Annotated in this window: 47 protein-coding genes, 2 tRNA genes and 1 pseudogene; 28 read left to right on the top strand and 22 right to left on the bottom strand. The window is 61.2% G+C overall.

The annotated features are described in order from the left end of the window. Positions 1-279: 279 nt before the first annotated feature. The 10 genes from PGB28_RS20450 to PGB28_RS20405 all read right to left on the bottom strand — a co-directional run bounded on the left by PGB28_RS20450 (position 280) and on the right by PGB28_RS20405 (position 13,090). Positions 280-354: transfer RNA gene (locus PGB28_RS20450), tRNA-Phe, on the bottom strand. A gap of 128 nt (positions 355-482) precedes the next feature. Continuing rightward, the gene (locus PGB28_RS20445; RefSeq protein WP_271423378.1) at positions 483-1,502 is read right to left on the bottom strand and encodes an alginate lyase family protein; all 1,020 of its coding nucleotides are present in this window, start codon (positions 1,500-1,502) and stop codon (positions 483-485) included. Then, positions 1,499-4,210 (bottom strand): SEL1-like repeat protein, encoded by a 2,712-nt coding sequence (locus tag PGB28_RS20440; protein ID WP_271423377.1) that lies wholly within the window; start codon positions 4,208-4,210, stop codon positions 1,499-1,501. The genes PGB28_RS20445 and PGB28_RS20440 overlap by 4 nt, the downstream gene beginning before the upstream one ends. Further along, positions 4,210-5,511 carry an alginate O-acetyltransferase AlgX-related protein gene (locus PGB28_RS20435; protein WP_271423376.1) on the bottom strand — a complete coding sequence of 434 codons (1,302 nt, stop codon included), beginning with the start codon at positions 5,509-5,511 and terminating at the stop codon, positions 4,210-4,212. Before PGB28_RS20435 ends, PGB28_RS20440 begins: the two co-directional genes overlap by 1 nt. 7 nt (positions 5,512-5,518) lie before the next feature. Beyond that, positions 5,519-6,256: a hypothetical protein gene (locus tag PGB28_RS20430; protein ID WP_271423375.1), complete on the bottom strand. Its 738-nt coding sequence runs from the start codon at positions 6,254-6,256 to the stop codon at positions 5,519-5,521. Positions 6,257-6,283: 27 nt separating this feature from the next. Further along, positions 6,284-7,777, bottom strand: coding sequence for a right-handed parallel beta-helix repeat-containing protein (locus tag PGB28_RS20425; protein ID WP_271423374.1), 1,494 nt, complete (start codon positions 7,775-7,777; stop codon positions 6,284-6,286). Next, positions 7,767-9,170 (bottom strand): mannose-1-phosphate guanylyltransferase, encoded by a 1,404-nt coding sequence (locus PGB28_RS20420; RefSeq protein WP_271423373.1) that lies wholly within the window; start codon positions 9,168-9,170, stop codon positions 7,767-7,769. The genes PGB28_RS20425 and PGB28_RS20420 overlap by 11 nt, the downstream gene beginning before the upstream one ends. Next, the gene (locus PGB28_RS20415) at positions 9,170-10,264 is read right to left on the bottom strand and encodes a hypothetical protein (protein ID WP_271423372.1); all 1,095 of its coding nucleotides are present in this window, start codon (positions 10,262-10,264) and stop codon (positions 9,170-9,172) included. Before PGB28_RS20415 ends, PGB28_RS20420 begins: the two co-directional genes overlap by 1 nt. Before the next feature lie 13 nt (positions 10,265-10,277). Next, complete coding sequence (locus PGB28_RS20410) at positions 10,278-11,756, bottom strand: glycosyltransferase (protein WP_271423371.1); 1,479 nt, start codon at positions 11,754-11,756, stop codon at positions 10,278-10,280. A gap of 14 nt (positions 11,757-11,770) precedes the next feature. Beyond that, positions 11,771-13,090, bottom strand: a complete 1,320-nt coding sequence (locus PGB28_RS20405) for a nucleotide sugar dehydrogenase (RefSeq protein ID WP_271423370.1) — start codon at positions 13,088-13,090, stop codon at positions 11,771-11,773. Between the two features lie 313 nt (positions 13,091-13,403). On the opposite strand from PGB28_RS20405, the gene PGB28_RS20400 reads away from it, so the two are divergent. Then, positions 13,404-14,303, top strand: a complete 900-nt coding sequence (locus PGB28_RS20400) for a heparin lyase I family protein (RefSeq protein WP_271423369.1) — start codon at positions 13,404-13,406, stop codon at positions 14,301-14,303. A gap of 24 nt (positions 14,304-14,327) precedes the next feature. Here the strand turns inward: PGB28_RS20400 and PGB28_RS20395 are convergent, their stop codons facing one another. Continuing rightward, positions 14,328-15,266, bottom strand: coding sequence for a GlxA family transcriptional regulator (locus PGB28_RS20395; RefSeq protein WP_271423368.1), 939 nt, complete (start codon positions 15,264-15,266; stop codon positions 14,328-14,330). Between the two features lie 70 nt (positions 15,267-15,336). Here PGB28_RS20395 and PGB28_RS20390 point away from each other — a divergent pair, with 70 nt between their 5' ends. The 6 genes from PGB28_RS20390 (at position 15,337) to PGB28_RS20365 (ending at position 24,003) form a co-directional block, all read left to right on the top strand. Next, positions 15,337-16,497, top strand: a complete 1,161-nt coding sequence (locus tag PGB28_RS20390) for an acyl-CoA dehydrogenase family protein (protein WP_271423367.1) — start codon at positions 15,337-15,339, stop codon at positions 16,495-16,497. A gap of 4 nt (positions 16,498-16,501) precedes the next feature. After that, positions 16,502-18,550 (top strand): acetate--CoA ligase family protein, encoded by a 2,049-nt coding sequence (locus PGB28_RS20385; protein WP_271423366.1) that lies wholly within the window; start codon positions 16,502-16,504, stop codon positions 18,548-18,550. Then, a complete protein-coding gene (locus PGB28_RS20380) occupies positions 18,543-19,328 on the top strand; it encodes a carnitinyl-CoA dehydratase (RefSeq protein ID WP_271423365.1) in 786 nt (261 codons plus the stop codon). Before PGB28_RS20385 ends, PGB28_RS20380 begins: the two co-directional genes overlap by 8 nt. Positions 19,329-19,536: 208 nt before the next feature. Beyond that, the gene (locus tag PGB28_RS20375; protein WP_271423364.1) at positions 19,537-20,421 is read left to right on the top strand and encodes an MBL fold metallo-hydrolase; all 885 of its coding nucleotides are present in this window, start codon (positions 19,537-19,539) and stop codon (positions 20,419-20,421) included. A gap of 88 nt (positions 20,422-20,509) precedes the next feature. Next, on the top strand, positions 20,510-22,186 hold the full coding sequence (locus tag PGB28_RS20370; protein ID WP_271423363.1) for a bifunctional protein tyrosine phosphatase family protein/NAD(P)/FAD-dependent oxidoreductase: 1,677 nt from the start codon (positions 20,510-20,512) through the stop codon (positions 22,184-22,186). Between the two features lie 80 nt (positions 22,187-22,266). After that, on the top strand, positions 22,267-24,003 hold the full coding sequence (locus PGB28_RS20365) for a SulP family inorganic anion transporter (RefSeq protein WP_271423362.1): 1,737 nt from the start codon (positions 22,267-22,269) through the stop codon (positions 24,001-24,003). Positions 24,004-24,007: 4 nt separating this feature from the next. On the opposite strand, the gene modC is transcribed toward PGB28_RS20365, so the two are convergent. Genes modC through modA form a run of 3 tightly spaced genes read right to left on the bottom strand, consistent with a single transcriptional unit; the run spans position 24,008 to position 26,609 of the window. Next, positions 24,008-25,081: a molybdenum ABC transporter ATP-binding protein gene (gene modC / locus PGB28_RS20360; protein ID WP_271423361.1), complete on the bottom strand. Its 1,074-nt coding sequence runs from the start codon at positions 25,079-25,081 to the stop codon at positions 24,008-24,010. After that, positions 25,078-25,746, bottom strand: coding sequence for a molybdate ABC transporter permease subunit (gene modB, locus PGB28_RS20355; RefSeq protein ID WP_271423360.1), 669 nt, complete (start codon positions 25,744-25,746; stop codon positions 25,078-25,080). The genes modC and modB overlap by 4 nt, the downstream gene beginning before the upstream one ends. Then, positions 25,746-26,609, bottom strand: a complete 864-nt coding sequence (gene modA / locus PGB28_RS20350; protein WP_271423359.1) for a molybdate ABC transporter substrate-binding protein — start codon at positions 26,607-26,609, stop codon at positions 25,746-25,748. Before modA ends, modB begins: the two co-directional genes overlap by 1 nt. A 69-nt stretch (positions 26,610-26,678) precedes the next feature. Between modA and PGB28_RS20345 the strand changes: the two genes are divergently transcribed. The 4 genes from PGB28_RS20345 to PGB28_RS20330 all read left to right on the top strand — a co-directional run bounded on the left by PGB28_RS20345 (position 26,679) and on the right by PGB28_RS20330 (position 30,099). Beyond that, positions 26,679-27,506 (top strand): arsenate reductase/protein-tyrosine-phosphatase family protein, encoded by an 828-nt coding sequence (locus PGB28_RS20345; protein ID WP_271423358.1) that lies wholly within the window; start codon positions 26,679-26,681, stop codon positions 27,504-27,506. Then, positions 27,503-28,501, top strand: a complete 999-nt coding sequence (locus PGB28_RS20340) for an ArsJ-associated glyceraldehyde-3-phosphate dehydrogenase (RefSeq protein WP_271423357.1) — start codon at positions 27,503-27,505, stop codon at positions 28,499-28,501. Before PGB28_RS20345 ends, PGB28_RS20340 begins: the two co-directional genes overlap by 4 nt. Beyond that, on the top strand, positions 28,498-29,769 hold the full coding sequence (gene arsJ / locus PGB28_RS20335; protein ID WP_271423356.1) for an organoarsenical effux MFS transporter ArsJ: 1,272 nt from the start codon (positions 28,498-28,500) through the stop codon (positions 29,767-29,769). The genes PGB28_RS20340 and arsJ overlap by 4 nt, the downstream gene beginning before the upstream one ends. Before the next feature lie 150 nt (positions 29,770-29,919). Next, positions 29,920-30,099, top strand: a complete 180-nt coding sequence (locus PGB28_RS20330) for a hypothetical protein (RefSeq protein WP_271423355.1) — start codon at positions 29,920-29,922, stop codon at positions 30,097-30,099. A gap of 50 nt (positions 30,100-30,149) precedes the next feature. On the opposite strand, the gene PGB28_RS20325 is transcribed toward PGB28_RS20330, so the two are convergent. From PGB28_RS20325 to PGB28_RS20315, 3 genes are all read right to left on the bottom strand, one after another. Beyond that, positions 30,150-30,671 carry a CBS domain-containing protein gene (locus PGB28_RS20325; protein WP_271423354.1) on the bottom strand — a complete coding sequence of 174 codons (522 nt, stop codon included), beginning with the start codon at positions 30,669-30,671 and terminating at the stop codon, positions 30,150-30,152. Between the two features lie 70 nt (positions 30,672-30,741). Beyond that, entirely contained in the window at positions 30,742-30,987 is a 246-nt protein-coding gene (gene nqrM, locus PGB28_RS20320) for a (Na+)-NQR maturation NqrM (protein ID WP_271423353.1), read from the bottom strand. Between the two features lie 22 nt (positions 30,988-31,009). Next, positions 31,010-32,050, bottom strand: a complete 1,041-nt coding sequence (locus PGB28_RS20315; protein ID WP_271423352.1) for an FAD:protein FMN transferase — start codon at positions 32,048-32,050, stop codon at positions 31,010-31,012. 200 nt (positions 32,051-32,250) lie between these two features. Between PGB28_RS20315 and PGB28_RS20310 the strand changes: the two genes are divergently transcribed. From PGB28_RS20310 to PGB28_RS20275, 8 genes are all read left to right on the top strand, one after another. Then, entirely contained in the window at positions 32,251-33,594 is a 1,344-nt protein-coding gene (locus PGB28_RS20310) for a Na(+)-translocating NADH-quinone reductase subunit A (protein ID WP_271423351.1), read from the top strand. 1 nt (position 33,595) lies between these two features. Beyond that, positions 33,596-34,795: an NADH:ubiquinone reductase (Na(+)-transporting) subunit B gene (locus tag PGB28_RS20305; protein ID WP_271423350.1), complete on the top strand. Its 1,200-nt coding sequence runs from the start codon at positions 33,596-33,598 to the stop codon at positions 34,793-34,795. Then, complete coding sequence (locus tag PGB28_RS20300; protein WP_271423349.1) at positions 34,788-35,597, top strand: Na(+)-translocating NADH-quinone reductase subunit C; 810 nt, start codon at positions 34,788-34,790, stop codon at positions 35,595-35,597. Before PGB28_RS20305 ends, PGB28_RS20300 begins: the two co-directional genes overlap by 8 nt. Next, complete coding sequence (locus PGB28_RS20295; RefSeq protein WP_271423348.1) at positions 35,597-36,250, top strand: NADH:ubiquinone reductase (Na(+)-transporting) subunit D; 654 nt, start codon at positions 35,597-35,599, stop codon at positions 36,248-36,250. Before PGB28_RS20300 ends, PGB28_RS20295 begins: the two co-directional genes overlap by 1 nt. Beyond that, positions 36,250-36,858: an NADH:ubiquinone reductase (Na(+)-transporting) subunit E gene (gene nqrE, locus PGB28_RS20290; RefSeq protein WP_271423347.1), complete on the top strand. Its 609-nt coding sequence runs from the start codon at positions 36,250-36,252 to the stop codon at positions 36,856-36,858. Before PGB28_RS20295 ends, nqrE begins: the two co-directional genes overlap by 1 nt. A gap of 12 nt (positions 36,859-36,870) precedes the next feature. Then, positions 36,871-38,094, top strand: a complete 1,224-nt coding sequence (nqrF, locus tag PGB28_RS20285) for an NADH:ubiquinone reductase (Na(+)-transporting) subunit F (RefSeq protein WP_271423346.1) — start codon at positions 36,871-36,873, stop codon at positions 38,092-38,094. Positions 38,095-38,288: 194 nt separating this feature from the next. Next, positions 38,289-39,620 carry a UDP-glucose dehydrogenase family protein gene (locus PGB28_RS20280; protein ID WP_271423345.1) on the top strand — a complete coding sequence of 444 codons (1,332 nt, stop codon included), beginning with the start codon at positions 38,289-38,291 and terminating at the stop codon, positions 39,618-39,620. Positions 39,621-39,647: 27 nt separating this feature from the next. Further along, on the top strand, positions 39,648-40,661 hold the full coding sequence (locus PGB28_RS20275) for an NAD-dependent epimerase/dehydratase family protein (protein ID WP_271423344.1): 1,014 nt from the start codon (positions 39,648-39,650) through the stop codon (positions 40,659-40,661). 12 nt (positions 40,662-40,673) lie between these two features. On the opposite strand, the gene PGB28_RS20270 is transcribed toward PGB28_RS20275, so the two are convergent. Next, positions 40,674-41,615 carry a LysR family transcriptional regulator gene (locus PGB28_RS20270; protein ID WP_271423343.1) on the bottom strand — a complete coding sequence of 314 codons (942 nt, stop codon included), beginning with the start codon at positions 41,613-41,615 and terminating at the stop codon, positions 40,674-40,676. Positions 41,616-41,726: 111 nt separating this feature from the next. Between PGB28_RS20270 and PGB28_RS20265 the strand changes: the two genes are divergently transcribed. From PGB28_RS20265 to PGB28_RS20235, 7 genes are all read left to right on the top strand, one after another. Next, on the top strand, positions 41,727-42,197 hold the full coding sequence (locus PGB28_RS20265; RefSeq protein ID WP_271423342.1) for a TRAP transporter small permease: 471 nt from the start codon (positions 41,727-41,729) through the stop codon (positions 42,195-42,197). Continuing rightward, positions 42,194-43,492, top strand: a complete 1,299-nt coding sequence (locus PGB28_RS20260; RefSeq protein WP_271423341.1) for a TRAP transporter large permease — start codon at positions 42,194-42,196, stop codon at positions 43,490-43,492. The genes PGB28_RS20265 and PGB28_RS20260 overlap by 4 nt, the downstream gene beginning before the upstream one ends. 34 nt (positions 43,493-43,526) lie before the next feature. Continuing rightward, positions 43,527-44,519, top strand: coding sequence for a TRAP transporter substrate-binding protein DctP (dctP, locus tag PGB28_RS20255; RefSeq protein WP_271423340.1), 993 nt, complete (start codon positions 43,527-43,529; stop codon positions 44,517-44,519). Between the two features lie 65 nt (positions 44,520-44,584). Next, a complete protein-coding gene (locus tag PGB28_RS20250) occupies positions 44,585-45,685 on the top strand; it encodes an NAD(P)/FAD-dependent oxidoreductase (protein WP_271423339.1) in 1,101 nt (366 codons plus the stop codon). Beyond that, a complete protein-coding gene (locus PGB28_RS20245; protein ID WP_271423338.1) occupies positions 45,660-45,968 on the top strand; it encodes a 2Fe-2S iron-sulfur cluster-binding protein in 309 nt (102 codons plus the stop codon). The genes PGB28_RS20250 and PGB28_RS20245 overlap by 26 nt, the downstream gene beginning before the upstream one ends. Then, positions 45,955-47,349 (top strand): NAD(P)/FAD-dependent oxidoreductase, encoded by a 1,395-nt coding sequence (locus PGB28_RS20240; RefSeq protein WP_271423337.1) that lies wholly within the window; start codon positions 45,955-45,957, stop codon positions 47,347-47,349. Before PGB28_RS20245 ends, PGB28_RS20240 begins: the two co-directional genes overlap by 14 nt. Positions 47,350-47,357: 8 nt before the next feature. Beyond that, a complete protein-coding gene (locus PGB28_RS20235) occupies positions 47,358-47,696 on the top strand; it encodes a RidA family protein (protein ID WP_271423336.1) in 339 nt (112 codons plus the stop codon). A gap of 73 nt (positions 47,697-47,769) precedes the next feature. Here the strand turns inward: PGB28_RS20235 and PGB28_RS20230 are convergent. From PGB28_RS20230 to PGB28_RS20220, 3 genes are all read right to left on the bottom strand, one after another. Further along, positions 47,770-47,846: transfer RNA gene (locus PGB28_RS20230), tRNA-Arg, on the bottom strand. Between the two features lie 54 nt (positions 47,847-47,900). After that, complete coding sequence (locus PGB28_RS20225; RefSeq protein ID WP_271423335.1) at positions 47,901-48,197, bottom strand: hypothetical protein; 297 nt, start codon at positions 48,195-48,197, stop codon at positions 47,901-47,903. A gap of 73 nt (positions 48,198-48,270) precedes the next feature. Further along, positions 48,271-48,663, bottom strand: a complete 393-nt coding sequence (locus PGB28_RS20220) for a tryptophan 7-halogenase (RefSeq protein ID WP_271423334.1) — start codon at positions 48,661-48,663, stop codon at positions 48,271-48,273. A gap of 171 nt (positions 48,664-48,834) precedes the next feature. Here PGB28_RS20220 and PGB28_RS20215 point away from each other — a divergent pair, with 171 nt between their 5' ends. Together PGB28_RS20215 and PGB28_RS20210 are read left to right on the top strand one after the other, a co-directional pair. Further along, on the top strand, positions 48,835-49,863 hold the full coding sequence (locus PGB28_RS20215) for a LacI family DNA-binding transcriptional regulator (protein ID WP_271423333.1): 1,029 nt from the start codon (positions 48,835-48,837) through the stop codon (positions 49,861-49,863). Between the two features lie 16 nt (positions 49,864-49,879). After that, a complete protein-coding gene (locus PGB28_RS20210; RefSeq protein WP_271423332.1) occupies positions 49,880-51,085 on the top strand; it encodes a winged helix-turn-helix domain-containing protein in 1,206 nt (401 codons plus the stop codon). 40 nt (positions 51,086-51,125) lie between these two features. Here the strand turns inward: PGB28_RS20210 and PGB28_RS20205 are convergent. Further along, positions 51,126-51,249 (bottom strand): annotated as a pseudogene (locus tag PGB28_RS20205) (IS481 family transposase); the annotation flags it as partial.

Raw genomic sequence — 51,249 nt, 5'->3', positions numbered from 1 at the left:
GCAAACCCCCAGCCGTGGTCTACTGGCTAAGAAAAGACGAAACCCAATCAGGTCAGCAGGAGCAAAGAGTAGCTTAATTTACGCTGAACACTGTCCAAACACTGGGGAGTAGCTCAGTTCCACTTGCTGTGGCCAACACATTGATTCCAAACACTGTGTTCAACACAGCTTTTCAGTCCGCCCAGCGCCCATCAACGCACCACAAAACTGTGCGATGAGTGTGTAACGCACGAAGTAAAAACTGTGCGATGGCTAGTGTTTTGATTTTACTTTGAAAAGTGGTGCCCGGGGGCGGAATCGAACCACCGACACGAGGATTTTCAATCCACTGCTCTACCCCTGAGCTACCCGGGCACGGGTGAACGTAGTACGTTCGGGTGCGCGCGTTCTATGTGAGGGGGCGGGCGGTGTCCAGTGGGTTTTTGCAGTTTTTTACCAACCCCATCCGTGACCTGCCGGATGGCGGCTGTGGGCGTTGTCCGTCACCAAAGGTGGGTTTGCTCTCCGCCGAGTTTCGAGCTTGAAAGAGGGCGGTACTGCGCCGCTTTTTCCTGCGCTTCGGGCGCTGCCGGGACAAGGGAAATAAAGGCCTCCAGCCAGGCCAGGTGATAGGCGGAAATCTCTGCCGAACCGTCGAAAAAAGTTTGCGTTTCGCCGGTGATGTCCTGTGTCCGCTCACCTGTCTCCACGTCCGCTAACGTGAACGTCACGACCCGCATCAGGGCCGCTTCACAGTCATCTTGCAAGCTGTAGCCACGATCTGCCAGAAGCCGTGTTGTCACCACAAGCGGGGCCACCGCGTGCAACTGATAGTGCAGCGCGAGACGGCCGCGGCGCATTTCCTGAGGTAGGCTGCCATCGGGGTTGGCCGAGCACAAGACATAGCGCGTGGACCAGGCAGACCACCCGTGCAACACCGGGTCGTCCAGAAGGTCAGCGGCGGCCGCGATGCCAAGTGCGGCCCAGGCGCGCAGATTGCCTCTCTTGGCGCCCGATGTGGCCTCCTGCTCCCAGAACTCCAGCTGTGCGGTGCTCAAGGTCCTGAGCCAGCTGCGGATCGCCTGCCAATCGTCGGATGTGCCGCCATGGCCGACCACCTGCCGCAATGCCAGCGATATCCCAGCCAACCGAGAACCGAATGTCAGGCGGACGGTGTCGGTGCGCAGGTCGAGCAGGGCATCGCGCCGAGCCCATTCCGCAACTTGCGCGACCACGCAATCTGCGATGGCACCTTGATCTGCGCCTTCGTCAAAGATACGGTTTGCGCTGTCGGCCAGCAAACGGATGAAGTCATCCACCGGTTTCTGAGAGGCATTGACCGCGTCATTGGCGTCCTCGTCGATCTCGGACCGGGTGTCGTCATCTTCCTCGTACCGGCTGTCATATTCCATCGTCAGGACCGGTTCAGGGGTGGCGGGACATTCGAACGCGACGGCGCGTTCTGCCGTCAGGCCAAGGACAAAAACGGTCAGGCAGGTCATGGCGACACTGCGTTTCATCATTCCTCCAGATCAAGCAATTTCAACAGATGTGCGGCACGGCCATGCCCGCCGCGTGCAGCCTTGTCGAGCCAGGTGGCGGCAGAATTCAGGTCCCTGTCGGTCCCCTTGGCCATGGCCAGCGCAAGCCCAAGATCGGCCATTGCCGATACGCGCCCGGCCTCTGCAGCCCTGCGCAGCCACTCAAGCGATGATCGCAGATCATTGCGCTGCATCAAGATCCCCGCATAGAGTTCCATACCCGCCGGAATGCCCGCTTCGGCGCTGCGTTGGGCAAGCGCTACAAGGTCAAGATGGGTCTGCAATGCTTCGCGAAACTGCGGATCTGCGGTGGTCAGGTGATCCAGCGCCCAGTTTAGCGTCTTCACATCGGCAATGGCGACAATCTCCGCGAAATGCCTGGCGGCGGCATCGGGGTCATAGCTTGCGAGTTCGGGATTGGCTGTCAGCCGAAACAGCTGGATCTGTTCTGCCGCGCCACCCGCTTCGCGTGCGCGTTTCACCAGAACCTCTGTCGCGGGAGGCTCGGGCGCACGATAATCCGCCATCTGGCGGTCCGACAGGCGCAGCTTGGCCAGCACATGACCGCCTTCGAGGCTCAAGCCGACCTTGCGCCAGTGAAAGGCCTTGTCCCGCTGGTCCAGAATGGCGCGGGCTTCGCCCAGTTCGGCCACGTCCTTAGTGGTGCAGGCCATCAGGGCAACGGCCCGATCAAAATAGCTGTCCTGCTTTTCCGGGGGCACATGGGGCAGGGCGAACATCTTGGCCAGGAAATCTCCGCGCGCCTCGATAATATCGGCAAAGCTGCGATAAGTCTCAGCTTCCGAACCTGTCAGCCGTGCCAAAAGCCTGATCGCAGCGCCTTCGCCCCGATTGCCGGCCTGCTGCAAAAGACGCAGGATTTCATCCGCGACGTCCGGGTTGCGCCCCGCATCCTCGACCAGCGCGATGGCCAGATCGAGCGCGGTGGTTACGCCATTGTTCACATAGACACGACGAAAGAATTCGACAGCGGCGCGGCGTTCGGCGGGGGACCGGTTCGTCTCGAAAACCAGCTTGGCAAACTCTTCCATCGTCTTGTCGGAATTGTCTGCCCGATCGGCCCAGGCCCGTTTGGCGCGCAACGTGGCTATCGGATCGTCCTGCACACGCAGCAAGAAGGCCGAAAGGGCACCCGGGCGGCGTTGCAAGGCCTGTGTCTGAAGTTCGGCCAGCGTCCAGGGATCGCGCGTGCGGTCCAGCGCGACCAGATCGCTTGCGCCGATTTGGACAGACTGATGGCCCGATGCCTTGTAAGCACGCGCCCAGTGATCGGCCTCTTGCAGGCGCGGGGCATCCGGGGCCTGACAGCGGAACAGCTTGTCCAGATCGGCCAGCGCCTGAGCATCGCCCAGACGGGTGCCCGCATCCATCAGGAGATCGGCTGCGCGGTTCAGCATGACCGGGTCACGGCGCTGCCGGATGAGCCGCTCGGCCAGAATGCGCATGCCTTCCGGATCGTCGCGCCGTGCGGCCTCAACGAGAAACGGCATCGCTTCGGCCTCACCGGCCCAGCGACCGCGCCGGACGAAAATCTCCTTGGCCAGATCGGTGAAGACCGCACCGGGGGCACCGTCAAGCTGGCTGATTTCACGGAGATAGCTCAGGTACGGGCCGCCTTCGCTTGCCTCGAGACTGTCGATATTCACCGAAAGCTGGACAAGCCGCGACATGGGCGGATGTGTCCCCAATGGCCGGTCCGGCACGTTGGGACCCAACAGCGCGCGAAGCTCATTGGCATTCATCACAGTGCCGGGCTTCAGCTGTGCCAATGCGGCGTCGGTGAGCGTGATCCCGCGATCCACGGCCCATTCCAGATAGCGCTGCAATTCATGTGGGTCACGATCCTGCGGCGCGGCGGTCAGGTAATGTTCGACCACCCGCCACGCGGCCTCTGGATGTCCCAGATCAGCGGCAAAGCGGAACCACGCCAGCGCAATATCCTCGTTCCGGCTGACCAATCCGCCAGACAGGTATTCCTCGGCGATGCGCATGGCGCGGCGGCAAACCGCGCCATCCATTTGACCAAGCAGCCCGCCAAACGCCATTGTCACGGTCAGATCGACAGGGGCATCCCAGCCTTCTACGGGTGTCTGATCCAGGCTTTTGCGCGCCAGAAAAAGCAGCGCGTCCGCGTTGCCCGCAAACCCTGCTTCGCGGATGATCTCATGCGCCAGGTCGATGTTCTGCGCCGTGCCGATCCCGCTGAGCAGAAACTGCGCGACACGCATTTGTTGGGCGTAGTTCAGGTCGTCGCGCTGTGCCACCAGTTGATCGACCAGCCCGGCCTCTTGCAAGGCCGCAAACCGCCCGGCATCGAGGTAAAGACCAATCTTGGCAAGGCGCGCGTCATTGCTGTCGAAGTTTTCATCCAGCGATGACAAACGGTCGATCAGGGCTGTGACAAATCTGAAATGGCGTGACGGGTTCTCGGTCTGATAGCGGCGGATGTCGTTGTTGAGGAACCGGATGCGTTCCTTGTCGGTCAGCCGGTCCTGGCGTTGCCCGGTGCTCAGGTCGTCGGGTTTTGCGTTGCGCGGGCCGCCGCACAAGTCCTGCTGTTCGACCGCAGGCGGCAAAAAGGCATAGTCCAGCGTGGTCGCCCCGGCGATCTGGCCCAGGCCCAGAGCCACTGGCAGGGTGGCGGCGAGGCGGAGCAAAAGACTGCGCATCAGTTGTCTCCCATGCTGCAAACCGAAAGGCTGGGCGCATCGCCAAATGCCACGTCCAGCGTGATGTCCACCTTGTCAGCGCCGTCTGGCCAGAGCCCGGACAACGGCACAAAGAAGCGGCCCGTGGGCAATTGTTCCGGGTGCCGCGCGATGATCTTTGTACGAATGATGCCATCGCCCTTGTCAAATGCGAAACGTGCGGTCCGTGCCGGTGCACCACCGGTCTCCAACAGCAGGCTGTGCCCCATGGGCGTGGCAAGCGCGCTCAGATCGGCAGTGGCAACCCCGGGCTGCGTTTCCGGGTCGGCAAGCTCCAACGGGCGCGCGTCCCGGCAGGAATTGAACGCCGCGGCAATCAACTCTTCCAGCGGCTGCAGGCCGTTGCCGCCCGGATTGTCATAAATCGGGAATTCCCAGACCAGAAAATCCGGACGCCCCGTCGCGAATTCCTCTGACGTCAGGTACGTAGAGATCGCGCCGAAGGCCCCGCCGCCGGGCAGCGAATACTGGATCACGTCAAATCCAGTTTCCTGGGCCAGGAACCCCGCGAAATTTGCCTCCGGGAGGTCGGAAAACTCGGTTCCGACGAGTGCGATCACACCGCTTTGCCCTTGCGCGGCGCGCGTCTCGATACGGGTTTCGAAAATCTCCGTTGTTGCTTTGGGAAGCGTGGCTTCGCAATGCTGCTGCAAGGCAATACGCATCGCGGAGGGGATGTCGGCCTGACCGGTGCGGATGGTGGTAAAGCTGTGGCGGGCCTGTTGCGCATAGCCTGCGCCGCTGCGGATTTCCTGCCCGATGGTCGCGGCCGTGATTGCGGCCCCCCGGGCATTCATCCGGTAGTCGGTCTTGAAATAGGGGGGCTGCTCCGACCGGATCAGGGGACGCAGCGCATCCGCCGTCGTAATCCCGGCCCCGCGCAATCGCCCAATCGCATCAAGATAGACCGTCGTGGCAATCTCTGTGTCGTAGCCGAACAGTTCGGTGTCCAGGTCAAGCGATCGCGGCATGGCCAGCGCCTTGGTCGGCAGAGGCGCGAGGACCAGAGTCGTGCCGGCCGCTTTCAGGGCCCGCGACAGCCGTGCCAGTTCGGCAATCGTGGCATCGGTCATCGGGTGGATGGCGTGTAGCCCGGGGTCCACCCGGAAAAACACGCCGTCGCGCCCCTCGATGCTGGACCAGAAATGGCCGTCTTCAATCCCCCGGCACCCATGCACCGATGCCATGGCCGCCCCGGCGGTCAAAGAGATGCCTGCCGCAAGCAGCGCGTTCGAGACCGTTTTCCAAATCGCCCGCATCATCCGGCTCTCAATATTGTGCATTGGGCACATCGCCCAAAGTACGGCGGAGGTTTTGGGCGATTGCCTGCACGGCGAGATCGCCCATGCGCTCCGCCCGGATCAGATAGCCGATGACACGCTCGCGCGTCGCCGCATCCCCGGAGTTCTCGGCCAATTCCTTCATGGCAAGCCGCAGTTCGATTTGCCCGGTGCCCAGCTTGCGTCCCATATCCAGCAGCCGGTTCCGGGTTTTCTCGGACATTTCGCCGAAAAGCTGGTCGCGCCCGTTGAGGTCGATGACCGCGCCGAGTGCGCGCGTATTGCCGGCCCAGGCATGGGCATAGAGGACGCCAATAACGGGGCGCAGCCTTTCTCGCGGCATTTGCTCCGGGGCCAGAAGATAAAGCGCTTCGATCATTTCATCCAGCGTCGACACGCGCCCGGCACCGGCGGCGATACTGGCATAAAAGGCGATGTCCACTGCGTTCTCGGCCAACCCATCCGACTTCAGCCGCTTGGTCAGCCGCAGCGCGGCCAGACCGTCACCACGCTCCGCCAGTGTGCGCAAATCCGCGTCGGACATGGCCGCACCGCCCACCATGGCTTTGCGCAGCGGTCGCAGTGAGGTCGGGAGTTGATTGGTATGGGTGATGCCCCGATCCACCACGACCGAGATTTTGCGCGACTCCGCGCTGCCGGGCAGGGGGCCGCGCGCCTGTGCATGCGCCGCACTGACCAGAATCAGAACGGCGGCGATGATACTCAAACTGTTTTGCCAGCCCCCGATCATGCGCTATCCCCCGCCGCCGCAATCAAAGGGCAGGCCCGAGACCGACACCGGCCCGGAGGCGCTGAGCGCGATGGGCGTCTCGCCTGTCATATCCGCGGCAACGTAGCGTGCCTGAGCCACCAGATCACCGGCAAGGAATTGCGGGAACTGGTGCGAAAAGTCGTTGCCCTCGAACACAATCGCCTCGGCGGTGGCGGTCGCCACGCCAGAGCCGTTCGCATCAAGGATATTGTCTTCGACCCGCGTGATGGCTTCGGCGGGCTGGCCCGAGATCCAGATGCCCGCGCTCTTGTTTGATGCCAGAAGATTGCCGGACAGGATCGCCGCGCGCGAGCGGCGGATCTCGATCCCTTTCTGGCGGTTGTCGATGACGATGTTGCCAGTCACACGCCCGCAGCGGATGGAATCCAGCTTGATACCGCCCCCATCTCGGGCCCAGACGATGTTGTTGCGCACGATGGCGTTGTTGCTTGCGCCCTTGATCAGGATGCCGGCCCGATCGCCGCCAAGAATAGCATTGCCCTCGACCCGTGTTCCGACCGACCCATCAACCACGCGGATGGCATTGGTGTTCATTTCGCCCGAGATCACATTGTCCAGGATCTCGGCAGCCCGGCTGCGCAGTACCAGAAGCGCGGCCTTGCCCGGCGTGTCGATGCGGTTGCCTGCAATGACGGTGCCATCCGCGGCATGCAGTATAAGCGATTCCAGCCCGTCCAGATGGCTATCGATGATGTAAGAGCGATCCTTGGGCCGCTCCAGCGCGTTGCGCGCGATGGAGAGCCCGGAAAACTTGATGGTGCCGCCGAATCCCAGATCGCTGAACCGGGAATTGGCGGCGCGGATCACACCAGCGCCGGTCGTCGTGATGAACGGGTTGAAATCCGCGTTGCCCGGATTGGGCAGGCGATTGGAGGCGATATGCGCCCCGTCGACCGAAAGCCGTCCGAGGTTAAGGATAAAGGCACCGCCCTCGCCATCCAGTACCAGCGTTTCGCCCGGTCCGATATACAGTTCCGCCTTATTCCATAGCACAAGCGGCGCGTGCAGGGTGGTGGTCGCGCCGTTGCGGGTGACGTGGCTGTCGGGCAGGTCGGACAGGCGCGCGGCCCCGTCCCGGATCAGCAGCGCGCGCTTGGTGTCGCCGCGCTGGGCGTCAATGACATTGGTGTTGTCCTTGTAGCCAAAGGCCTGCGCCAGCATGCCCAGCACCAACCGCATGTCGAAGCGTTCGAATTGCGGCGTTTGCGCGCCCTGCGGCGCGGCAATCGGGGGCAGGGCGGGGCGCTGTGCGGTTCCGCCAAGATCAAAGGCGCGCAGCAGGGCGCTGGCGGACAAGCTGTCGTTTTCCGCGACCGAGGCGGCAAATGCCTTGACCACCGCGCGCTTGATCTGACCGGGGCTGTCGGGCGCGGCGTGCGCCACGGTCACGCAGACCAGACCCGTGACCAGCCCAAGGGCCCACCGTCTCAGGAGATATGCCCGTTCACGACGCATAGCGCGGGATGGGAAGGACGTCCTGAGGTTTGGTCGTCAGAGCAATGGTCATGATCAGAACCTCAGCGGGCAGCGGTCCGGGATTGGACAGGGTGCTCCGTGTCTGGGCGTCGATGTCATGGCGCTCACCCTCGGACAGCCGGGTCTGGACGGAGCCGCTGGTCAGCAAAAGCTCGCCCGATGACATGATCGCTTCGCGGCCCGGGATCGGGTCAATACTCATGGATGCACCGGGTTTGATTGTCACCGAGCAGAGCGTCATGTGCTCTTTGGCCACAAGCTGCTTGATCGAGCCCCATTCGAATTCGCTGCCCTGATGCTTCTCGGCCTCGACGCGCTCGGTCTTTTTCAGGTGTTCGGCCACCTTCTTGACGCTTTGGCAATGCCCCACCTTGGTCACCAGCAGCGCGTCGGGTGTGTCTACGACGATGATGTCTTCCAGCCCCACGCAGGTCACGAGCCGCGTCTCTGACCGCACCATGCAATTCTTGCTTTCCACGGCGATCACATCGCCCTGAAGCACGTTACCCTGCGGGTTGGCGCTGGAAATGCCGTACATCGCAGTCCAGCTGCCCACGTCGCTCCATTCGATATCCAGCGGGGCCAGTGCAATGCGGCGCGTGCGTTCGAACACCGTGCTTTCGGTGGGCGACGCATCCGCAAGCGCGAATTGCTCGCCGTTCAGGACAAGACCTTCCTTGGTCATTTTGGCTGTCGCCAGCGCTTTTTCGACATGGGCGACGGTTTCGGGATCGAACTTGCGGTATTCCTCGATGATCGTGGCGGCCCTGAACAGGCTGATGCCGGACGCCCAATAGGCGATCTCGCTTTCCACCAGCAACCGCGCTTTGCGGGTGGGGGGCTTTTCGACAAAACGCTCCACCTCGCGCAGGCCCGGATGTTCGATGATCGGCCCGCCATCGGTGATATACCCAAACCCGGTTTCCGCGTAGCGCGGCTTGATCCCGAAGGTGATGATAAGCCCGGCTTCCGCCCCGGCCTGAACGGCCTTGATCGAGGCGTTGATGTCGCCGTCGATGACATGGTCTGCAGGCACCACCAACATGAGCGCGTCGGGGTCTTTTGCATGGAGGCGCAATGCAGAGGCCAGGACCGCCGGTCCGGTGTTACGCCCCATCGGCTCCAGAAGCACATCGGCCTTGGCCCCGATTTCGCGCAATTGCCGATGCACCGTGCGCGCGTGCCGCGCGGCGGACACGATGACAGGCGATTCAAAACCGGTTTCGCGGTGTCGTTCGACCGCGGATTGGAAAAAGGTCAGGGATTCCGCGTCGCCGACTTTCTGGAATTGCTTGGGGCTATGGGTGCGCGAAATCGGCCAAAGCCGGGTTCCGTTGCCGCCGCAGATGATCAGGGGGTAGATCTTCTTCATCACTCATCAATCCTGTCTTGACCTGCGCCACGCCCAAACAGAACCTGGGTCAGACGCACCCGTGCAGATTTACCGATATCGACAGGGGTCAAAGCACCCTCTGCCGGAACAAGCTTGACCGGCAGGAACAGATCGCCGCGCTCGGCTGCCGCATTGGTTGCCGATGTCAGAACGAGACGCGCCGGGATTTCCCGACCATCACTCATCACCAGATGTATCCGTTCACCGCTCATGGCTTTGGCCAGTCCTTCGGTACTCATTTGGGTCTGCACACTGACATTCACGCTGCCGTCAAAAAGTGTCAGAATTGGGTCCCCGGGAAGAACAGTTGCGCCTTCAAATACCCCATCGGTCACGGAGACGTCACAATCACAGGGGGACTGGAAATTCAGCACGTCACCGGTTGTGGCGCTGATGGAATAAAGCACCTCGCCGCTGCGGGCTTCGGGATTGAGATAGGTAATCTGCCCGCCGCTTGTGGCGCGCATCTCATTGCCCGCGCGGGTGATGAAGACCGGGCGCAACTCAAAGCTTGTCGTGTAGCGGGTCACCAGCGCGCTGAGCGCGAAATAGATCAGGATGCAGGAAACGATGACAACGCCGATGCTCTTGATGCGGCGCATCGTGTCAGCGCCGCCGCCACCTTTGCCCTTGGGATCCTTGGGTTTGGTTGGGCCGGTATAGGCCATCATCGACCCAAGGCTTACAACATCCCCGGCGATATAGGTATTCAGGATATAGCGCAGCTGTGGCAGGTGCGGTCCGGTCGGATCAAGGAATTGCAGCGTCAGCTCGTCGCCATCACCGCGCTTGATCAACGCTTCGGGAAAGAGCGTGATGGTGAACCCGCCGAAATCAAAACGCAGCCGCACGGCGGTGCGCCCGCCGACCACGCCGTCCGGAACCGATTGCAGTGGTGCCACATAGGCCGCCGTGACCGACAGGCCCGTGCCCTCGAACTTTGCGTCACCGATCTGCGCCGTGAAGGGCACAGGCAGCACCGGATGCTCGGTATCAAAGCCGAAATCCTCAGGCACCTTTGGGGGCTCGTCCGGTTCGGTTTGCGAATGGTCAGTCATTGTTCTGTCCAGCATGGCATGTCATCCGTCAGACCTTGGTGAAAAACAAAATGGCGATGGTCAGCCACAACAAAGCGGTCACGTGATGTGCCGCGGATTCGTAGGATTTGAGCTTGTCGGAAAAGGCAACAACCGCGCCCTTGCCGCCGGTGGACTGGCGGGTCCATTTCTGCTTGTCCATGCGGAACAGCACATAGGTCTTGAGCGCGGCCCCCACGACTTGTGAGAAATACAGGATCGGTGGGTGTGTCACCGGGAACCATGTGCCGCCCCGGAACAGCGCGATGATCACGCAGAAGATGTAGCGCGTGGTCATGACCCAGGCGATGTAGATCGGGATCACGGCCGGGGAGACCATCAACGCGGCAAGACCGACAGTGATCGGCCCGACAAGCGTCGTCCACATCGACACCCGCTGGTCGAGGATTGACCACCAGGTAAAGCCGCCGATGCGTTTCGGCGGCAGCCTCAAGGCGCGGCCATTCGTGCGGATCATATTTCCGAACCAGCGCACCATAAGCGTTTTGGAACTGTCGAAAAAGCCGGGGCGCGGCTGGCTTTCATAGCTGACCGAGCGGACATCAGGTAGGTACTGCATCTCATACCCGTTCTTGAGCAACCAGTACCATGTCGATTTGTCGTCCCCGGTCAGGAAGTTCACCCGGCCCAGCCGCCAGTGATCCAGAAAGTCGGCGTCGATCCCGTTGATGAAATCGGGTCGTGTGGCCAGATCGGCGCGAAATACGCTCATCCGGCCCGTCAGGGTCAGCACCCGCTTGGACAGGCCCATGGAGCACATCATCACTTGCCGCTGGTTGAAGCGCAGGACGAACCAGTCCTTGAACAGATTGTCCTTGTCCACGATGACCGCTTCGTCTGTGGTGAGCGCGCCCACCTTGGGGCTGGTAAAGACCGGCGCGCTTTCGATCCAGATATCTTCCGGCACCATGGTGTCGCCATCTACAAAGACAAGGATATCACGGTGGGTCGGGCTGTGGCTGCCGATGATGCGAAGGGTCTTGGCCAGCGCGTCGCGTTTGCCGTTGGCTTTGATCCGGTCGATGATCAGGTGAACGCTGCTCATGTCCTCGGGTTGGGATTCGTAGATCGAGCGGATCAACCGCTCATCTGCCCCATCCACCACTGACGCCACGATGGTTGCCCCATCACGTGCACGAGAGGCCGCGCGAAACACGCTGCGATAGACGGGCAGGGTGACCTCGGGCTCCACCATGTAGGAGGTCACCAGCATATACATATGCGACCGGCGGCCTTCTTCGGCAAAGCGGCGGCGTGCCCGGCGTTTGCGTGTCGGGTGCACGATCCTGCGGAAGATGACAGCACGCGTGAAGTTGATCGCGGCCCAGCTGTAGCGCCACGTCCCAAGGAAGCCCATGATGAAGATCGCGCTCTTGGCGTGTTGCAGTTCACCCAAAGCCGTTTGCGGCACGGTAAAAATCAACAACAAAACGATCGAGAAATAGGCCAGGTGGGTGAGTATCAACATTACGCTGTCCCGTCCTACCAACAGATCCCTTCATAGGTGCCGTCCGAGACCTTGTCCCGCTTCATCCGGGTCAGGTCCAGCACTGGCCGGGTCTTGGCCGCCTCTTCCAGCGTATCCACCGTGTCACGGTAGAAATTGCCGACAAGAATGGCACCCGCGTCATTGATGAGCGCGTTCAGGTCCGGGTTCATCCGGTCCTTGAGATCTGGGATCACGTCATTGCCGCGCCCTGCCGTCGAGTTTTCATTGGCATAAGCCTCAAACACGTAGGGATCGTAGATATCGACCTGCACGCCGTTCCTGATCAGCCGCGCGGCGAGTTCCGCCAGCGGGCTTTCGCGCAGATCATCCGTCCCGGGTTTGAACGAGATACCGACAAAGCCCACGCGCTTGGCACCGGTGCGTTCAACCATTTCTTCGGCGCGGCGGATCTGCGCCTCGTTGGCGTCCAGCACCGCATTGAGCATATGGGCGGGCGTGCCCTGTTCACTGGCCAGATGGCGCAGCGCGCGCACATCCTTGGGCAGGCAGGAGCCGCCAAAGGCAAAACCGGGACGCATGAAGTAGCTGGAAATATTCACTTTCGTGTCGGAGCACAGGATTTCCATCACAGTCTGACCGTCAAGGCCGGATGCCTTGGCGATATTGCCGATCTCGTTGGCAAAGGTGATCTTGACCGCGCGCCAGGTGTTCGATGTGTATTTTACCATCTCGGCAGTGCGCAGATCGACCACGTGGATTTCGCAGGGCAGGTTCTCGTTGATCTCGGTCAGGATTCTTGAGGTGCCTTCATCCATGGAACCGAACACGATTAGACCGGGGTCATAGTAATCCTCGATCGCGGTGCTTTCGCGCAGGAATTCCGGGTAATAGCCGACGCCGAATTCCTTGCCGGCGGTCTTGCCGCTGGCCTCTTCCAGCACCGGGATACAGGTGCCTTCGCAGGAGCCGGGCACAATGGTCGAGCGGATGACAACCGAGTGATAGGCGTCCTTTTTGGCCAGCGCCTCACCGATATTGCGGCAAACGATCTCGACATATTTCAATCCGACCGAGCCGTCCGGTGCGCTGGGCGTGCCTACGGCGATGAAGGACACGTCAGTATTGTCGATGGCATGCTGCACATCGCTGGTTGCGCTGAGGCGTCCGGCCTTGACCACATCTGCGATCAGCTCATCCAAACCGTTCTCGACGATCGGCGACAGCCCGTTGTTGATTGCTTCGATCTTGCCGGGATCGACATCCACGGCGATAACTTCGTGACCGTCCCTGGCCAAACATGCGGCAGAGACTACGCCAACGTAGCCAATGCCGAAGACACTGATTCTTGCCATTTCACTGCTCTCATATACCCGCGGTTTTTTAGTGCGGTTATTGTTGCTTATGGTGCTTTTATGCCAAAAGCCTAGGGACTTGGTCACTTTTGGTAAAGGTATTTGTTAACATGTGCTTGATTCGCGAATCACGGTTGTAAATCTGCTACAGCGCGAAAATCTTTTGTGGGGCTCGGCGCAAAGTGTAGTGTCTGTCGCGCTTTAGCGGCGCAAGACCTGTCGGTTTTTCGCGACGCGAATTTGACGCCAGACGTTGCAAAAGGCAGGGTGGGCTTAACAAGAATAGAGCAGTTGACCCAACGGTAAGCCCCATATGCGCGCATTTTTCTCACGTGCCTTTGCCCTGTCGCTTACGCTGTGGCTGACCCCTTTGACGGCTCAGGCGGACAGCCCGCAGCGTGGCTATGAGCGCATCCTGAGCCCCCATGATCACGCCTTCCGCTACACCGTGCAGGGCGAACCCAACCGACGCGGGAAACGTGCAGAGCGGTTTGAATTGCGCGACGGCGATTGCGGCGGCTCCGATTGTGGCGCGCCGCGCTACCGGTCTGAAATCGGGCTGCGCGACCGCTATGTCGACGCCCGCATCGGCGAGGATATCTGGTACGGTTGGAGCTTTTATAACGGTACGGTCGGGCCAACGCTGCGTGACACGAACCTGCGGCTGGTCTTTGGCCAGTGGCGGCTGTCCGGTGATCTGCCGCCTGTTTTCCGTTTCATCCAGATGGGCCGGGATGAAGGCGACTGGAACAGCTGTGACCCCGCGGTCTGCACGCGATCAACCGACCGGACGCAGGATATCGTGGTGCAGCTGGCCGACATGGCGGATGCCTATGGCTGGTCCAACGCGCAAAATGACGGCCATATCTGCAGGCTGTTTTCCATCGTCGAGGCGCATGACTACTGGATGGACATCGTGGTGAATACGAATTTCGCCAATGACGGCTCGGGCTACCTGCGCATCTGGGTCAACGATCAGCTGAAATGTGATTATCGCGGACAGCTCGTTGCGCGTCTGCCCGACCGTGGCCACGCGTTGCCAACGCATCGCCGGGGCATATTTGCCAGCTATACCAAGCGCTGGGACAACATCCAGCCGGGCACGCCGAAGCCGCGTTTCGTAGTCTTTTACGACGAATTCCGCACCGGTACGCGCCGAGAGGATGTCGACCCCCGCTGGCGCGAAGACATGAATATGCGGCCAGAGGACTGACGGCCCGCCGGTCTGATCCGGCCGTCACATCGCGCTGCGCCGCACGTCTGACGGGCTCATCCCGAATTCCGCGCGGAACGCCCGGCTCATGGCACTGGCGTCCTGATAGCCGCAGCGCCCGGCGATCTCGGCGATGGAAAACCCACTATGGAGCAAAAGCCGCCGCGCCTCGGCCAGCCGGATGGATTTGTACACCGCGCGGGGTGACACGCCCAGCCCGTCACGAAACACGGTTTCCAGCCGTCTGCTGCCCATCCCAACGGCCTTGGCGATCTCGTCGATCGACACCGGATCCTCGATATGGCGGCGCATAAAGGCCACGGTCTTGTCAATCCGCGCGATCCCAGATCGCTGAGTCACCGGCGGGTTGGCCGCGACATGCGCGCCCAGCATGAACAGGGCCCCCACCTCGACGCGCAGCATCGCGCCGTGATCGCGCTGGATCAGGTCCAGCATCAGCTCGAACGAGGTGGAGGCCCCGCCACAGGTGATCCGGTTTCCGTCGATCACATGCCGGTCTTCCAGAACGTCGATCTCGGGGAAGGTCTCGGAAAAACTTGTGCGTTCATCCCAATGGATCGTGGCGCGCCGCCCCTCCAGCAGACCCGCCGCTGCCATCAGCCAGGCCCCGCAATCAAGCCCGATCACCGTCTCAAACCGCGACGCCGCAGAGCGCAGAGCGCGGAGTGTGACCGCTTCGCAAAACCCGCGATAGCCGTAGCTCGGCATCAGCAAAAGCATGGCACCACCTTCATGCGCGCCCAACCGCATGGCGGGCCGGACCGGCAGACCCGAGGAGGACACCACCTCTTCCCCGTCAAGGCTCAGATATTGCCAGCGATAGAGCGTCTTGCCGGAAAGCTGGTTGGCGGCGCGCAGGGGTTCCACCGCATTGGCAAGGCAATGCATGGAGAAACTGGGAAACAGGAGAACACCCACATCACGCGGTTTCGTATTCTGCATGATGCCACGCTAATCCTGCCGCGCCGGACGACGCAAGCGGGATCATCGTTCCCAAAAGGGAGGCTGCCACATGCATTTCGGATTGAGTGATGAACAAGAGATGATCGTCTCCACGGTCCGAAATTTCGTGGAAAAGGAAATCTACCCGCACGAGGCCGAGGTCGAACGCACGGGCGAGGTGCCTGCGGAGATCGCGCAAGAGATCAAGCAGAAGGTCATCGGCCTCGGCTTTTATGCCTGCAACTTCCCCGAACATGTGGGTGGCGCAGGACTGGGCCATGTGGATTTCGCGCTGGTCGAGCGGGAATTGGGGCGCGGCTCAATGGCGCTCACCCATTTCTTTGGCCGCCCGCAAAACATCCTCATGGCGTGCGAAGGCGCGCAGAAAGAGCGCTATCTCCTGCCCGCTGTACGCGGTGAGCGGATGGATGCGCTTGCCATGACCGAACCGGGCGCGGGATCGGATGTGCGCGGCATGGCCTGCACCGCGATGCGCGACGGCGGCGATTGGGTGGTGAACGGGACCAAGCATTTCATCTCGGGCGCGGATCACGCGGATTTCTTTATCGTCTTCATCGCCACGGGCGTGGATGATACGCCCAAAGGCCCCAAGAAACGCATCACCTGTTTTCTCGTGGATCGCGGGCATCCGGGATTTACTGTCCGCGATGGGTATAAATCCGTAAGCCACCGGGGCTACAAGAACTGCATCCTTGAATTTTCCGACTGCCGCCTGCCCGACGCACAGGTACTGGGCGAGGTGGATGGCGGGTTCGCGGTGATGAACAAATGGCTCTTTGCCACCCGCATCACCGTGGCGACGATGTCGGTGGGCCGGGCGCGCCGGGTCTTTGATCATGCGCTGACCTATGCGGCCGAGCGCGAGCAATTCGGCCAGCAGATCGCAAAGTTTCAGGGGGTTTCCTTCCAGATCGCCGATATGATCACCGAGATTGATGCGGCTGACCTGCTCACCCTGTCCTCGGCCTGGCGGCTCGATCAGGGTCTGCCCGCCAATCGCGAGATCGCCAGCGCCAAGCTTTATGCCACCGAAATGCTGGCGCGGGTGACGGATGCGGCGCTGCAGATCCATGGCGGGATGGGTCTTATGGATGACCTGCCCATCGAACGGTTCTGGCGCGATGCACGGGTGGAGCGGATCTGGGACGGGACCTCGGAAATCCAGCGCCATATCATCAGCCGCGAGCTGTTCCGCCCGCTGGGGGCGTGATCCCATGGCAAGCCGGTTGTCCCGCTTGTTCAAACCGCGTTCCATTGCCGTGATCGGCGGCGGGTTCTGGTCGACCAATGTGATCGAGGAATGCCGCAAGATCGGCTTTGACGGACCGGTCTACCCCGTGCACCCATTGAGGCCCGAGATTGCGGGCTGCGCCACGAATTCAGACCTACACGCGTTGCCCCAGGTGCCTGACGCGACCTTCATCGGTGTGAACCGGGAAGCGACAATCGAACTGGTTGCCACGCTGTCCGCCATGGGAGCGGGGGGCGCGGTCTGTTTCGCCTCGGGATTTCGCGAGGCCAGCGCCGAGCTTGCCGATGGCGATGCGCTGCAAACCCGCCTGTTGGCCGCCGCCGGGGCCATGCCGATCCTTGGCCCCAATTGCTACGGCTTCATCAATGCGCTGGACCGTGCCGCGCTCTGGCCCGACCAGCATGGGGCGCAGCTCTGCGAGACAGGTGTCGCGCTTATCACCCAAAGCTCCAATATCGCGATCAACCTGACCATGGTGGGTCGGGCCTTGCCGTTGGCCTATGTGGTGACCGCAGGAAATCAGGCCAGTGTCAGCCTGCCCGAGATTGGCGCGGCGCTTCTGGATGATCCGCGCGTGACGGCGCTGGGCCTGCATATCGAGGGCATTTCGGATCTTTCGGGATTCCATGCGCTGGCGCGTCAGGCGCAGCCGCTGGGCAAACCCATCGTGGCGCTCAAGGTGGGCAGCTCGGAGCAGGCGCAGCAGGCTGCCATTTCCCACACCGCATCCCTTGCGGGCAGCGCGACGGGCGCGCGTGCGTTGTTTGAACGGTTGGGCATTGCGCAGGTGGAGAGCCTTCCGCAGCTTCTCGAAACCCTGCGACTGGCCCATGCGACCGGCACTCTGCCCAGTGCCGAGATCGCCTGTGCCAGTTGTTCGGGCGGCGAGGCGAGTCTTGCCGCCGACACCGCGTTGCGCCATGGCGTCCGGTTTCCGCCTCTGAGTGATACGCAACGCGCGGCATTGGCCAAGGCGCTTGGCCCGCGCGTGGCTTTGGCCAATCCGCTGGATTACCACACCTACATATGGGGCGATGTCGCGGCGATGACGGCGACATTCACGGTGCTGGCGCAGGGGGATCATGCGCTGACCTGTATCATCGTCGACTTCCCGCGCCCGGACCGCTGCGATCCCTCGGCCTGGACCTGTGTGATCGACGCGGCGAGCGCTGCGCGCGCGGCCACCGGCAAGCCGATTGCGCTTTTGGCGTCCCTGCCGGAATTGCAGTCAGACGAGATCACGGCACAGATCTTCGAGGCGGGCCTCATCCCGCTTGGCGGGATTGACGATGCCTTTGCTGCCATCGGAGCCTTGGCACGTCCGGCGGATGACGGGCTGGCACAGGAGGCTGATCCGCTCTGTCCCCGGATGCCGCGCAACCCCCAGCCCCTGACCGAGGCGGAGAGCAAGACACTGCTTGCCCGCCATGGTCTTCATATCCCGCAATCCCGGCGCGCGACGGGCAAGATCGGCTTGGCCAAGGCCGCGCGTGAAATCGGCCCACCGCTGGTGATCAAGGCGGAAGGCATGGCGCATAAATCCGAGCATGGCGGCGTCATCCTGGCCTCGGATGCGATTGGCGACGCTTTGTCCGGGGCGCTCGCTATGCCAACCGAGACATGGCTGGTCGAAGAGATGGTTACGGATGCTGTTGCCGAACTGCTGGTCGGCGTGACCTGTGACCCCGCGCATGGCCATGTCTTGACGCTGGGGGCAGGGGGGGTGCTGACAGAACTGCACCGCGACGCCGTGCATCTGTTGGTGCCAGCATCACATGAAGCGGTCGAGGCGGCACTCGACCAGCTTCGGCTCGCGCCGCTGCTGCGCGGCTATCGCGGACGCCCGGCCGCTGACATACCCGCCATTGTCGCCGCCGTCGCCGCGGTGCAGGATACCGTTGTCGCCCATCACGGTCGTGTGGCTGAAGTGGAAATCAACCCGCTGATCTGCACGCCGCACAGCGCGATTGCCGCCGACGCGCTCATCACAATCGGAGACGCCAATGACTGACAATCCCATCAAGACGAAACGCGACGGACATGTGCTTGAGGTGACGCTGGACCGGCCCAAGGCCAACGCCATCGACCTGGCCACCAGCCGCATCATGGGCGATGTCTTTACCGAATTTCGCGACGATCCCGAGCTGCGCGTTGCGCTTGTCACCGGAGCAGGTGAGAAATTTTTTTGTCCCGGCTGGGATCTCAAGGCCGCTGCCGAGGGCGACGCGGTGGATGGCGACTATGGCAAGGGTGGTTTCGGCGGGCTGCAGGAACTACGCGGACTGAACAAACCGGTGATCATGGCGGTGAACGGCATCTGCTGTGGTGGTGGGCTGGAACTTGCATTGTCGGGGGACATCATCCTTGCGGCGGATCATGCCAGCTTTGCCTTGCCGGAAATCCGGTCCGGGACCGTTGCGGATGCCGCGACGCTTAAATTGCCCAAGCGCATCCCCTATCACATCGCGATGGAGATGTTGTTTACGGGGCGCTGGATTGACGCGGAGGAGGCGCATCGCTGGGGTATGATCAATCGTATCCTGCCCGGTGCCGACCTGATGGCTGAGGCGCGCAAACTGGCGCAGGAACTGGCCTCCGGCCCGCCGCTGGTCCTTGCCGCGATCAAGGAGATCGTGCGCGAGGCCGAAGATATGAAATTCAACGATGCGCTCAATCGCATCACCAAGAGCCAGTTCGAAACAGTTGAGCGGCTTTACAGGTCCGAGGATCAGCTGGAGGGCGCACGTGCCTTCGCCGAGAAACGCGATCCGGTCTGGAAAGGGCGATAGGGCGGAGCGGCGCTCGCGTTTCACGCATCGCCCCGCCCGCCCTCCCGCCTTGGGAAAAAGCAATTGACGCGCCGTCACTGCCACAAGGTCGCACATGCGCCCCTTGAACGTATTCAAAAAACACTATATGAAATCTCACAAGACATGCGCTAGCATGTGGAACAAGGCTCTGTGGCCCGCTGCGGGTCCCGCTTGAGGAGATTGAACAATGACGGATTATCCCGTGAAAATGGACGTGAAACCAGAGGTTTCCGCGTTTTTCGACGACGCCACCAACACGATTTCCTACATCGTCAAGGACCCGACATCTGACAGCTGTGCGATTGTCGATTCGGTCATGGATATCGACTATGCCGCTGGCCGGATCACCTATGACCATGCCGATGAGCTGATCCGCACCATTCAGGAGCGCGGCCTCAAGCTGGAATGGATCATCGAAACCCATGTCCATGCCGACCACCTGTCCGCCGCGCCCTACATTCAGGAAAAGCTGGGCGGCAAGATCGGCATCGGATCGAAAATCATGGTGGTGCAGGACACGTTCGGAAAGGTGTTCAACGAAGGCACCGAGTTTCAGCGCGACGGCTCGCAATTCGATGCCTTGTTCGAAGACGGCGATACCTACAAGATCGGCAATATGGACGCCTTTGCCATCTATACCCCCGGCCACACGCCTGCCTGCATGGTGCATGTGATGGGCGACGCGGCCTTTGTCGGTGATACGCTGTTCATGCCTGATGGCGGCTCCGCCCGTGCGGATTTCCCAGGCGGCGATGCAGGTACGCTTTATGACAGCATTCAAAAGGTGCTGGCACTGCCCGACGACATGCGGCTGTTCATGTGCCACGACTACGGTCCAAATGGCCGCGACATCCAGTGGGAGACCACGGTCGGCGAAGAGAAAGAGCACAATATCCATGTGGGCCAGGGCAAGACGAAAGAAGAGTTCGTCAAGTTCCGCACGGAACGTGATGCCCAGTTGGATATGCCCAAGTTGATCATTCCCTCCTTGCAGGTGAACATGCGGGCAGGCGAGATTCCGACCGACAAGGACGGCAAGCCCATGCTCAAGGTCCCGGTCAACGGGCTTTGAGATCACATTCAGAGGGGCCGGCACTGACCGGTCCCACACATTCGCGGCCCCGCCGCCGTGCCTCGTGCGCGTATCAAGGACATGACTGATGGACCTCAGGAAAATTTCATCTGGCCTTTCGGTCAGCCCACAGATCACCCCGGACGATATCGCTGCGATCAAGGCCGCAGGGTTTCGCTCTATCATTTCCAACCGCCCGGATGGCGAAGGCGCCGATCAACCCGCGTTCGAAGAAATCGAGTCCGCGGCAACCGCAGCGGGGCTCGAAACGCGCTATCTTCCGATTTCGGGCGGGATGGTCAGCGATGCGGATGCCGAAAAATTTGGCGACATGCTGACTGAGCTGCCGGGACCGGTGCTGGCCTATTGCCGGACCGGGACACGGTCCGCGACGCTCTGGTCACTGTCGCAAGCAAGCGAAAAGCCGGTTGCCGATATCCTCACCGCGACCAAGGCCGCAGGCTATGACATGAGCGGCGTTGCCCGGCGGATCGTCAACGGAGGCAAGACACCGACCAACAAGGGCGACGCGCATTTCCGCATTGTCATCGTGGGCGGGGGGGCTGCAGGTATCGCTGTTGCGGCTTCTCTGCGTGAACGTCTGTCCGAGGTGGATATCGCGCTGATCGACCCGGCGGATATCCACTATTACCAGCCCGGCTGGACCATGGTTGGCGGGGGCATTTTCGAGCCGGAGATCACCGCCCGCACCATGGGGTCGCTGATCCCGCGCGGTGTGACATGGCTCAAATCGGCCGTGGCGGCGTTTGAACCCAAGGACAACGCCGTCATCCTCGATGGCTGCCGCGTGGTGACCTATGACCGGCTGATCGTCTGCCCGGGGATCAAGCTGGCCTGGGATCAGGTTGAGGGGCTGGAGGATACGCTGGGCCGCAATGGCGTGACGTCGAACTACCGCTACGACCTTGCGCCTTATACGTGGGAGTTGGTGCGCAACTTCAAGGAAGGTCGCGCGCTCTTTACCCAGCCGCCGATGCCGATCAAATGCGCCGGTGCACCGCAAAAGGCGATGTATCTGAGCGCCGATCACTGGTTCCGCGAGGGTGTGCTCAAGGATATCGACGTGCAGTTCATGAATGCCGGTGGCGTGCTTTTCGGCATCAAGGAATACGTGCCCGCGCTGATGGAATATGTGCAGAAATACGACGCCACGCTGAATTTCTTTCACAACCTGAAATCCGTCGATGGTGCCGCGAAAAAGGCGACCTTTACCGTCGCCAAACCGGACGCGGCCCCCGAGGAGGTGACCGTCGAATTTGACATGATGCATGTCTGTCCGCCGCAGGTCGCGCCGGATTTCATCCGCGTCTCGCCACTGGCGGACGAGGCCGGATGGGTCGATGTCGATCAGGACACGCTGCGTCACAAGACCTATGACAATATCTGGGCGCTGGGCGACGTGATGAACGCACCGAATGCCAAGACCGCCGCCGCCGCGCGCAAACAGGCACCGGTGGTGGCCGACAATCTTGTGGCCGACATGCAGGGACAACCCGCAACGGCGCATTACGACGGCTATGGCTCTTGTCCGTTGACCGTGGAGCGCGGCAAGATCGTGCTGGCGGAGTTTGGTTACGGCGGCAAGCTGCTGCCCAGTTTCCCCAAGATGTTCATCGATGGCACCAAACCGTCGCGTGCCGCGTGGTTCCTCAAGGAGACCCTGCTGCCGCCGATTTACTGGAAAGCCATGCTGCGCGGTAAGGAATGGCTCGCCAAACCGGAGAAGATCACCGCCAAGGTCTGATCCATACCCCATAACACCGGAACACACCTCACCCGAGCTTCGGGCGGGGCGCGCTTCCCCTATGCGCGAAAGCACCTCTTATGTCCGACCGTCTCATCCCCCTGATGCGCCGCTACCTTCCGGTCCTCGACTGGGGCCGCGACTACAGCCGTGAAACCCTGTCCAATGACCTGATCGCGGCGGTGATCGTGACGATCATGTTGATCCCGCAATCGCTGGCCTATGCGCTGCTGGCGGGTCTGCCGCCCGAGGTGGGGATTTATGCCTCCATCGCGCCGATCATCCTCTACGCCATCTTTGGCACGTCCCGTGCGCTCGCCGTGGGGCCGGTGGCTGTTGTGTCGCTCATGACAGCTGCCGCCATCGGCAATGTCGCGGAGCAGGGGACGATGGGCTATGCCGTTGCGGCGCTGACACTGGCGGCGCTGTCGGGGGGCATGCTGTTGATCATGGGGGTATTCCGGCTCGGGTTCCTTGCCAATTTCCTGTCGCATCCGGTCATCGCGGGGTTCATTACGGCGTCGGGCATCCTGATCGCGACCTCACAGCTCAAACATGTTCTGGGCGTTGAAGCCCATGGTCACAATCTGATCGACATCGTCTCGTCGCTTATTGCGCATCTGCCCGAAACCAACTGGATCACGCTGGGCATCGGTGCCACGGCCACGGCGTTCCTGTTCTGGGTGCGCAAGGGGCTGAAGCCGCTGTTGCTTGGGCTTGGTCTCAAACCCAAGCTGGCCGATGTGGCGACCAAGGCAGGCCCTGTCGCAGCCGTGGTTGTCACAACGCTGGTAACGGCGCTTTTCGGTCTGGGCGACAAGGGCGTGAGCATCGTGGGCGAGGTGCCGCAAAGCCTGCCGCCGCTGACCATGCCGGACCTGTCGCTGGATCTGATGTCGGTTCTGTTCGTGCCGGCCCTGCTCATCACCGTGATCGGGTTTGTCGAATCCATCTCGGTGGCCCAGACACTGGCCGCCAAGAAACGCCAGCGCATCGACCCGGATCAGGAACTCATCGGGCTGGGCGCCGCCAATATCGGCGCGGCCTTTACCGGTGGCTATCCCGTCACCGGTGGATTTGCCCGCTCTGTCGTGAATTTCGACGCAGGCGCTGAAACCCCTGCCGCCGGTGCCTATACCGCCGTGGGCCTCGCCATCGCCGCCGTCGCGCTCACCCCGCTGGTCTATTTCCTGCCCAAGGCGACACTGGCCGCCACGATCATCGTCGCTGTCCTCAGCCTTGTCGATTTCTCGATCCTGCGCAAAAGCTGGACCTATTCCAAGGCCGATTTTGCTGCTGTTCTGGCCACCATCCTGCTCACACTGGGCATGGGGGTCGAAATGGGCGTCTCGGCGGGCGTGATCCTGTCTCTGGCGCTTTTCCTCTACAAAACCTCGCGCCCGCATGTGGCCGAGGTGGGGCTGGTCCCCGGCACGCAGCATTTCCGCAACATCTACCGTCACAAGGTCAAACGTCACCCCTCGCTTCTGACGCTGCGCGTGGATGAAAGCCTGTTCTTTGCTAATGCGCGCTTTCTGGAAGACATGATCCAGGATCGTGTGGCCAAGGATTGTCCGATCACGAATGTCGTCCTCATGTGCTCTGCGGTGAACGAGATTGATTTTTCCGCGCTGGAAAGCCTTGAGGCGATCAATGAACGGCTCAAGGGAATGGGCGTTGGTTTTCACCTGTCCGAGGTGAAGGGACCCGTGATGGACCGGTTGAAGAAAACCCATTTTCTCGATGAACTGAACGGTCAGGTATTCCTGAGCCAATGGGACGCGATGCAGACGCTGACGCCGAAGGTGGGCAGTTGACCGACTAACGCGGTCGCACATTGCTGCGCGCAACGGCCATGGACTTCAGCACCGCGTGGCAGGTCTCGCCGGGTCTCAGCGCCAGCGCATCAACAGACCGGCGGGTGATTCGGGCAAGCAGCACCTCTTGCCCCACGCAGAGCCGCACCATCGCCCCCGGCCCCTCGCCGGGTGTAATGCTGTCCACGACACAGGGCAGGGCGTTGAGTGCAGAAAGTCCCGCAGGCAAGTCACGCGACAGGATCACGTCATGCGCCATGATCCGCACGCGGACCGGGGTTCCGATTTCGCCGTCGATCCGGGGCAGCCAGATCGGACCCGTCGCCGCCTCCAGCCGTGTCAGACCGTCTTCCTCCTGCGCCGCGATATGCGCGCCCAATGTCGAACCTGCTTCGCGCAGCCCCATGCCGCGCAGGACCGCAGGGTCAATGAGCACCTCATCAACGGGACCCGCGCGCAGGACGGCACCCTGATCCATCACCACGATCCTGTCGGCAAGCTGCCGGGCTTCTTCGAGATCATGGGTCACGAGGATGACGGGCATGTCCAGATGGCTGCGCAATGCGGCTATCTCTTGATAGAGGTCTTCGCGCGTGGCCCGGTCGACCGCCGAAAACGGCTCGTCCAGCAACAGCACCTCGGGCTGTCGCGCCAGCGCCCGCGCCACGGCGACCCGTTGTTGCTGGCCGCCCGAAAGCGCCGCCGGACGCCGGGTCTCCAGCCCGTCAAGACGCACCAATGCAAGCAGCCGCCGTGCCTCGACCTCTGATGCTCCGGCCGCCATGACATTGGCCAGCGCGCTCATCTGGGGAAACAGCGCATAGGATTGGAACACGACCCCGACCTTGCGCCGGTGCACGGGCATGTCGACGCCACGTGTGGTGTCCAGCCATGTGGTGCCCGCCACCGCGACCTGTCCGGTTTCGGGCCCGTGTAACCCCGCGATGACCCGCAGCACCGTGGATTTTCCTGCCCCGGACGGACCAACCAGCGCCATCAGTTCCCCGGCCGCGACCTCGAACACCACATCGATCGGGATCGGTGCAGAGGACCTGACGGAGACTTGCAAACTCATCATGACAGCCTCCGACCGGCCCGCGCAGAGAGCCAGAAGGTCAGCGCGATGGTGGCCATCGAAATGACCAGAAGTGTCGCCGACATCCGGGCCGCTCCGTCCATGTCAAAAGCCTGCACCTTGTCATAGATCGAAATTGCGACCGTGCGTGTTTCGCCCGGGATCGAGCCGCCCACCAACAGCACGATGCCGAATTCCCCCAAAGTATGCGCAAAGGTCAGCACCATCCCGGTCAGCACCCCGGGCCAGGCCAGCGGCAGTTCGACCTTGCGCAGCGCGGTGAGCGGGGACATGCCGCAGCACGCTGCCGCGTCGCGAATGTCGGACGGGACCGCCTCGAACCCGCGCTGGGCGGGCTGGATTGCGAAGGGCAAGTTGAAGAGCACTGAGGCCACGACCAATCCCTCGAAACTGAACACCAGTGGTCCCCCGAACAGAGCCTCCCAGCCGCGCCCCAGCGGGCTTTCGGCCCCAAGTGCCACGAGCAGGTAGAACCCGAGAACGGTCGGCGGCAGCACCAGCGGCAGCATCACGAGAGCTTCGATCGCTGATTTCCCGGCAAAACGCCGATACGCCAGCATACGTCCCAGGAACACCGAGACCGGCAGCAACAGCGCGACGGTCCATAGCGCCAATTGGATGGAGAGCCAGAACGCATCCCAATCCATCAGCCTGCCTCCCGCGGGGCAAATCCGTGCGCGACAAAGATCTCCTGCGCCTCTTCGGTCAGGAGAAAGTCGCGGAAAGCCAGCGCCACGTCACCCGCGCGCGCGGTCGCGACCATGCGATGGGTCAGCGGGGCATGCCATTCGGTCGGGATCAGCGCCGACCGGCTGCGCGCGGCAAAAGGCGCGGCCATGGCCAGCGATCCGGCAATCAATCCGCCTTCAGCGTTACCCGACAGGGCGAATTGCGCCGTCTGCGCCACGTTCTCGCCGAACACCAGCTTCGGCTCTACCGCTTCCCACAATCCGCGATGTAGCAATGCCTCGCGCGCGCGCATCCCGTAGGGGGCGTGTTCCGGGCTGGCGATGGCAAAGCGATGCAGCGTGCCTGCGGCCAACGCCGCCTCCAGCCCGGCCATATCGGCGTCGACCTCAAGCGGTGAGCCGGTCGGCGCGCTGATTGCCAACCGTCCCACCGCGTAAACCGACCCTTCATTGGCCACGATCCCATCGGTCGCAAGACCCAGCACAAACCGCTCATCCGCCGACAGGAACAGCTCAAATGGGGCACCGTTGCGAATCTGCTGCGCCAGGGTGCCAGAGGAGCCAAAAGCCAGCCGGATCGTGCCACCGTTGCCGCGCGCGAAGGCATCGACCAGTACAGGCAGGACAAACCGCAGTGACGCTGCAGCAGCCACGACAGGCGCAGTGCCTTCGGCCAAAGAGCCGGTCGCGAGGGCCGCCGCCGATGCGGTTAGAAAATGTCGCCGGGTCAGGGGCATAGGCTGGATTTTCCCGTGTTTTCCGGAACTGTACTTGGGCCGGGTCGGACATCCAAGCCCGTCATCCAATTGGCGTCCTGTCATGGCGCGGAGCGCGGCGTTTTTACAAAAACTTCACTTTTCCTGCCTCTGTATTTCGAATATTCGTGAAATATGAAAATAGAAATCACAGATCAGCTTGCCGCGCTCAGCCATCCGCAGAGGCTTGCCATTTTCCGGCTGCTCGTTCGGCGCGCGCCGGATGCGGTTCCGGCAGGCGAGATCGCGCAGGTGCTTGATTTCAAACCTTCAACAGCGTCGGTCTACCTCTCTGCGCTCACCCGCGCGGGGCTGATCACCCAAACGCGTCACGGCAATTCACTGCGCTATGCCTTCAACCCGTCCGCGGCGCAAAGCCTGATCTCCGACCTGTTTCTCGATTGCTGTCGCGGCCGCCCCGACCTTTGTTCAGGCTTTCCAGAAAGGACCGATCCGATGCCAGACCGGACATACAACGTGCTGTTTATCTGCACTGGCAATTCCGCGCGCTCGATCTTTGCCGAGGCGATTCTGCGCCATGAGGCCGGGGATCGGTTCAATGCGTTTTCCGCCGGGACACGGCCCTATTCGGAATTGAACCCGTTTGCGGTCGAGATGCTGGCGTCCAAGGGCATCCCGGTTGATGATTTGCGGGCCAAGAATGTGTCTGAATTTCAGAGCGATGCCGCGCCCAAGATGGATTTCGTCTTTACCGTCTGCGACCGCGCCGCAAACGAGGATTGCCCGGCCTGGGAAGGGCAGCCCATCTCGGCCCATTGGGGCCTGCCCGACCCGGTCAGGGCCGAGGGGACCGACGCTGAAAAGCGTCTCGCCTTTCAGCAGACTTACGGCATGATGCGGCACCGTATCCTTGCCTTTGCCACTCTTCCATTCAACGCGCTGGACCGCGTGTCCCTGCAAACACAGGTCGACGATATCGGCCGCGAAAAGGACTTCACATGACGACATATGCAATCAACGGCCTGGGCCGCATGGGGAAACTTGCGCTGCGCCCGCTGCTGGAAAGGGGCGCGCAGGTCGCGTTCATCAATGATGCCGTGGGCGATCCGGCCATGCATGCGCATCTTTTGGAATTCGACACGGTGCATGGCCGCTGGAACGCAGAGTTCAGCGCCGACGCCGACAGCGTGACGATCAACGGAACGCGCATTCCCTGTCACCAGAGCCGCAACATTGAAGATCTGCCGCTGGACGGGGTCGATGTGGTGATCGACTGCACCGGAGTCTTCAAGACCGAAGCCAAGCTGCAGCCCTATTTCGATGCGGGTGTGAAAAAGGTGGTGGTCTCCGCCCCGGTCAAGGATGCGGGCGTTGCCAATCTGGTGATGGGGGTGAATGACGATATCTACGATCCTGCCGCGCATCGCATCATCACGGCGGCGAGTTGCACCACCAACTGCCTCGCGCCGGTGGTCAAGGTGATCCATGAAGGTATTGGGATCAAACACGGATCCATGACGACGATCCATGATGTGACCAACACCCAGACCATCGTGGACCGCCCCGCCAAGGATCTGCGCCGCGCGCGGTCGGCGCTCAATTCGCTGATCCCCACGACGACCGGTTCAGCCACGGCGATCACGCTGATCTACCCCGAACTCAAGGGCAAGCTGAACGGCCATGCCGTCCGCGTGCCGCTGCTCAACGCCTCGCTGACCGATTGCGTGTTCGAGGTGGAACGCGCGACGACGGCGGAGGAAGTCAACGCGCTGTTCGAAACCGCCGCGAATGGTCCGCTCAAAGGTATTCTGGGCTATGAGACCCGGCCCTTGGTCTCCACCGACTATACCAACGACCCGCGTTCATCGATCATTGACGCACCATCGACCATGGTGGTGAACGGCACGCAGGTGAAAATCTATGCCTGGTATGACAATGAATGGGGCTATGCCTATCGGTTGGTCGATGTGGCGCTGAAAGTGGGCGCATCGCTGTGAGCCAAAGACCCGACGGATTGGCGGCTTATATCGCGGTCACAGCGGCCTATTGGGCGTTTATGCTGACCGATGGTGCGCTGCGCATGCTGGTACTGCTGCATTTTCACACGCTGGGGTTTTCCCCGGTGCAGCTGGCCTATCTCTTTGTTTTGTATGAGATTGCTGGTGTGGTGACCAATCTCTCGGCGGGCTGGATCGCGGCGCGGTTTGGCCTGACCTCTACGCTCTATGCGGGGCTGGGGCTGCAGGTGCTGGCGCTGATCGCGTTGGCGCAGCTTGATCCCGCGTGGGCGGTGGGCCTGTCTGTCGTCTATGTCATGCTGGTGCAGGGGGCTTCGGGGGTGGCCAAGGACCTGGCCAAGATGTCGTCGAAATCCGCCGTCAAACTGCTGGCACCCAAGGAGGGCGGCGGGCTTTTTCGTTGGGTGGCGCTGCTGACCGGGTCGAAGAACGCGGTCAAAGGTTTCGGCTTCCTGCTTGGGGCCGCAGCTTTGGCGCTGTTCGGCTTCGCCCCCTCGGTGATCGGCATGGCGATCATCCTTGCGTTCATCCTGGCGGTGATCGTCTGGCGTATGCCCTCTGGATTGCCCGCCGGGCGCAAGGACGCCATGTTCCGCGAAGTTTTTTCCAAGAACCGCAATATCAACTGGCTGAGCGCGGCGCGTGTGTGTCTCTTTGGCGCGCGTGACGTCTGGTTTGTCGTGGGCATCCCGATCTATTTCTACGCGGTTCTGTCCGATGGCAGCGAGGCAGGTAACCGGGCCGCGTTTTTCATGATCGGGACATTCATGGCCATCTGGATCATTCTCTACGGCGTGGTGCAGGCGTCTGCGCCGCGGCTGCTCCGGGCCAGGTCGCGCGCCGATCATGAAATCGTGGCGCTTGCCCGGCATTGGGTGGCGGCCCTGTTTGTCGTTCCTGCGCTACTGGCGGTGATGCTGGCCGTTGCCGGTGAACCCGTTGCCTGGATGACCGTGACACTGGTGCTTGGCCTGCTTGTCTTTGGGGCGCTCTTCGCGGTCAATTCATCCCTGCATTCCTACCTGATCCTGGCTTTCACGAATGAGGAGCGGGTCACGATGGATGTGGGCTTTTACTACATGGCCAATGCGGCGGGTCGGCTTATTGGAACGGTGTTGTCCGGGCTGAGCTATCAGATGGGTGGTGTGGCGCTCTGCCTTGGTGTCGCGGCGGTCATGATTGCGTTCAGTTGGGGGGCGACACTGAAACTGACACCCGAATCTGAAGGCGCGTTCGAAAAGCCCTGAAGAGATGAGCGTTAACGGTGCGTTGCATCGCGGAGGAAACTGCGAGCGATCGCGCCGGAGCCTGCCGGGTGCCGGGCGGCAGTTTGCCCCGTGTCCCTTGTTGCTTCGGGCTCTTATATGTCTGCCACGGTCAAGGATAGGGACGGGAAAATGGAAGACATGACGCTCACGTCGGCCGTGGCGACGGTTGTTTTTGTCCTGTCCTGCCTCGGCGGGTATCGCTACCGGCGGGTCTGGAAGGCAGAGGGGCCGCGCTGGCAATTGTGGCTCTATGGCGCGCTGACCGCCGCGGGGCTTCTGACGCTTGGCTTTGTCCCGTTGGACGTTTAGCGCAAGCGTGCGGGTCGATTTTTCGACGAAAAATCGACCGCAGCCGGGAATTATCCGACGATCAGTTGCTTGAGCTGCAAGGCTTCGTGTTCCAGTTCGTTCAGGCGGTACTGGATCACGTCACCAATCGTCAGCATGCCGCTCAGGCGACCGTCCTGGACAACCGGCATGTGGCGGAACCGGCCCTCGGTCATGCGCTTGAGCACGGACAGAAGCGGCTCGTCGCGGCCACAGGTCTGAACCTCGCGGGTCATCACGTCCTCGACCGATTGCGGCAGGGTTTTGCCGGGCGTGTCGGCCAGTTTGCGCACGATATCTCGCTCGGACAGAATGCCCACCAGCGAACCGGCCGCGTCGGTCACCACCAATGCGCCAATCCGCTTGTCGCGCAGAACTTCGACGGCCTTGCCGAGCGTCTCGGTGGGGCGAATGCTGAAGATATCCCCGCCCTTGCGGTCCATCAGGTCCGAAACCAGAGCGTTACCGGATTTCAGGTTGGTGGTTTCACTCTGGCTATGGGTGCGGTTCTTGTCCTGATCCTTGCGGGTCGGCGGCTGGTAGGATGATGGCATGTCTGTAATGTCCCCCTCGGACAATGGGTTGTTCACAAAGACTAGGCACTGCACCCGAAACGGGCAAGCCTCAGGCTTGCTGCGCCTCTTTTTGGGCCTGTTCCATCATGCGCCGCGCGCGGGGGCATTGCAGCCTTTCGCGCAGCGGCGAATCCGGATCGATTTCTTTCTTGCAGACCAGACATTGATCGGCATCGCTGATGGCGTTCAGACCGCCACAGCTTCCCTTGATCCGACGCCCCATGAAGATCACGCCAAGCGACATGCCCAGCACGATCAGCAGGAGAAACCCAAAGGTCAGGGCAAAGGTGGCCATGGAATAAACTCCCGTCCCGGTCTTAGCTGGTCAGCGTGGCAAAGTGGCTCGATTTCACCGCGTTGAACCTCATTTGGGTGCTCGACCCGTCGCGTTCAATGAAGAGCACGGCAATGTTGTTCGCTTCGGCGATTTCCAGACCCTTCTCGCGGCCCAGTGTCAGCATGGCCGTGGCCCAGGCATCTGCCAGCATCGCGTCATCCGCCAGCACCGTCGCCGAGGCGGTGGTGTGGGTGATCGGCTGGCCGGTGATCGGGTCGATCACGTGGCTGAAGCGTTTGCCGTCCTGTTCGAAATAGTTGCGGTAATCACCCGACGAGGCCAGGCCCAGACCGGACACGCCGATCACGTCCAGCACACCGCGGTCGCGGGCATCGGGCGTCTCGATGCCGATTTGCCAGGGCTTGCCATCCGGGTTGGTGCCCGCGGCATAAAGATCGCCACCGATTTCGACCATGTAGTCGGCAATGCCCAGTGATTCGATGGCCTGACCCACGCGGTCGGCGCCATAACCCTTGCCGATGGCGGCCAGATAGACCTGCGCGTCGGACTGGATTTTCCGCAGCCCGGTGCTTTCGAGTTGCAGCGTATTGCCGTGGCCCGAACGCGCCTGGGCGTCCAGAATGGCCGCCTCGGACGGCATGGCGGATTTGCCCGGTGCGCCAAATCCCCAAAGCTCGATAAGCGGGCCAGCGGTGGTGTCAAATCGGCCCTGGCTTGCGATATTGACCTCTTCGGCGGCGCGCATCACGTGCGACAGCCCGTCGGACATCGCCACGATGTCGGACCCGGTCTGCGCATTAAAGCGCGAGATTTCAGAGGCTTCGTCCCAGTTCGACATCTGGGTGTTGACCTCGGCCAGCGCGACCTCTACGGCCTCGCGCAGTTTTTGTTCGGTCACGTTATCGGAACCGTTCACAGCCGTGATGTTAAAGGTGGTGCCCATGGTCAGACCCGAGATCTGCAGAATGTCTGCGCCGGGCTTGCAGGCGGAGAGCGCAATCGGGAAAGCCAGCGGCATCAGCATGGCGGAGCGGCGGGTGAGCAGCGTCGGGTTGGTCAAGGGTCTACCTCTTTATCTCGAATCCGCGAGCGCATATAACATCAGCGCAGGCGGTAGCCAGAAACTTTGGTGGAGGCTTAGTGCGAGTATAAAGCACAAAGCAATCGAAAACGGTATACATGTGTATACTTGTCACACTTACAAAGCCCGCTCCCCCGATGCATAAGACCACCCAAATGCGCGGGAAGGAGTAAGAAACCGTGAAGCAATTCTCGCTACGCAAAGGGCTGACCCTGCCCATTACAGGCGCAGCCAGGCCCGAGGTCGAAAACGGCCCGGATTTGCAGAAAATCGGCGTTATTGCCGATGATTACGTGGGGCTGAAACCGCGTGTTCTGGTGGCTGAGGGCGATAGCGTTGTCCCCGGTACGCCGGTTTTCGCACATAAAGACAGTCCCGAAGCTGTCATCGTTGCGCCCGCTGCCGGGCGAATCACGGCGATCAATCGCGGTGAACGCCGCCGTCTCATCAGTATCGAGATCGAGCTGGACGCGACGTCGGGCGATCCGATGGATTTTTCAGCCATCGGGGACGCGGCCACGCGCGAAGGTCTGACCGAGCGTCTTTGCGCGTCGGGTCTGTGGTCCGCATTGCGCACACGCCCCTATTCCAAAATCCCCGAGCCGGGCAGCGTTCCAGCCGCGATTTACATCACGGCGATTGATTCCGAACCGCTCGCGCCCGATGCCCGCCCGATCATCGAGGCCGAGGCCGAGGCTTTTGCCAAAGGGGTCGAAGCGCTCAGCCTTTTGACCGACGGCACCACGTATCTTTGTCAGGACGCGGGCGGGGCGCTGCCCGGTGCCGATTTGCCAGGGGTCGAAGCCGCAGCCTTTGCCGGACCGCATCCCGCCGGTCTGGCTGGAACGCATATGCATTTCCTTGAACCGCCACTGGCGGACAAATTCGTCTGGACCATCGGCTATCAGGATGTGCTGATGATCGGTCGCCTGCTCCTGACCGGTCACTATGATGCCAGCCGCATCATCGCGCTGACCGGACCGGAATGTGCTGATCCGCGTTTGGTCCGGACCGTGGTTGGTGCCTCGCTCATCGAGCTGACGGTCAATGATGTGCCGGGCGATAAACCCGTTCGCCTGATCTCCGGTTCCGTGCTCAGCGGTCGGGCAGGTCACGGTGCCAGCGCCTATCTGGGCCGCTTTGCGCGTCAGATCACGGTGATCGAAGAGGATCACAAGCAGATCCCGATGGGCTGGATCCGCCCGATGTTTGCCAAATACGCGGTGCAGCCGGTGCTGGGCTCGGCCTTTGCCAAAAAGCTCTACCCGCTGACTTCGAACCTGAATGGCGGCCGCCGCGCGATGGTGCCGCTGGGCACGTTCGAGGAACTGATGCCGCAGGACTACCTGCCCACACAGCTGTTGCGGGCGCTTCTGGTGATGGACACCGATCAGGCGCAGGCGCTGGGCGCGCTGGAGCTGGACGAAGAGGATCTGGGCCTCGTCGGTTTTGCCTGCCCCGCGAAATATGAATACGGTGAGGCGCTGCGCGATTGCCTGACCAAGATTGAGAAAGAGGGGTAAGATGGGCCTTCGCAGCTTCTTTGACTCCGTTGAGCCGCATTTCACCAAGGGCGGCAAATGGGAGAAATACTTCCCCGTCTACGAGATGGTGGAAAGCTTTCTCTACACGCCGAAAACGGTGACGACCGCAGCGCCCCATGCGCGGTCCTACATCGATATGAAGCGGATCATGACCTATGTGGTGATCGCGACGATCCCCTGTATCCTCATGGCGCTCTATAACACCGGCTATCAGACCAATATGGCGCTGGCCGATCACGAGGCCACGGGCTGGCGCGCGGCAATCATTGGCGGGCTTGGCATCGGGTTCAATCCGGCCAACCCGCTGGCCAATATGATGCACGGGCTGATGTATTTCCTGCCGATCTACATCGTGACTTTGGTCGCGGGCGGTATTTTCGAAGTGATCTTTGCCACCGTGCGCAAGCACGAGGTGAACGAGGGCTTCCTTGTCTCCTCCATGCTCTACGCGCTGATCGTGCCCGCAACCACGCCGCTCTGGCAGGTGGCTTTGGGCATCATCTTTGGCGTTGTGATCGGCAAAGAGGTGTTTGGCGGCACAGGCAAGAACTTCCTCAACCCGGCGCTGACGGGCCGTGCCTTCCTCTATTTCGCCTATCCCGCGCAACTGTCCGGCGACAGCGTCTGGGTGCCCGTGGACGGCTATACCGGTGCCACGGCACTGGCGGTCGCCGCCTCGGACGGGTTCCAGGAACTGGCCGCGCGCGGCATGAGCTGGTGGGACAGCTTCTATGGCTTTATCCCCGGCTCCATGGGTGAAACCTCGACGCTTGCCTGTCTGATTGGTCTGGCCTTCCTGCTGATCACCAAGATTGCCAATTACCGCATGGTTCTGGGCTGTCTTCTTGGCATGATCGGTTTCTCGCTGCTGCTCAATGCCATTGGTTCCGACAGCAACCCGATGTTCGCCATGCCGTGGTACTGGCACCTTGTCACGGGCGGCTTTGCCTTTGGTTTGGTCTTCATGGTGACCGAGCCGGTGTCCGGCGCGCATACGAATATGGGCCGCTACATCTATGGCGCCTTGATCGGCTTCATGGTGGTGATGATCCGGGTGATCAACCCGGCCTTCCCCGAAGGCATGATGCTGGCGATCCTTTTCGGCAACGTCTTTGCGCCGCTGATCGACCACTTCGTTGTGCAGGCCAACATCAAACGTAGGGCGAAACGCCATGTCTGATACTGAAAACCAGCCCAAAGGGCCGATTGGCCGCTTTCTTGCCCTGCCGTCGGATTCGGTGCCCAAGACGATCTTTGTCGCCGTGGCGGTCTGCCTTGTCGCCTCGATGATCGTCTCTGCTGCTGCCGTGGCGCTGCGCCCCTTGCAAGAGGTGAACGCGCTCAAGGACAAGCAGATCAACATCCTGCAGGTGGCGGGTATCTATGAGCCCGGCACCGATGTTCTGGAAGCGTTTCAGGCGTTCGAGCCGCGTATCCTTGAACTCGAAACCGGTGAATTCACCGATAAGTTCGATCCGGCCAGCTTTGATGACCGCGCCGCCGCCGACGATCCGGCGACCTCGGTGGAACTGACCGACGACCCGGCGGGCATTGGCCGTCAGGCGCAATTCGTGACTGTCTATCTGCTGCGCGACGATGCGGGCGAGATCGACAAGGTGATCCTGCCGCTGCATGGCTACGGTCTGTGGTCCACGCTCTACGGCTTTATTGCGCTTGAAGAGAACGGCAACGACATCTTCGGCCTGCAGTTCTATGAGCATGCCGAGACCCCGGGCCTTGGCGCCGAGGTGGACAACCCGCGCTGGAAAGCGCTGTGGAATGGCAAGAAGCTGGCCGATGAAAACGGCGAGCTGCAGATCTCGGTCACCAAGACCGCACCGCCTGCCGGTCCCGAACACCATATCGACGCGCTGGCCGGGGCCACGCTGACCACGGTGGGCGTGCATAACCTGGTCAATTTCTGGATGGGCGAGGCAGGCTATGCCGCGTTCCTGGACAATCTCAAAGCGGGGGAAATCTGATGGCCCATAAGCGCAGAGACATGCTGATCGACCCGATGGTCGATAACAACCCGATCACGCTGCAGGTTCTGGGCATCTGCTCCGCCCTTGCCGTGACCTCCTCGCTGCAGGTGGCCTTTGTGATGGCCATCGCCGTGACCTTTGTGACCGCGTTCTCGTCGATGTTCATCTCGATGATCCGCAACCAGATCCCCGGTTCGATCCGGATCATTGTGCAGATGGTGATCATTGCGTCGCTGGTGATCCTTGTGGACCAGATGCTCAAGGCCTTTGCCTTTGAGATTTCCAAGACCCTGTCGGTCTTTGTTGGTCTGATCATCACCAACTGTATCGTGATGGGCCGAGCCGAAGCTTTCGCCATGAAGAACCCGCCGATCGACAGCTTCATCGACGGTGTCGGCAACGGGCTGGGCTATGGCCTGATCCTGATGATGGTGGGCGTGATCCGGGAACTGTTCGGCGCGGGCAGCCTGTTTGGCATCACCATCCTTGAGACGGTCAACAATGGTGGCTGGTACGTGCCCAACGGCATGCTGCTCCTGCCGCCCTCGGCCTTCTTCATCATCGGTCTGATCATCTGGGCCTTCCGCTCGTGGAAGCCGGAACAGGTGGAAGAGCGCGAATATAAAATCCAGACGGTGGAGGCCCACTGATGGAAGAGCTCCTCTCACTCGCGGTCAAGGCGATCTTTGTTGAGAACCTGGCCCTCTCCTTCTTCCTTGGCATGTGTACCTTCATCGCCGTGTCCAAGAAGATCTCGACCGCGCTTGGTCTGGGCATCTCGGTGATGATCGTGCAGGCGATCACCGTGCCAGCCAACAACCTGATCCTGAACTACCTGTTGGCACCCGGTGCGCTGGCCTGGGCCGGGTTCCCGGACGTGGACCTGACCTTTCTTGGTCTGATCTCCTATATCGGTGTCATCGCGGCGCTGGTGCAGATCCTGGAGATGGTGCTCGATAAGTATTTCCCGCCGCTCTACAACGCGCTGGGCGTCTTCCTGCCGCTCATCACGGTGAACTGCGCCATCCTGGGTGGCTCGCTTTTCATGGTGGAACGCAGCTATGATTTCACCGAAAGCGTGACCTATGGCCTGTCTTCGGGCTTTGGCTGGGCGCTGGCAATCACCGCCATGGCGGGGGTGCGTGAAAAGCTGAAATATTCCGACATTCCCGACGGGCTTCAGGGCCTTGGGATCACCTTTATCTCCGCGGGTCTGATGGCGCTTGCCTTCATGTCCTTCTCCGGCGTGAAACTCTGAGGGATTGAGAACATGGCAACGTTTAGCCTCGGCATCATCCTGTTCACCCTGATCGTTCTGGCATTGGTCACGATCATTCTGGCGGCGCGTTCGCGGCTGGTCTCCAGCGGGAATGTCAACATCACCATCAACGGCGAAAAGACCATTTCGGTCCCTGCCGGCGGCAAGCTTCTTCAGACGCTGGCGGAACAGAAACTGTTCGTTCCGTCCGCCTGTGGCGGCGGCGGCACCTGTGCGCAATGCCGGGTGAAAATCCACTCCGGCGGTGGGTCCATCCTGCCGACGGAGGAAAGCCACATCACCAAGCGTGAAGCTGCCTGTGGCGACCGGCTGTCTTGTCAGGTGGCGGTCAAGCAGGACATGGAAGTCGAAGTGCCCGAAGAGGTGTTCGGCGTGAAGAAATGGGAATGCACCGTGCGTTCCAACGAAAACGTCGCGACCTTCATCAAGGCGCTCATCCTCGACCTGCCCGAAGGCGAGGACGTGAATTTCCGCGCCGGTGGTTACATCCAGATCGAAGCCCCCGCGCATCACGTGAAATACACCGATTTCGACGTTGAAGAGGAATATCGCGAGGATTGGGACAAGTTCAATCTCTGGCAATATGAGAGCATCGTCGACGAGCCGGTGGAGCGCGCCTATTCCATGGCGAACTACCCGGATGAAAAGGGCATGATCATGCTCAATGTCCGCGTGGCCTCGCCGCCGCCGGGAAGCGACGGGATCCCCCCGGGCCAGATGTCGTCCTATATCTTCAACCTGAAGCCGGGCGACAAGGTGACGATCTCTGGTCCCTTCGGCGAATTCTTTGCCCGCGACACCGACAAGGAAATGGTGTTCATCGGCGGTGGTGCTGGCATGGCGCCCATGCGGTCCCACATCTTCGACCAACTCAAACGGCTGAAGAACAAGGATCGCAAGATCACATTCTGGTACGGGGCTCGGTCGAAGCGCGAGATGTTCTTTGTCGAGGATTTCGACGAGCTGGCCAAGGAATTCCCGAACTTCACCTGGCATGTGGCGCTCTCTGACGCGCTGCCCGAGGATGACTGGGACGGCTATACCGGGTTCATCCATAACGTGCTCTATGAGGAATACCTCAAGAACCACCCGGCACCTGAGGATTGCGAATTCTACATGTGTGGCCCGCCGATCATGAACCAGTCGGTGATCAACATGCTGCTGGATCTGGGTGTGGATCGCGAAGACATCATGCTGGACGATTTCGGCGGGTAAATCCCGGTGAATTGGACCGAAACACAAGGGCACAAACGGCGCAAAAGGCTGTTTGTGCCCTTGTCCTTTGGGGGGCCACATTGCGCCAAAAGCCGCCCGTATGCGCAGGTCTGAAGCAAAACCACATGCTTTTACCCTTGCGAAACGAACCCCTCTGGCGCAGATAACCCCCCAATTACGCAAGGAGCGTTTTGATGAAGATCGCGATGATTGGGACCGGCTATGTTGGCCTGGTGTCTGGTGTGTGTTTCTCGGATTTCGGCCATGACGTGGTCTGTGTCGACAAGGACCCCAAGAAAATCGAGATGCTGAACGCGGGCAAGGTGCCGATCTTTGAGCCCGGTCTTGACCGGTTGATGGAAAAGAATGTCGAGGCCGGCCGCCTGTCCTTTACCATGGACCTCCCCGAGGCGCTGGACGGTGCCGAAGCTGTGTTCATTGCGGTGGGCACGCCCACGCGGCGCGGCGACGGGCATGCCGATCTGACCTATGTGATGGCCGCGGCGCGTGAAATTGCCGAAACCGCCAGGGACTATATCGTGGTCGTCACCAAATCAACCGTTCCGGTTGGAACGAACCGCGCGGTTGCCGAGGTACTGGCCGAGGCCAATCCCGAGCTCGATTTTGATGTGGCCTCGAACCCAGAATTCCTGCGCGAAGGCGCGGCGATTGACGATTTCATGAAACCCGACCGCGTGGTGGTTGGCGTGCAAACGGATCGCGCCGCAAAAGTCATGGAAGACATTTACCGACCGCTGTATCTGCGCGACTTCCCGATCGTGACAACCGATCTGGAAAGCGCCGAGATGATCAAATACGCCGCAAATGCGTTTCTGGCGACCAAGATCACCTTTATCAACGAGATCGCGGCGCTGTGCGAAAAGACCGGCGCCGATATCAAGCAGGTGTCCAAGGGCATGGGGCTGGACGGCCGGATCGGCAACAAGTTCCTGCATGCGGGTCCCGGTTATGGCGGGTCGTGCTTTCCCAAGGACACCAAGGCGCTGGCCCGCATCGGTCAGGACTTTGCTTGCCCGATGGTGATCACCGAGGCGGTGATCAAGATCAACGAAGATGTCAAACGCCGCATGGTCGACAAGCTCCTGGACCTCTGTGGCGGCAGCTTCAACGGCAAGAAGGTGGCGGTGCTGGGCGTGACGTTCAAACCCAATACCGACGACATGCGGGATTCCCCGTCCCTGACCATCGTGCCTGCGCTGGTGGGCGGCGGGGCCGAGGTGCGCGTGACCGATCCGCAGGGCAAACATGAGGGCGAAGCGCTTTTGCCCGGGGTCACCTGGTGCGAGGACGCCTATGCGGCGGCGGATGCGGCGGACCTCGTGGTGATCCTGACCGAATGGAACGAGTTCCGCGCGCTCGACCTGGGCCGTATCGCGGCGTCGATGACCACCGCGCGAATGGCGGACCTGCGCAATATCTACAACGCCGCCATGGCGAAAGAGGCCGGGTTCGTGGACTATGCCTCGATCGGGCGCGGCCGCGAACAGGACGTAATGTCAGGCTGATAGCACAACCGGCGAAAGGGAGATCACATGGCCAAGGCGCTTGTGACCGGTGCGGCCGGTTTCATCGGATATCACCTCTGTTCCCGGCTTCTGGACGAGGGCTGGGAGGTCGTGGGCTTTGACGCCCTGACCGACTATTACGACGTCAAGCTGAAGCAGCGCCGCCAGCAGATGCTCCTGCAAAACTCGGGGTTTCGCGCTGTGAATGACCGGCTTGAGGCCGATGGCGTGCTTATGGACCTTCTGGCCGCGGAAAAGCCGGATGTGGTGATCCACCTCGCCGCGCAAGCGGGGGTGCGCTATTCCATCGACAACCCGCGCTCCTATGTCGAGGCGAACCTGATCGGCACCTTCAACCTGTTGGAGGCGGTGCGCGCCACACCGGTGAAACACCTTCTCATGGCGTCGACCAGTTCGGTCTTTGGCGCAAATACCGCGATGCCTTATGCGGAAACGGACAAGGCAGACACGCAGATGTCGTTCTATGCCGCGACGAAAAAGGCGAATGAGGCGATGGGCCATTCCTATGCCCATCTCTATGACATCCCGACCACGATGTTCCGGTTCTTCACTGTCTATGGCCCGTGGGGTCGCCCTGATATGGCGCTGTTCAAGTTCACCAAGGCCATTCTCGAAGGCAAGCCCATCGACGTTTACAACCACGGCGACATGCAGCGGGACTTCACCTATATCGACGATCTGGTGCAGGGCATCAGGTTGTTGATGGATGCGGTGCCCGAGCGCCCGGCGGATCCGGCAGACATTGCAGACAATGACAGCCTGTCGCCTGTGGCACCGTACCGGGTGATCAATATCGGCAATTCTGAGCCTGTGCAGCTTCTCAGCTTTATCGAAGCCATTGAAGGCGCGGTGGGGCAGAAGGCGGACAGGAATTTCATGGACATGCAGCCCGGGGATGTCCCGGCCACATGGGCCGATGGAAGCCTGTTGCGCGACCTCACCGGTTATGCGCCAAAAACGAGCGTCGCTGATGGGGTCGCCCGTTTTGTGGCGTGGTACCGCGACTATTATCAGGTCTGATGCGGGCCCGCGTCACGTTGTAGGCTGCGACAGTTCCTGACCGATCTCGTGCTGCATCTGCTCCACGGCCCCTGTGAGATGGGTGATGAATGCCTGCGTCGTGAGCGCCTGTGTGGCGTAGCCCGGGGTGAGGATGGATACGCTGTTTGTGATCCGGGGTGTAAAGCGGCGCAGGGTGAGCGACGACGTCCCCGGAGATTGAAGGATAATGCTGTAGGCCGTGATCATGTCACAAACCACATAGCACAAGCCTTCGGAGACGAATTGCAGACTGGGCAAAAATGTCCGCAATTCGAGGTATTTGTGAAACCGGCACCCGGCTGACAGAAAGGCCGCCTCGGTCTGGGTTGCGGTCGTGTGCTCTTCGAACAGCACCGACATGGGTTTGCCGTCCAGCAGCGCGGGCGTGATGACGTCATGGGCCGCAAGCGGATCGTCCCGCCGCATCACGCAGACGCATTCAAGCTCAAAATCGGTCTGGTCGATTGACGCGCGGGGTTCCGGGGTTTCTGCGAATCCGATGTCATATTGCTGCGACGCGATCAGATCCTCGATCACGCCCGAGGATCGCATGATCAGCGCAAGCTGGATATCCGGTTTGTCCTTGACGAATTGGGTCAGCAGGCGCGGCATAAAAAAGCCCGACGCCGCCGGGTGGCACGCGATGCGCAGCTTGCCGCGCTCCAGCGTGCCGATACGTGTCAGCGTGCGCTTGGTGCGTTCCACACGCTCCAGCACCGCCTCGGCCTCTTCGAGGAAGTAATGCGCCTCGGGGGTCGGAGACAGCTTGCCATGCTCACGCAGGAACAGCGCAAACCCCAGTTCTTTCTCCAGGGTGGCGATCATCGTGCTGACCGCTGGCTGGGTTCTTGCCACGGTCTTGGCGGCCTGAGAAATCGACCCGCTGCGCATGACTTCGCGAAAGGTCGTGAGCTGGCGGATCGAGAGGTGCATCGAAGTATATCAATCCAATTTATGGAAGCTAAGATATTTTTAAATTGATTTTATGTCGCTTGTCCATCGAAATGGCCCCACGCTGGAAAACACAAAAACAGCGGGGGGACGATGGACAGATTTTCGAAATACCTGCTGACGGCGCTGATTGGCATCGTGGCGCTTGGCCAGTTCGTGCAGGTCATCACCCGTTATGTGCTGCAGATCCCGGTCATGGGGCTGGAAGAGACGATGCTTTATCCGACGCTGTGGCTCTACATCATCGGGGCTGTGAATGCCTCGCGCGAGAATACGCATATCCGGGCGAATGTGCTGGAGCTTTGGCTGACGTCAGAACGGCAGCATACCGTGCTTGCAATCATCGGCGAGGTGATCAGCCTTATCGTCGGGCTGTGGCTTCTGTCCTGGGCCTGGGACTACACGCGCTATGCGTGGCGGGTCTGGAAGGAAAGCCCGACCCTCTACATCCCGACCTTCTATTCTGAAATCGCGCTCCTGATCGGGTTGACGCTGATGATGGTCTACACGGCCTGGCACCTTTGGGGCCATGTGCGCAGCCTTGCCAAAGGATCGGTGCAATGATCGAGATTGCCCTTCTGGCCATTGCCATTCTGGTTCTCACTCTGACGCTGGGCGTGCCATTGCCCTACTGCTTCGGCGCGGCGCTGATGGTCATGTATTTTATCGGGGATGTGACGATGAAGGGCATGATGCTCTGGGGGTTCCAGCAATTGGGCAACCCGGTGCTGCTGGCCATTCCGCTCTTCGTGCTTGCCGGGACTATCATGTCCGAAAGCGGAATTGCGGCCTCGCTCTTGCGGTTCGTGAACGCGTTTATCGGCCATGTCCGGGGTGGTCTGGGCGTGGTGGCGGCAGTGTCCTGCGCGGTGATCGGGGCGATTTCCGGATCGGGCCTGACCGGCATTGCCGCGATTGGTCCGCTGCTGATCCCCGAGATGGAAAAGCGTGGCTATCCGCGCGCCTACGCCACCGCGCTGATCGCGAACTCTTCGATCCTTGGCCTGTTGATCCCGCCCTCGGTCACGATGATCGTCTATGGCTGGGTGACCGATACCTCGATCCTTGCCTGTTTCCTTGCCACGCTTGGCCCCGGCCTGTTGATCATGTTCAACTTTTCGGTCGTGAACCTGATCATGGCGCGCAAGTTCAACCTGCATCTGGATGAAAAGCCAACCTTCAGCGAATTGTCCAACGAGGTGGTCAAGCGCGGCTTCAATGCCACCCCCGCGCTGCTCATGCCGGTGATGATCCTTGGCGGCATCTATGGCGGCATCATGACGCCGACCGAAGCGGCCGCATTGGCAGTGATCTATGCCATCCCCGTGGGCTTCTTCGTCTACAAGGGCCTGCGCTGGGAAAACTTCCTTGAGGCCGGCAAAGAGGCCGCCACCGCCGTGGGCGCGATCATGATCATGATCCTGTTCTCGATGATCCTTGGCCAGATGTTCGTCTATGAAAGCATCCCGCAGCAGCTTGTCAGCTCGATCTTCGAGATCACGGAAAACAAGGTGCTGCTGCTGATCATGATCAACATTCTGCTCTTCCTTGTGGGCATGGTGGTGAATGATGTCACCGCGATCATCCTGATTGCGCCGCTGCTCCTGCCCCTGATGAACGCCATCGGTGTCAGCCCGGTGCAATTCGCCGCCATCATGGGCGTCAACACGGCGATGGGCGGGGTGACGCCGCCCTATGCGTCGATCCTCTATCTCGGGGCGCGGATCGGCAACGTAAAGGTCACCCAGGTGATCCCGCCCGCCATGATCCTCATCGTTACCGGTTATGTGCCGGTGGTCTTTCTGACCTCGCTCTGGCCCGACCTGTCGCTCTTCCTGCCGAAACTGTTCGGCTACTGACCCCAACCAAAATAATCCAACGGAGGACAAATAAATGAAACACCTTTTGACCGGCACTGCCGCCGCAGCCCTGATCGTGCTGTCGGGTATTGCCAGCGCACAGGACCTCAAGATGAGCCATGTGCGCCCGCAGGACGCCACCATTGACGTGGAACTGCGTGCCTTTTCCGCAGCTGTGGCCGATGCCACCGGCGGCGATGTGAACATCAATCTCTTTCCGGCGTCTGCATTGGGCGACTACACGACCGTGCAGGAACGCATCAGCGTGGGCGCGATCGACATGGCGACGCAACCCGCCGCAACCGCCGCTGATCGACGCATGCAGATCAGCTCCTTCCCCTATCTCGCCAATAGCTGGGACGAGGCGCGCGCCGCCTATGGCCCGAATGGTCCGGTGCGCGAGGTCATGGCTGGGCTTTATGCCGAACAGGACATCACCATGCTGGCCGCCTATCCGGTGTATTTCGGGGGGATTTCGCTCAACACCGATCCGGTGAACCCCGGCGATCCGTCCCAGTCCAACGGCATCAAGGTGCGCGTGCCCGGTATCAAATCCTTCCAGCTGACCGGTCAGGCGCTTGGCTATATCCCATCGCCCATCCCGTTCTCGGAAGCCTTCACCGCGATTCAGACTGGCGTGGTTGATGGCGTGATCGGCTCGGGCGCGGAAGGCTACTACGCCTCTTTCCGGGACGTGACCAAGGCCTATGTCCCGGCCAATACCCATTTCGAGGTCTGGTACATGATCATCTCCAACGGTTCGCTGGCCGAGATGGACCCCGAGGATGCCGAGGCGCTCAAGACTGCTGCCGCAGAGTTCGAAGCACAACGCTGGACCGTGGCCGAGGAAGATCAGGGCAAGTGGGAACAGCGTCTGGCCGATGAGGTCGGGGCGACCATCGTCGAACTGACCGACGAACAACTGGCCGCAATGGCTGCCAAGGTCCGCGCCGAGGTCTGGCCGGAAGTTCTTGAAGATGTCGGTGCCGAATGGGGCCAGGCGATCCTCGACCAACTGGGCCAATAATCAAGCAACGGGGCGGCGCTGAGTGCCGCCCCACATTCGGAAACCTTCAACCGGGGAGAGGCGCGATGGAAGCGGATTATGCGATCATCGGCGGCGGAGTTGTCGGCCTTTCCGTGGCTTGGGGGCTTCTGAAACGGGGCAAACGTGTCATCGTGATCGACGGCGATGACGGGGCGTTCCGCGCCAGCCGGGGCAATTTCGGGCTGGTCTGGGTCCAGTCCAAAGGCATGAACCAACCCCGCTATGCCCGCTGGTCTCAGCAATCCGCCGCGATCTGGGCCGAGTTTGCCGAGGAACTGGGTGATAATACCGGCCACGCAGTCCCGCTTGAGCAAAAGGGCGGCTATGACCTGCATTTCTCGGAAGAGACGCTACAGGAGACGGTCGAAAAATACGAAACGCTCAAGGCGCAACTGGACGGCGACTACCCTTATGAGGTGCTGGGCCACAACGCGCTGCGCAAGGAAGAGCCGCATATCGGCCCCAAAGTGGTCGGTGCGATCCTGCATCATCAGGACGGCCATGCAAATCCGCTCAGGCTTTTGACCGCGCTGGCCGATGATGTCAGGCGCATGGGTGGTACGGTGCTGAATGGCAAAACCGTAACGGATGTAACCAAACCTGACGGGTTCCACATCCAATGCAGCGACGGGACGGTAATCGGCGCTGCCAAGGTGGTCCTGTCCGCAGGGCTGGGCGCTGCAGAGCTTGGCCCGAAACTGGGCTTCAAAGCACCGATCCGGCCGCAGCGCGGTCAGGTGCTGATTACCGAGAAACTGCCCAAGCTGATCAACCGCCCCTCGCTGATTGCCCGTCAGGTCGATGAAGGCGGCATTCAGATCGGGGCCACTAATGAAGAGGTTGGGCTGAACGACCGCGTGACCCAACCGGGGCTGTCCGGCCTCGCCGCCGAGGCCATCGCCGCCTACCCTGCATTGGCCCGGGCGCAGCTGGTGCGCAGCTGGGGCGCGTTGCGGGTGCTGTCGCCCGATGGCCTGCCAATCTATCAGGAAAGCCCGCAGATGCCCGGGGCTTTCCTCGTGACCTGTCACAGCGGCATCACGCTTGCCGCCGCGCATGCGCGCCTTCTGCCGGATTGGATGGAACGCACAGATGCCGCGCCCGATCTGGAGGTGTTCAGTGAAACCCGCTTCGCCATTTCTTGAGCTTGAAGGCAACCCGAAAGTGCCTGTCACCTTCGATGGCGATGTGTTTGAGCTGCCGCTCGGGGCCAACCTTGCCGCCGCGCTTCTGGCTGCCGGTGTACAGGTATTTCGCCATACGCCCGTATCAGGTGCACCGCGCGCGCCCTTTTGCATGATGGGGGCCTGTTTTGACTGTCTGGTCGAGATTGATGGCGTCGTGCGGCAGGCCTGCATGCTGGAGGTGACCCAAGGGCTGTGCGTATCGCGCCCGGGCACCGGGGAGGCGACAGATGCAACAGAATGACCTGATCGTCATTGGCGCAGGTCCCGCGGGCATGGCTGCCGCGACCGAAGCCACCAGCCACGGATTGACAGTGACCCTGCTGGACGAGCAACCGCGCGCTGGAGGACAGATCTACCGCGATGTGGATCGCGTGGCCGACAAACGAGGCGACATTCTGGGCAAGGACTTCACCTATGGGCGGACGCTGACAGGGGGACTGCGTGCATCCGGCACAACGCATCTCACCGGAGCAATGGTCTGGTCGATCGAGGACGGGTTTCGTGTCTCCTTTACCAAGGATGGTCGCGCTGCGCAGATCACGGGCTCCCATATCCTGCTTGCGACCGGGGCGCTGGAACGTCCGATGCCTGTACCCGGCTGGACCTTGCCCGGCGTTATGACCGCAGGGGCTGGTCAGATCCTTTTGAAACAATCCGGTGTTCTGGCTCGCAGGGCGGTGCTGGTCGGGTCGGGGCCGCTGCTCTATCTGATTGCCGCCCAGATGGTGCGCGCCGGGACACCACCGATGGCGCTTGTCGAGACCCAGACGCGCGGTGACATGGCGCGCGCCATGCGGGATATCGGTGGAGCGATGCGCGGCTGGCCCTATCTGGTCAAGGGGGTCAGGATGCTGGCCACGATCATCCGGGCGCGTGTGCCGCGCTATGTCGGGGCCACGGACATCGCCATTGAGGGGCGCGCGCAGGCCGAGGCGGTTACGTTCAACGTCGCTGGGCGTGCAAAGCGGATCGCTTGTGACACGGTGCTTTTGCATCACGGTGTCGTTCCGAACACGCAAGCCGCGCGCTCCCTGGACGTGCCGCATCGCTGGGATGACGGGCAGCAGTGCTTTGTGCCAGAGCTCGATACCTGGGGCGGGACTGGCGTTGACGGTCTCTTCATCGCCGGGGACGGTGCGGGGATCGGCGGCGCCAAAGTGGCCGAGATGGCCGGGCGTATCGCCGCGATCCGCATCGCCGAGGCGGTTGGCAGGCTTACCGTGCAGCAACGCGACGCGCGTGCCGCCCCGCTGTTGCGCAGCCGCGCTTCGGATAACGCTATCCGCCCGTTCCTCGACAAAGCATACCCTGCCTATCAACCTGCTCTGACGCCCGAAGACGCCACGATTGTCTGCCGCTGCGAAGAGGTGACGGCTGGTGATATTCGCCGCTATGCGGGGCTTGGCTGTCTGGGCCCGAACCAGACCAAAGCCTTTGGCCGCCCTGGCATGGGGCCGTGCCAGGGCCGCTATTGTGGCCTGACCGTGACCGCGCTGTTGGCCGAGGCCAATGCCCAAACGCCGGAGCAGACGGGATATTACCGTATCCGACCGCCGCTAAAGCCAGTAACACTTGGCGAATTGGCAATGATGGACACGCCCGAACCAGACGCGGCGGAATAGGAGGGATCATGATCGAACGTATTCACACCGGAACAAGGATGAGCAAGATCGTCAAGCACAACGGCGTCGCCTATCTCTGTGGTCAGGTTGGCGACGGGGCGACGGTTGCCGAACAAACGATGGATTGCCTGTCGCGGGTTGAAGCGCTGCTTGCACAGGCGGGCTCTTCACCCCAACAGATGCTCCAGGCGGTGATCTGGCTCGCTGACATGGCCGATTTCGACGAGATGAACGCGGTCTGGGACGCCTGGGTGCCCGAAGGCCACGCTCCCGCCCGCGCCTGTGGCGAAGCCAAACTGGCTCAACCCGACCTCAAGGTCGAAATCATCGTGACGGCGGCCTGTTGAGCCTGCCGGCAGGCTGGATCTGAGGCGAATTCACAGCCCACCGCCATAGGCAGAACCGCTACGGGAAGCGCGCTGGCGACCCCGGCAGGATTCGAACCTGCAACCTGCCCCTTAGGAGGGGGCTGCTCTATCCAGTTGAGCCACGGGGCCGCTTGGGGGCTGCATATCCCGAAGTGAGCGCGATGTCAGCCCGTAAATCCCGGCTTACGGGCCTTCTCCGAACAGACCGGATTGGCCGGGTTTCGCTCCGATTTCGCGTGCGCCCTTCGTGGTACGGAAAGTGCCGCCAATTCCGGGCAGGGGGCTGCCCTTGCCCATTGCGCTGTCCAGATCGCCGCGAATGGCCATCAGCCCAAGCCGGTGGTCCGCGCATTTCTCGACAATCTTGGCGCGTTCCTGGGAGGATTTCAGCAAAAGCTTGGTCCTAAGCTCCCGGTTCAGCGCGACGCGGCGGGTGAATGTCCCGGTACCATATCCGATATCATGGACAAGCTTGCCCATCAGAACCACCTGATAGGTGGGGTGGTGGAACAAATGCCCGGTCTCAAGGTCGATTGAGTGGCGTCTACGTTGCTCAAGATGCCCCGCGGACCCATCGCTGCGCTCGATCCAAAAATCTGGTGGTGGTCGCAACTATCCACGCCGCCACCTGCAAAGGCCGTCCAAACGCGTGAAGGTGATTCACCAGCTTGCCATCAGCATCCGTGCTTCGGTCTCGGAACAGCTCGCCCAGCTTGAACGATGCGTTGCAGCGCCGGAAAACTGCGTGCATCGGGATTTTCAGCATGTTCAGCGTCATCGGCATCTGCGGCACCGTGGCCTCGCCCACACCGACGGTCGGGATGTTCGGGGATTCGATCAGCTGCACTTTCAGTGATTTTTCAGACAGCGTCCTGAGCATGACCGCTGTCAACCAAACCGCCGTACCGCCGCCCACGATTGTTACTGTTTTCAGTGGCTCTCCCATGTGGCCGTCCTCTGGTCTGTCTTCCCGATTTGCGCAGCATCGACCATTGACCCAAGGTAAAGAACACTTTGATTTGTGACAGCTTATGCCCGTGTTGCGCGTGCGGGTGTGCTTGATCCCCGGTCCCGGTTTGCGCTAACGTGGCGGATATATCAGTCAGGAATAATCCAAGTGACATCAGACACGAACCGACCGCTCACGCTACGCGACGTCTCTGAGGCGTCTGGCGTGTCGGAAATGACCGTGAGCCGCGTTCTGAGGAACCGGGGCGATGTGAGCGCTGCAACCCGCGAAAAGGTTCTGGCCGCCGCAAAACAGCTTGGCTATGTGCCCAACAAGATCGCCGGTGCTCTGGCCAGCCAGCGGGTCAATCTGGTGGCGGTTATCATCCCCTCGCTCAGCAACATGGTGTTTCCCGAAGTCATGAGCGCGATCAGCGCCGTTCTGGAAGATACCGAGCTGCAGCCAGTGGTTGGTGTCACCGACTACATGCCCGAGAAAGAAGAACGGGTGCTCTTCGAGATGCTGTCCTGGCGTCCTTCCGGCGTCATCATTGCCGGTGTCGAGCATTCGGATGCGTCACGCGCCATGCTCAAGGCCAGTGGCATTCCGGTGATTGAGATCATGGATACCGATGGCAAACCTGTTGATTGCGCCGTGGGGATTTCGCACCGCCGCGCCGGGCGTCAGATGGCGCAGGCGATCCTCAAACAGGGCTATGAGAATATCGGTTTCATGGGCACCAAAATGCCGCTCGATCACCGCGCCCGTAAACGCTTTGAAGGCTTCACCGAGGCGTTGGCCAAGGAAGGCGTCGAGATCATGGATCAGGAGTTCTACTCCGGTGGCTCTGCGCTGGCTAAGGGGCGCGAGATGACCCAGACCATGCTGGAACGCTCGCCGGATCTGGATTTCCTGTATTATTCCAACGACATGATCGGGGCCGGTGGGCTTTTGTGGCTGCTGGAACAGGGCATCGACGTGCCCGGCCAGATCGGGCTTGCCGGGTTCAACGGGGTCGAACTGTTGCAGGGCCTGCCCCGCAAGCTGGCCACCATGGACAGCTGCCGCCGCGAAATCGGTGAAAAAGCTGCGCAGATTCTGATCGAACGGCTGGGTCAGGAAGATGCGGGTAATAGTGGTCAGATCGTGGAACTTTCGCCCAAGATTTCCTTTGGCGATACGCTGAAACGCTACTGATGCAACCTGCTCGGACGTGACTCCCCCAGTCATCGACAATCGCACGGCCCGAAGGCTGTTTCTGCACAAACATGGCCTTGCTGAGCAACCGGCGGGGCTGGGCCATGGGGCTGCGTTGCAGGACGTGATCCAAAAGCTGGGATTCGTGCAGCTCGATTCCATCAACACGGTGGCCCGGGCGCATGATCTGATCCTGTTTTCGCGGCGTCCGCGATACCGCTGCGGCAATCTTGGGCGGCTGCTGGAACAAGACCGGGCTCTGTTTGAACACTGGACCCATGATGCGGCGGTCATCCCGATAGAGTTCTATCCGGCCTGGGCGCTGAAACGCAGGCGTGATGCGGTTCGATTGGCGGAACGTTGGCCGAAATGGGGCAGAGACGGCTTTCAGGAAGAGTTCCACCGCATTCGGGATCACATTCGCACAAACGGTCCGACCACCTCGGCAGATCTTGGGCCAGATACGTCCCGGAAATCTGGAGGCTGGTGGGACTGGCACCCGGCCAAGACAGCGCTGGAATATCTCTGGCGCACCGGAGAACTTGAGATTTGTCACCGCCAGGGGTTTCGTAAATTCTACGACCTGTCAGAACGCGTTATTCCGGGCACTCTGCGCGAGGCGGAATGGACCGAAACGGACACGATCGACCGGTTGATGCGCGGGGCCTTGTCCCGGCTGGGATTTGCCACGAGCGGCGAACTCGCGGCCTTTTGGGACATCGTCACGGTATCCGAAGCGCGCGACTGGTGCGCCCATGCCCTGACGCGCGGCGACCTGATCGAGATCGACGTTGAAAACACGGATGGCAGCCTGCGCAGGCAGTTTGCCTTTCCGGATGTGCTGCAACAGGCGCAGGATGCCCCGGAACCAACCGGACGTCTGCGCGTGCTCAGCCCCTTTGACCCGGCCCTGCGGGATCGCAAACGCGCGGAACGGCTGTTTGGCTTCGCCTACCGGATCGAAGTCTTCACGCCCGAAGCCAAACGGCAATATGGCTACTATGTGTTCCCTTTGCTGGAGGGCGTGCGCATTGTCGGGCGCATTGACATGAAGGCGGACCGCAAGACCGGTATGCTCAACGTGACGGGGCTTTGGCCGGAGGCTGGCCTGCGATGGGGCAAGGCGCGACAACAGCGGTTGGAAGCCGAACTGGACCGCGTCACACGGCTCGCAGGCGTCAGCCAGGTCGCCTTTTCTGACGGATGGTTGCGGCAGCACTGACGCGGCTTGCAGAGTGTCATTCTGCTGTTACCGACTCAGCCTAGATGTTCAGTCCCGGCATTTGGTGGATCGGATTTAGGATGAAACGATCTGGCTCTGAAGTCCAGATCTTGCAGATGTATTCGTAAGGCGTCAGCCCGCTGAGGGTCTTGAGCCTGCGGGCG

Origin of the sequence: Primorskyibacter aestuariivivens (genome assembly GCF_028023675.1) — a bacterium.
Lineage (GTDB): Bacteria > Pseudomonadota > Alphaproteobacteria > Rhodobacterales > Rhodobacteraceae > Marinovum > Marinovum aestuariivivens.
Note: the sequence above shows the minus strand (reverse complement) of the source record. Positions and strands in the feature narration are given on the sequence as shown.

Coding starts and splice junctions, on each gene's coding strand:
- PGB28_RS20325 (WP_271423354.1), bottom strand. CDS start 30,671: ATGCCATCATCCTACCAGCCGCCGACCCGCAAGGATCAGGACAAGAAC.
- PGB28_RS20380 (WP_271423365.1), top strand. CDS start 18,543: ATGACTGACAATCCCATCAAGACGAAACGCGACGGACATGTGCTTGAG.
- PGB28_RS20390 (WP_271423367.1), top strand. CDS start 15,337: ATGCATTTCGGATTGAGTGATGAACAAGAGATGATCGTCTCCACGGTC.
- PGB28_RS20305 (WP_271423350.1), top strand. CDS start 33,596: ATGGGCCTTCGCAGCTTCTTTGACTCCGTTGAGCCGCATTTCACCAAG.
- PGB28_RS20395 (WP_271423368.1), bottom strand. CDS start 15,266: ATGCAGAATACGAAACCGCGTGATGTGGGTGTTCTCCTGTTTCCCAGT.
- PGB28_RS20365 (WP_271423362.1), top strand. CDS start 22,267: ATGTCCGACCGTCTCATCCCCCTGATGCGCCGCTACCTTCCGGTCCTC.
- PGB28_RS20275 (WP_271423344.1), top strand. CDS start 39,648: ATGGCCAAGGCGCTTGTGACCGGTGCGGCCGGTTTCATCGGATATCAC.
- PGB28_RS20330 (WP_271423355.1), top strand. CDS start 29,920: ATGGAAGACATGACGCTCACGTCGGCCGTGGCGACGGTTGTTTTTGTC.
- PGB28_RS20420 (WP_271423373.1), bottom strand. CDS start 9,170: ATGAAGAAGATCTACCCCCTGATCATCTGCGGCGGCAACGGAACCCGG.
- PGB28_RS20220 (WP_271423334.1), bottom strand. CDS start 48,663: ATGGGAGAGCCACTGAAAACAGTAACAATCGTGGGCGGCGGTACGGCG.
- PGB28_RS20405 (WP_271423370.1), bottom strand. CDS start 13,090: ATGGCAAGAATCAGTGTCTTCGGCATTGGCTACGTTGGCGTAGTCTCT.
- PGB28_RS20270 (WP_271423343.1), bottom strand. CDS start 41,615: ATGCACCTCTCGATCCGCCAGCTCACGACCTTTCGCGAAGTCATGCGC.
- PGB28_RS20345 (WP_271423358.1), top strand. CDS start 26,679: ATGAAAATAGAAATCACAGATCAGCTTGCCGCGCTCAGCCATCCGCAG.
- nqrF (WP_271423346.1), top strand. CDS start 36,871: ATGGCAACGTTTAGCCTCGGCATCATCCTGTTCACCCTGATCGTTCTG.
- dctP (WP_271423340.1), top strand. CDS start 43,527: ATGAAACACCTTTTGACCGGCACTGCCGCCGCAGCCCTGATCGTGCTG.
- PGB28_RS20445 (WP_271423378.1), bottom strand. CDS start 1,502: ATGATGAAACGCAGTGTCGCCATGACCTGCCTGACCGTTTTTGTCCTT.
- PGB28_RS20295 (WP_271423348.1), top strand. CDS start 35,597: ATGGCCCATAAGCGCAGAGACATGCTGATCGACCCGATGGTCGATAAC.
- PGB28_RS20425 (WP_271423374.1), bottom strand. CDS start 7,777: ATGCGTCGTGAACGGGCATATCTCCTGAGACGGTGGGCCCTTGGGCTG.
- PGB28_RS20225 (WP_271423335.1), bottom strand. CDS start 48,197: ATGGGCAAGCTTGTCCATGATATCGGATATGGTACCGGGACATTCACC.
- modB (WP_271423360.1), bottom strand. CDS start 25,746: ATGGATTGGGATGCGTTCTGGCTCTCCATCCAATTGGCGCTATGGACC.
- PGB28_RS20280 (WP_271423345.1), top strand. CDS start 38,289: ATGAAGATCGCGATGATTGGGACCGGCTATGTTGGCCTGGTGTCTGGT.
- PGB28_RS20415 (WP_271423372.1), bottom strand. CDS start 10,264: ATGCTGGACAGAACAATGACTGACCATTCGCAAACCGAACCGGACGAG.
- PGB28_RS20240 (WP_271423337.1), top strand. CDS start 45,955: ATGCAACAGAATGACCTGATCGTCATTGGCGCAGGTCCCGCGGGCATG.
- PGB28_RS20300 (WP_271423349.1), top strand. CDS start 34,788: ATGTCTGATACTGAAAACCAGCCCAAAGGGCCGATTGGCCGCTTTCTT.
- PGB28_RS20385 (WP_271423366.1), top strand. CDS start 16,502: ATGGCAAGCCGGTTGTCCCGCTTGTTCAAACCGCGTTCCATTGCCGTG.
- PGB28_RS20410 (WP_271423371.1), bottom strand. CDS start 11,756: ATGTTGATACTCACCCACCTGGCCTATTTCTCGATCGTTTTGTTGTTG.
- PGB28_RS20265 (WP_271423342.1), top strand. CDS start 41,727: ATGGACAGATTTTCGAAATACCTGCTGACGGCGCTGATTGGCATCGTG.
- modA (WP_271423359.1), bottom strand. CDS start 26,609: ATGACAGGACGCCAATTGGATGACGGGCTTGGATGTCCGACCCGGCCC.
- PGB28_RS20435 (WP_271423376.1), bottom strand. CDS start 5,511: ATGATGCGGGCGATTTGGAAAACGGTCTCGAACGCGCTGCTTGCGGCA.
- modC (WP_271423361.1), bottom strand. CDS start 25,081: ATGATGAGTTTGCAAGTCTCCGTCAGGTCCTCTGCACCGATCCCGATC.
- PGB28_RS20340 (WP_271423357.1), top strand. CDS start 27,503: ATGACGACATATGCAATCAACGGCCTGGGCCGCATGGGGAAACTTGCG.
- PGB28_RS20370 (WP_271423363.1), top strand. CDS start 20,510: ATGGACCTCAGGAAAATTTCATCTGGCCTTTCGGTCAGCCCACAGATC.
- PGB28_RS20400 (WP_271423369.1), top strand. CDS start 13,404: ATGCGCGCATTTTTCTCACGTGCCTTTGCCCTGTCGCTTACGCTGTGG.
- PGB28_RS20375 (WP_271423364.1), top strand. CDS start 19,537: ATGACGGATTATCCCGTGAAAATGGACGTGAAACCAGAGGTTTCCGCG.
- PGB28_RS20250 (WP_271423339.1), top strand. CDS start 44,585: ATGGAAGCGGATTATGCGATCATCGGCGGCGGAGTTGTCGGCCTTTCC.
- PGB28_RS20440 (WP_271423377.1), bottom strand. CDS start 4,210: ATGCGCAGTCTTTTGCTCCGCCTCGCCGCCACCCTGCCAGTGGCTCTG.
- PGB28_RS20260 (WP_271423341.1), top strand. CDS start 42,194: ATGATCGAGATTGCCCTTCTGGCCATTGCCATTCTGGTTCTCACTCTG.
- PGB28_RS20235 (WP_271423336.1), top strand. CDS start 47,358: ATGATCGAACGTATTCACACCGGAACAAGGATGAGCAAGATCGTCAAG.
- nqrE (WP_271423347.1), top strand. CDS start 36,250: ATGGAAGAGCTCCTCTCACTCGCGGTCAAGGCGATCTTTGTTGAGAAC.
- nqrM (WP_271423353.1), bottom strand. CDS start 30,987: ATGGCCACCTTTGCCCTGACCTTTGGGTTTCTCCTGCTGATCGTGCTG.